Genomic DNA, 55,411 nt, shown 5'->3' on the forward strand with positions numbered 1-55,411 from the left:
GTTCTTTCAACCGTGGAGGCAGCATCCTTGAAGATCGGAATCCTGGGTATCGGCCGCATGGGCGCGGCAATGGCGACACGCCTGCTCGGCCTCGGCCATGAAGTGTTCGTGTGGAACCGCTCGCCGGAGAAGGCGCAGGCCCTGGTAGCCGCGGGCGCGCAGGTGTGCACGAGCCCGCGCGCGCTGGCCGAGGCGAGCGAGGCCATCCTCAGCATCGTGGCCGACGCGAAGGCCGTCGAGGCCACCTACTTCGGCGCGGCGGGCGCGGCCACCGGCAGCCTGGCCGGAAAGCTGGTGATCGAGATGAGTACGCTGCGCCCGGAGACCCAGCGCAGCCTCGCCGAACGACTGAAGGCGACGGGCGCGGCAGTGATCGAATGCCCGGTCGGCGGTACTACCGGACCTGCGCGCGACGGCAAGCTGCTCGGCTTCGCCGGCGGCAGCGCGGAAGATTTCGCGCGTGCGAAGCCGCTGCTCGACCAGCTCTGCCGGCGGGTGGAGCACATCGGCCCGGCCGGCGCCGGGGCGAGCATGAAGCTGGCGATCAACCTGCCGCTGCTGGTCTACTGGCAGGCACTCGGCGAGGCGCTGACGCTGATCAAGCCGCTGGGCCTGGAGCCGGCAAGGATCATGGACATCCTGGCCGATACCTCCGGCGGCCCGAACGTGCTCAAGGTACGCGGTCCCACCGTCGCACGCGCGATGGCCGGCGGCGACACCGGGCCGGTCACCTTCGATGTCGACCTGATCCGCAAGGACCTGCAGACGATGATCGACGAAGCCGCATCGCTCGGGGCGACCCTGCCGGTGACCCAGCGCGCCCTCGACGTGTTCGACGAAGCCTCGAAGGAAGGCATGGGCGGTGCCGATGCGGTAGCCCTGCCGGTGCGCTGGATGAAGCGCACCGGATGACACAGGCGCGGCTGCCGGCCGCGCCGTACACGCCGTACACAACGACAGCCCGGAACGGGCAACGAGGAGAGTGGCGATGCTGATCGTCGATTCGCAGGTACACATCTGGGGCGCCGACACGCCGGACCGCCCCTGGCCGAAGCGCGCCGAGGCGCAGCGGCCGATCCCGCTGGACCACACCGACCTGCTGCGCGAGATGGATGAAGCGGGCGTCGATCGCGTGGTGATCGTCCCCCCCTCCTGGGAGGGCGACCGCAACGACCTGGCGATCGCCGCCCACCTCGCGCACCCCACCCGGTTCGCGACGATGGGCCGCATCGACCCGCAAGACCCGGCCGCGCGCGGCACGCTCGCGGCATGGCGCAGCCAGCCTGGCATGCTCGGCCTGCGTTTCACCTTCCACCTGCCGATGCTCGAGGCCCTGCTCACCGAAGGTCACATGGACTGGGTGTGGGGCGAGGCAGAGAAAGCCGGCGTGCCGATCTACGTGCTGGTACCGCACCGGCTGGTACCGGAGATCGACAAGGTCGCGGCGCGCTATCCGGACCTGCGGCTGGTGATGGACCATTTCGGCCTGAACAGCAAGCAGCGCGACGCCGAGGCTTTCGCCGACTTCGACAAGCTGCTGGCGATCGCGAAGCGCCCGAATGTCGCCGCGAAGGCCAGCGCGCTGCCCTGCTACACGAACGACAGCTACCCCTACCGCTCGCTGCACGGCCACCTGCGCCGCGCCTACGATGCATTCGGGCCGAAGCGGCTGTTCTGGGGCACCGACCTGTCCCGTTCGCCGATCCCCTACCGGCAGCATGTGACGATGTTCATCGACGAGATCCCATGGCTGTCGGCATCGGACAAGGAATGGATCATGGGCCGCGGCGTCTGCGAATGGATCGGCTGGCCAATCCCCTGAAGGCCCGAAGCTCTCAGGGCCTGCTGTCGAGGAACCGGTACCAGTAGAACAGCGCGCGCTGGGGGATCCGCATCAGGCGATGCAGCGGGAAGGGCCGCACCGGATGCCCGGCGGCCTCGATCACCGGCTCGGCCGCATCGCCGGCAATCCGTGCCGCGATCAGCCTGCCTGCATACAGAGACAGCGACACGCCACTGCCCTGGTAGCCGACCGCATAGTGAACGGTCGAGTCGTCTGCCGCGCAGCGGATGCGCGGCAGGAAGTCGCGCGTGAACGCGACCCATCCATGCCAGTCGTGTTCGATGCCGATGCCGTCGAGCGACGGATACTTGGCGATCAGTTCGCGGTACAGGTAATCGCGATGGCTCGCCGTGCGGCCCGGGGTGTCGGCGATCAGCCCGCGGCCACCGAACAGGATGCGCCGGTCGGGCAACCGCCGCCAGTAGAACATCAGCTTGCGTGCGTCGGTCAGCACATGGCCGGTGATGAAGTTGGTACTCGCCACCTCGGCATCGGTCATCGGGCGGGTCACGATGATGTGCGAGAGGATGGGCATCATCGCGGCGTTCAGGTCGCGGTGCAGGCCGGGCGGCGTGTAGCCGTTGGTGCCGATCACGACCTGCGCGGCACGTACCGTTCCCTGGGGCGTCGACAGCACATGGGTCGCGCCGTCCTTGCGCCAGCCGGTGACCGGACTCGAAGCGTGCACCACCGCGCCGGCGGCACGTGCCATGCGCAGCACGCCGGCGGCGAGCTTGAGCGGATGCAGCGCCAGCGCATCCGGTATGCGCAGCGCACCGAACGACTGGGCACCGCCGAGATGGTCGCGCTGCAGGGTCCGGGCATCGATGAACTCGGCCGGGTAGTCGAGTTCGCGCTGCATCAGCCGTGCTTCAGCCGCCAGCGCCGCGGCGCGCCCCGGTTTCGGCGCGACCTTCAGGTAGCCAGCCTCGGACGCATCGCAATCGATGCCACCCTCGCGGATCATCTGGCGGACGTTGTCGAGCGAGGCCTTCGTGTGCCCGAACAGCACCTTTGCCCCGGGCAGGCCGAAGCGCGACACCATGTCGCTGAACGACAGGCGTCCGAACGCCATGCGCGCGAAGCCGCCGTTGCGCCCGCTGCAGCCCCAGCCCGGACGGTTCGCCTCCAGCACGGTGACGCGATGACCGCGCCGCGCGAGGTGCAGTGCGGTCGACAGCCCGGTGTAGCCGCCGCCGATCACCGCGACCTCGGTATCCAGCGCCGCGGGTGCCGGGCCATCGTCGGCCGGCAGTGGACCGGCAGTGTCGAGCCAGTACGAAGCGGGATGCGCCAGGCCAGTGCCAGGGCCGTCGGCGAAGATCGGATCGTACGGGGTCATCGCCGCTGGCCGCGGCGTGGCCTGCAGGCGCGTGTCCTGCGTGCGGCACGCCTCACGGCAGGCGGCCTGCCGCGCGCCGCGCCTGATACGTCATGCAGTGCGTATAGGCGACGGTGTGCAGCGTGTCGTCCAGTCCGAATGCCCGGCAGCGCTCGAGCATGAAGCCGAGGATGTGCTCGGCCTCGATCGGCCCGCCCCGCTCGATGTCGCGCGCCATCGATGCGCTGTAGGCTGCATCGCGGTTGCCGAACAGCGCCCGGAACTCGTCGATGAAGCCCTGCTTCGGCGCGCAGCCGGCCCGCGTCGCGATCTCTATGTTCAGGTCGAAGAACGCATTGAGCAGTCGCGTGCCATCGGGCGTGCGGGCGATCTCGCCGACGCTGCCGCGCATCAGGCAGGTCATGCCGGCCACGGTGGACAGGTGGACCAGCTTGATCCAGAGATCGTGTCGGATGGCCGAAGAGACCGTGGCGATGACCGAGGTGCGGTCGAACAGCGCCTTCAGTTGCGCGACACGTTCGGACGCGTGCCCGTCCAGTTCGCCGAACGTGATGTAGCGCCAGTCGTTCAGGTGCTTCACCACGCCCTCCGGGCTCAGCGTGGCCTGGATCTTCGCCAGCCCGCCGATCACCCGCTGCGCGCCGAACACGGCCACCAGTCGGTCGACATGCGCATAGCCGTTGAGCAGCGGCAGTATCGCGGTGCCCGGCCCGATCGCCGGGCGTACCGCCTCGATGGCCGCATCGAGGTCGTAAGCCTTGCTGGTGAGCAGCACGAGGTCGAAGGCCTTCGTAGGGTCGGCTGCGGTGATCGCATCGACCTTCAGCCGCGCATCGCCGCAGACAGGGCTTTCGATCACCAGGCCGTCGCGCGCGAGTTGCGCCAGCCGGCGGTCTCGAACGAGGAAGGTGACATCTGCGCCGGCCTCGACCAGCCGTCCGCCGTAATAGCCGCCGATCGCACCGGCACCCAACACCAGGATCTTCACGCTTGCTCGCTCCGTCGTCTCGTCCGCGGGGCGTTCGCGGCACGGCCACCGACGGCCACGCGCCCCCACGCTCCGATCTTACGGCGTCCCGCCGCCGAAGTCAGGCATGCGTACGGACGGGTTCACACCAGCTTTCCGGCTCCGGCCTGCCCGGCCTTGCGTGCCGCCCAGTACTCGGGCGAAGCCTTCGATTGCGCGAGGGCATCGGCGGTCTCGAAGCCGGGCGCCATCGAACCGTCGGTGCCGGCGAGATACTGATGGTGCTCGATGTTGAGCAGGCGCAGCCAGCTCTGCTGGCCGTAGGTCAGTCCGATCGCACAGCCGAGTTCGACCAGTTCCGCTTCGTTGAAGCTCGCATGCATGCGCTTCCAGAACGCGTCGTCGGTGTCGAGCCGCCAGACGATCGCCTCGGCATAGGCAAGGGCCGCCTTCTGCCGCTCGTCGTACTTCGTCGACTTCTCGAAGTTGATCAGGTCGTCGTACTTCGCCTCGGTCAGTCCTTCGGATGCACCCTTGATCGAGCGCTGGTTGCCGCAGAATTCGCAGATCACCGAACGCGATACGTACACCCGGCAGAGTTCCTTGATCGCATGCTCGACGACGCCGTTGCGGAAAATCTTCTCCCACGAGTCGGCGAAGAACCAGAAGCATTCCGGCACGTGGGCACGCACCGCGGAGCTCTCGGGACGCGGCGTGCCGTCGCGCGCGCACCGCTCGAGCTCGGCGCGCATGCGCGGGTCGTGGATCTGTTCGAACGGTACATAGCTGATGCGCTGCGTCTTCATCGTAGGGCTTCCCGGGCAGTGTCCGCCGCCGCGTACAATCGCGCGGTCGAAGGCCGGACGCTATTCCCGAGTTATCTCAATGTCAAGACATCAGGCGGATGATGCGGTGGGGCAGTTCGTCGCGCAGTGGCGCGCGAGCCGCCTCGACCTCGACCCGGCACCGACCGAGGTGATCGGGCGCATCACGCGCCTGGCGCGGATCTTCCAGCGGCGCGCCGATGGCTGGCTCGCCGAGTTCGACCTGACCTGGGAGACCTTCGCCGTGCTCGGTGCGCTGCTGCGGCAGGGCCCGCCCTATCGGCTGACGCCGACGGCCCTCTACCGCCAGGCACTGCTCACGTCGGGCGCGATCACCAACCGCATCGCGCGCGCCGAGGCGATGGGCTGGGTGATGCGCGAGCCCGATCCGCTCGATGCGCGGTCGAGCGCGGTGCGACTGACCCCGAGGGGACTGAAGCTGGCCAACCGGGTGATCGAACGCCACTTCGCCGAACAGGCACGGCTGCTCGACGTACTCGGCGAAGCCGACCGCAACACGCTGGCGCGGCTGCTGTCGCTGCTCGCCGCCGAGCATGAGCAGGACCGCGATCCCGGGGCTGCCCCCGCCGGCACCCGGCGCGCTCGCGGCTGAGCCCCGGGTAGCCGCCTGGGCTGGCGCTGCCTGCGCTCAGCCTGCGTCGAGCACGAGCTCGCGGCGCACGCCGCGTACGTCCATCTCGTACTCGAGATCGAGCACCGGCGGACGCACCCAGTGCCAGGTCAGGCCGGCGCGCATCGCACCGCGGCCCGCGAGCTCAGCCGCGAGGAACGGATGCGGATCGTGGATCGTGTAGAGCTGCGCGGCGGTGATGTCGGGCCAGGCGAAGCCGAGCGAAGCCATCCGCCGCTCCATCTCGCCCAGGACCCAGCGCGCCTTCTCGACGATGGCATCGGGCGACGTCTCGCCGCGGCGGACGATATGGCTCTCGTAGTGGCCCTTGCCTTCCGGGGCCTCGGCGCTACCCGCGACGACGAAGGTGGGCGGCGCATCGGCCGACGGCACGGTGTACGAGAACGCGAACAGGCTGGGTACCGGCGGCTTGTCGAGTTCGGGGCAGACATTGCTTCGAGCGACCGGATTCACACCGTCGCGGATCAGCCCCCAGCGTTCGAGGGTGCCGACATACGCGCGGTTGAACGAGACGAAGCCCTCCTCGGTGAACGGGGCGGGAGAGCGCAGCTCGCACTGGCAGAACGCCAGCGGCGTGCGGCCGACCGAGGCGAGGTGGCGCTCGATCGCTGCGAAGCCCTCGACCAGCGCTACCGGGCGCAGGAAACGGGCGCGCACGATCTCGAAGCCGGGCTCGGCGGCGACGCCGGCCGAATACTGGAACGGGCCGGGGACGAATCGATAGCCCCCGGGCGCGAACTGCGGTAGCGACGCTGGCACCGGCACTCTCCTTCACGGACGAAAGCCGGATGGTAGCCGGTGCCGGCATGCCGGCACCATCGTTCACGCCACGCGCGCGGCCGAGCAGACCCCGCCCCGGAAGCAGCGTCGGGCGTCAGCCTTCGCGGCGGCGGATCGTGAACAGCAGGTAGCGCTTCTCGCGCCGGAACACGTCCGGGTCGAGCGTGTCGAGCCGCACGCCGTCGAGCTTCGCCTTCAGCGTGTCGCGAAACAGGTAGCCGAGCAGCCGCTGCTTCAGGAACAGCTTGTCGGCGCCGAAGCGTGCCATCGGCAGCGCGAAGCGGGTGGCCAGCAGCCTGCCGTAGGCGAGGCTCGGCACGCAGTTCTCGGTGACATCCACCCGCTCTGTGATCTCGAGGCCATGGCGCTCGAGCGCGGCTTCGAAGTCGGAAAGCACATGGCCCGAGCGGTTCTTCGTGCCCGGCTGCAGACGGTAGTAGTCGATGATGATCCAGCGCCCGCCGGGTGCCAGCAGCGCCTTCACCTTGGCCAGGCCCTGGTCGAGGTCGATGTACTGGAAAGACTCGGCGTTGATCACCGCGTCGAACTTCGGCCCGATCGCCGCGGCGTCGACCTGCTCGAACGGGCTTTCGATCAGCGGAATGTGCGGCCAGCCGGCCCGGATGTGCTGCGCATGCGCACGGTTCGGCGTGACGCCAGTGGGCTTCGCGCCGGCGCGGTCGAGCCGGTTCAGCAGGCCTCCCATGCCGCAGCCGACATCGAGCACGCGCTCGCCCGGCTCCACCCGGTCGACCAGCAGCGATGCATAGTCGTCCATCGCGCGGCTGACGTCGGCGAGGCTGATCTCGTCGGCCGAGGCCGGGATCTCGCGGAAGTATCCGTAGTGCAGGAAGTTGTTGCCGAAGATCGCGCCGTACAGCTGAAGCTCGAGGTCTTCGGCCGGATCCCAGACCGACCGGTCGGCCCGGTGCTCGCGCATGTAGCGCAGCAGGGCCGGCAGGTTCAGCAGCCGGCCGAGGATGCGCCCGATCATCGCGCGCCCCTGCGCAGGGGCGCGCGCCCGGGCACCGGCAGCCGCGCCGGCATCAGACCAGCGCTTTCGCGATCTGGTCCTTCGTCAGCGGCAGGTCGCGCACGCGCACGCCGATCGCATGCGCCAGCGCATTGGCGATCGCCGCCCCGGTCGGACCCTGCGCCGCCTCGCCGGCGCCGAGCGACTTCTGGTCCGGCCGGTCGATCAGCACCACGTCGACCTCCGGCACCTCGTCGAAACGCAGGATCGGATAGTCGTCCCAGGTCATGCAGCGTACGCCGGACGGGTCGAACGGCACCGCCTCCTTCAACGTCCACGACACCGCCTGGATCACGCCGCCTTCGGTCTGGTTGATGATGCCGTCCGGATTGATCGCAAGCCCCGCCTCGACCGCCGCCACGCAACGGGTGACGCGCAGATCTTCCTCGAGCGACACCTCGGCCACCACCGCGCAGTAGGACTGCTTGTTCTTGTACTGGGCGAACGCGATACCCATGCCGGTCGTGCCATCGGAGGCCTTGCGCGACTTCCAGCCGGCACGGTCGGCCGCCGCCTCGATCACCGCGCGGGCGCGCGGGTCTTTCATGTGGCGCAGCCGGTACTCGACCGGGTCGACGCCGGCCGCCTCGGCCAGTTCGTCCATGAAGGTCTCGATCGCGAACACGTTGGCGAACGCGCCGAGCGAGCGCAGCGCCGACACGCGCACCGGCATCTCGGTGATGAAGTGGTGGATCACCTTCGAGTTCGGCAGGTCGTACAGCGGCACCGCATTGCGGTCGCTGCCGCCACCACCGGCCAGCGGGATCATCCGCGGCGGCGGCTTGGGCAGCGGATCGGCCAGGTGCCAGCCCGCCATCAGCCAGGTGCCCTCGGGCTGGCGGCCCGGCCGCGTGCTCTGCGTGTTGCTCCAGAGTTCATGGGTCCAGTCGACGATGTTGCCGCCGGCGTCGAGCGAGGCCGTGACCTCGACGCTCATCGCCGGGCCGAAGGGCTCCCACTGGAACTCGTCCTCGCGCGACCACTGCAGCTTGACCGGACGCCCCGGTACCGCGCGTGCGACCAGCGCCGCGTCGAGCGCCGCGTCGTCGGCACCGTTGTGGCCGTAGCAGCCCGCGCCTTCGGCATGGTGGACGGTGATGTCCGCCTCGGGCATGCGCAGCGACTTGGAGAGGTCGACGCGCAGCGGAAAGATGCCCTGGCTGTGCGACCAGATCTCCGGCTTGCCGTCGTTCCAGACTGCCACCGCGCAGGACGGGCCGATCGAGGCATGTGCGATGTACGGCTTGGTGAATGCCGCCTTCATCGTCTTCGCCGCCTTTGCCTTCGCAGCATCGTCGGTCTTCTCGTGCACCACGTGCACGGTCTTGGGCAGCGTCTTCAGATGGTCGTACACCGCACCTTGCGCCGGCAGGTTTGTGCGGTCGTCCCACTTCGCGCGGTTGCGCAGGGCGCGCGCGGCGCGGATCGCCTGCTCTTCCTTCGTGCAGATCACCGCCAGGAAACTGCCATCGCGCACCACCTCGACCAACCCGGGCATCGCACGCAGCCCCGCCTCGTCGTCGATCGACAGCAGGCGTGCATCGTAGCTCGGCGGGCGCACGACGCGACCATGCAGCATGCCGGGCAGAACCATGTCGTGCACGTAGCTCGGTTTGCCGGTGACCTTCGCCGGAATGTCCAGCCGCGGCACGTCGGTGCCGATCAGCTTGAAGTCTTCCACGGCCTTGGGCCGGAACTGGGCGGTGGCCTCGCGATGGAACAGCCCGGGTTCGAGCAGGTCCCAGTAGGTGACGCTGCCGCCCCCGGCGGCGGTGATCACCCCGTCGTCGACGGTCAGCCGCTCGGCGCTCACGCCCAGCTGCTGCGCGGCCTTCTGCAGCAGCGTGCCGCGGATCTCGGCGCAGACGAAGCGGATCGCGATGCCGCTGTGCTCGATCGACAGGCTGCTGGAGGTCATCTCCTCGTTCGGCGACGCATCGGTGCCGGCAGGCTTCATGACGATGCGCGACAGCGAGACGTCGAGCTCGTCGGCGGCGATCTGCGCGAGCGCGGTGGAGATGCCCTGGCCGATGTCGACCTTGCCGGGCGACACGGTCACCGCATGCGAGGCCGGGCCGGCGGCACCAGGCACCAGGCGCACCCACTTGTCCAGGATCGGGTTGACGGAGAGGCTGCCGGGCAGCGGGGAGGAATCGTTGGTACGCGACATCGTTCGTGACCTCTCGGGGTGTTCAGGCAGCCATCGCCGCGGCGGCGCGCTCGATCGCGCGGATGATCCGCGCATGGGTACCGCAACGGCACAGGTTGTCGCGCAGCGCGGCGGTGATTTCGGCGCGCGTGGGCTTCGGATTGACGTCGAGCAGCGCCTTGGCACTCATCACGATGCCGGTCACGCAGTAGCCGCACTGTGCCGCCTGCTCGTCGATGAACGCCTGCTGCAGCGGATGCGGCGCCTCGGCGGTGCCCAGGCCCTCGATCGTGGTGATCGACTTGCCGGCGAAGTCGGACACCGGCACGTTGCACGACTGCACGGCCTTGCCGTCGACCAGCACGGTGCAGGCGCCGCACTGGCCCTGACCGCAGCCGTAGCGGGCGCCCTTCAGCGACAGGTCGTTGCGCAGGATGTAGAGCAGTGGCGTTTCGGGGTCGCACTGTACGGCGTGCGCACTTCCGTTGACGACGAGCGTCAGCGTCTGGTCGGTCATGTCGGTTCCATCCGTGTGTTGGGCATCGCCGCGCTCAGGCGCGGCTGGCCAGTTGCTGCAATTGTCGGTAAAGCGTATCCGGGATGTCGACCCCTTCGGCACCTGCCCGGGCGCGCGCAGCGTAGCGGCGGTCGCCCGGCAGACGTACACCGGGGTCGGCCAGCATGGCAGCGATCAGTGCCTCGACGCGCTCGAAATACACCGCGCTGCCGGCCGTGGAGCCGGGATCGATCGCAATCAGCGTATGGCCGATGCGGGGCTTGTTGCCGGGCTCGAAATACGAGTCGTTCTCGAAGGCCAGCGCCGCCCCGGTCAGCCCGCAACACAGGAGCTCGACCATCATCGCGAGCATCGCACCTTTGGCGCCGCCGATCGCGAACAGACTGCCAGTGAGGGCGGCCTTCGCATCGGTGGTCGGGTTGCCGTCCTTGTCGACCGCCCAGCCCTCGGGGATCGGACGCCCTTCCTTCGCGGCGATCATGATCTTGCCGCGGGTCACTTCAGTCAGCGAAAGATCGATCAGCACCGGCGGTTTCGCCGCGCGCGGAAACGCCGCCGCGATCGGATTGGTGCCGAACACCGGCCGGCGCCCGCCCCAGGCGTTGATCGCACCGGGGGAATTGGTCAGCGCCAGGCCGATCATGCCAGCCGCGGCGATCGGTTCGAGATGATAGACAGCGGCCCCGTAGTGGTGGCTGTTGGTCAACGCGACCAGAGAGATGCCGTGGCTGCGCGCGCGGGCGATCGCTTCACCGACGGCCATTTCGCAGGCTTCATAGGCGAGCCCGCCGCACACGTCGATCAGGCAACTGCCGCCGCGCTCATGGACGACCGCCGGTCGGGCGTTGCCGTCAACCCGCGCGGTCGCCAGGTGGTCGACGTACAGCGGGATGCGCGACACGCCATGCGTCGCGAGGTCATCGCGGTCTGCCGCGACCAGCGCGCGCGCGGTGGCTGCCGCCTGTGCCGGTGCCGCACCGGCCTTCACCAGCGTGGCGGCAGCCAGGTCGGTCAGTTGATCGAGGGCAATGCGGGGCATCGACGTTCCATCTCTCTGCGCTCAAACCGCCGAGTGTAATGGCTGGAACAGGGAAATGCAGGGCGCCCGTGCTAGACTTGTCGGCTTTTGTCGGCGCTAAAAGCGCCATCGTCGGCGTCGTGTCGGCACCCCGCCGGCACCCCGCCGCATGACCCATCCGATGCCGCCACGAGCGGTGCGGATTTCCCAGCCACAGAACGGACGCCACCCCCAATGTCCCGCGCGCTCAGAAACATCGCGATCATCGCCCACGTCGACCACGGCAAGACTACGCTGGTCGACAAAATGCTTCGCCAGTCTGGCACGTTTGCCGCCCACGAGAAAGTGACCGAACGGGTCATGGACTCGAACGACCTCGAGAAGGAACGCGGCATCACCATCCTGGCGAAGAACTGCGCGCTCGACTTCGACGGCGTCCACATCAATATCGTCGACACCCCCGGCCACGCCGACTTCGGCGGCGAGGTCGAGCGCGTGCTCGGCATGGTCGATGGCGTGCTCCTGCTGGTCGATGCAGTCGAAGGCCCGATGCCGCAGACCCGCTTCGTGACGAAGAAGGCACTGGCCCTCGGCCTGAAGCCGATCGTCGTGGTGAACAAGGTCGACCGCGACGGTGCCCGTCCCGACTGGGTGGTCGACCATACGTTCGACCTGTTCGACAAGCTCGGCGCGACCGAGGAACAGCTCGACTTCCCGGTGGTGTACGCCTCGGCGTTGCAGGGCTGGGCCACGCTCGACTGGAAGAAACCGGGCAGCGACCTGAGGCCGCTGCTGCAGACAGTCCTCGAGCGCGTCCCCGCACCGCCGATTGAAGACACCGAAGGGCCGCTGCAGCTGCAGATCAGCGCGCTCGACTACTCGAGCTATGTCGGCCGCATCGGCGTCGGCCGCATCAGGCGCGGCAAGCTGCGTCCGGCGATGGATGTCGCGGTGCTGTTCGGCGACACCGCGCAGCGCAAGGCGCGCATCAACCAGGTGCTCGGCTTCCAGGGCCTCGAGCGGGTGCAGATGGCCGAAGCCATGGCCGGCGACATCGTGCTCGTCTCGGGCATCGAAGAACTGTCGATCGGCACCACGCTGACCGACATCGACCATCCCGAGGCGCTCGCCCCGCTGAAGGTAGACGAGCCGACGCTGACCATGAACTTCATGGTCAATACGTCGCCATTGGCCGGCACCGAAGGCAAGTTCGTCACCAGCCGCCAGATCCGCGAGCGGCTGACGAAGGAGCTGCTGACCAACATGGCGCTGCGCGTCGAAGAGACCGGCGACACCGACGTGTTCGCGGTGTCCGGGCGTGGCGAACTGCATCTGACCATCCTGATCGAGAACATGCGCCGCGAAGGCTATGAGCTCGCGGTCGGGCGCCCGCGCGTGATCACCCGTGTCGTCGACGGCGTCACCTGCGAGCCGTACGAATTGCTGACCGTCGACGTGGAAGACGCGCACCAGGGCGGCGTGATGGAGGCCCTCGGCCAGCGCCGTGCAGACCTGCAGGACATGGTGCCGGACGGCCGTGGCCGCGTGCGCCTCGAGTACCGCGTACCGGCCCGTGGCCTGATCGGCTTTCAGGGCGAGTTCATGAACCTGACCCGCGGCACCGGGCTGATGAGCCATGTGTTCGACGACTATGCGCCCACCAAGGGCGAGATGGCCGGCCGGCGCAACGGCGTGCTGATCTCGCAGGACACCGGCGACGCGGTCGCCTTCGCGCTCTGGAACCTGCAGGACCGCGGCCGCATGTTCGTGAGCCCGGGCGAGAAGCTGTACGAAGGCATGGTCATCGGCATCCATTCGCGCGACAACGATCTGGTCGTCAATCCGCTCAAGGGCAAGAAGCTGACCAACGTGCGCGCCTCGGGCACCGACGAGGCGATCGTGCTGGTACCGCCGATCAAGCTCACGCTCGAGTACGCAGTCGAGTTCATCGAGGACGACGAGCTGGTCGAGGTCACGCCGAAGTCGATCCGGGTGCGCAAGCGCCACCTGCTCGAGCACGAGCGCAAGCGCGCGAAGTCGAAGTCAGGGGCGGAAGTCGCCGCCTGATCCCGTACGCCCGCGGGCGTACGGGACGGGGATGCAACCAGGGCACCCTGTCCACGCATCCTGGGCAAGAGTCTGCTGCCAGACGCCTCCAGCGTCCCCTGTCGGACGCTGGGGAACCATCCTGCAGCCGCTCCTGTCTATGCGTGCAGAGGCATTTGCTTCGATACGTGGAGGAGTCACGCGATGAGCCCTGCCGGTACGCCCTTGTCAGTCACGCCGCCGACTTCCGGTGAGCAGGTACCCCTCGATCCTCGACTCTTCGTGGGCACGGTCGCAGTACTCGTCTGGTTCGTCGCGCTGACCATGACCGACTTCGCGCACGACGCACTGGGCATCGCCAGCGCAGATCCTTCCACCCACCCGGCGGCCTACGTCACCTACGAGCTCGCATCGGGGTACGTTCTGGGCGTGGTCGCCGCAGTCGCCCTGGCGCTGCTTGGCGGGCTGCTTCGCACGCCAGACGCCGACAGCCAGGCACCCGTGCATCCGCTCCTGCGCCAACTGGCAGGCGCAGCCCTGTTCGTCGTGGCGCTCGCGTGCATCACCGGTGCGGCCGTGCACAACGCGGATGGCATCACGCTGCTCTACGACATCGCGTTCGCCACCGGATTGATCGCGGTGTTCGTCGGTGTCGTGCCCTTGCACCAGCACCTGCAGGATTCGCGACGCGCCTGAGCATCCCGCGCGTCGTCACCGGGCCTGCGCAATGCGGCCCGGTCAGAAGCGGTAGGTGAACTCGACCATGTGGAAATCCGCTCCGATGGTGTGCGACCCGTATGCGCCTGCGTCGGAGTAGTGCTGGAACCGGTAGCCGATGCCGGTTCGCCGGTAGAGCGGCGCGGAAACCCCGAACGTCAGGGCGCCCTGCAGGGCCCCTCCGAAGTCCTGGTTGGCGAAGCGGTGCTCGCTGATCAAGGCCAGCCCCGCACCCAGGTCGATCGTGAAGCGGCCGTCCTGGCTGCCGAACGCGAGCATGGGTATCGCGGACACGACAAGCGCCGTCCTGCCCGCCCCTTGGATGAGGCCCGCACTTGCGATGACACGGGTGCCGACACCCCAGCCCGAGGCGTGATAACGCTGCCAGGGCAGCCGGACCGTCGCCACCAGGTCATACGCGTTGAACGATTCTGGCGCCACCTGCCCGAGCACCCGCTTCTCGCCCACCCGGGCCCTTACACCGGCATTGAGCAGGTCGAAACCGGCTGCAGCGGTGGGGCACGGAAGCAGCGTGGATGCGACGATGATCGCGATACCGAGTCGATACATGCGGGAGGCAACCCCTGTCGTGCAAGGGAAACATTCGTCGCGTGCACGCAAGCGCGGGCGCTTCGAGGCCGTGCCTCAGGTTGTCCGGATTGCCATGCATCGAATCCGAACAGACAAGCGCTGCCCAGGAAAGTTCCGCGTCGACCGGCCGCCGGACCTGGCGGCCGAGGCGCCCTGCCCGAGCGCAGCGCGCAGCGCACCGACCTGGTCGACGCCGGAGATCGCGGCGAGGGCCTGGGCACGCGCAGGCGCGGGCAGGCAAAGCAGCGCAGCGGAGGCCAGCAGCAGGCCGGACAGGTCCCTTCGCATCGTCGGGCAACCACTTTCGAGTGGTTTCCGGGTGAACCGGTCAGCGTTTTCGATGTCGTGTACGCAGGTTCTGTTCGTGTTGCAGCCGTGTTCAGTGTCAGGCGCTGGCCGGGGCAGCCAAACCGATCTCCGACACGACGACGCCCGCGTCGTGGGCCTGCTGGTCGGCGTGGTAGCTCGAGCGCACCATCGGCCCGCAGGCTGCGTGGGCGAAGCCCATCTTCATCGCCTCGGCCTCGTACATCGCGAAGGTGTCCGGATGCACGAAGCGGGTCACCGGCAGGTGGTGCCCGGACGGCTGCAGGTACTGGCCGACCGTGAGCATGTCGACATCGTGTGCACGCATCTCGCGCATCACGTCGAGGATCTCCTCGTCGGTCTCCCCGAGTCCGACCATCAGGCCCGACTTGGTCGGCACCGTCGGGTGGCGTGCCTTGAATTCCTTCAGCAGCAGCAGCGAGTTGGCAAAGTCCGCGCCTGGCCGTGCAGCCTTGTACAGCCGGGGCACGGTTTCCATGTTGTGGTTCATCACGTCCGGCGGGCCAGCGTCGAGTATGGCCAGTGCACGGTCGCGGCGGCCGCGGAAATCGGGCACCAGCACCTCGATCGTCGTCGCAGGGGACAGCGCGCGCACCGACCGGATGCAATCGACGAAATGCTGTGCGCCACCGTCGCGCAGGTCGTCGCGGTCGACGCTGGTGATCACCACGTAGCGCAGCCGGAGCGCTGCGATGGTCTCGCCGAGGTGGCGCGGTTCGTCAGGATCGGGGGGTTGCGGGCGGCCATGGCCTACGTCGCAGAACGGACAGCGCCTGGTGCACAGGTCGCCCAGGATCATGAACGTGGCGGTGCCCTTGCCGAAGCACTCGCCGATGTTCGGACACGACGCTTCCTCGCACACCGTGTGCAGTTTCTGCTCGCGCAGGATCTTCTTGATCTCGTAGAAGCGCGAATCCGGGTGCGGAGCCTTCACCCGGATCCAGTCGGGCTTCTTGAGCGCGACACCGACCGGCACGATCGGGATCGGATTGCGCGAGGTCTTGGCCTGCGCTTTCTGCTTCTCGCCTGCGGCGGGCGAGGGAACCGGAGCTGTATTCATTCTGGAACGATCGGGAATCGGGCTTGCAGGCTGGCGATGAACAGGGTGGCCAGGCGGTCGGCCATTTCACCGGTGGATGCGTCGATCCCGAGCGCACGAGCCTGCGTGACCGCAAGGCCGGGATAGCCGCACGGGTCTATTGCGTCAAAAGGGGACAGATCCATGTCGACGTTGAATGCAAGCCCGTGATAGCTCGCGCCACGCCGGACCTTCAGACCGAGGGCGGAAATCTTCGCCGCGCCGACATAGACACCGGGTGCGTCCACCCTGCCGTGCGCTTCGATTCCCCACACGCCAAGGCAGTCTATCACGGCCTGTTCCAGCATCCGGACGAGCTGCCGCACGCCGAGCCGCCGGCGCTTCAGGTCGAGCAGCACATACATCACGGCCTGCCCGGGTCCGTGGTATGTGACCTGCCCGCCACGGTCGGCGTGGACGATCTCGATCGCGCCTTCCGCGGCGGCCGGATGCAGGTGCCCGGCCCGCCCGGCGAGGCCCAGCGTATAGACGGGCGGGTGCTCGGTGAGCCACAGCTCGTCGCGGGTCCCCGCGCCACGCTGGTCCGTGAAGGCCTGCATCGCACCCCAGGTCTCGCGGTAGGCGGTCGTTCCCAGGTGGCGCACGATGGGTTCGTCGACGCCCGGAAGGCGGTCGCAGGCGTCGGAATTCGACAGATTCATGGGCCGATTGTAGGCGTGCAGTGCCGGTTCGCTGTGCGGGCGAACCGGCTTGCGTCACAATTGCCCGATGTCATCCACCCACGTCCGTCTCCGCGCGCTGGTCGCCGCCACCCTCGCGGTCGTGCTGTGCACCGGGGCGGCCAGATCGGCGAGCATGCTGCCTTCCTGCCCTGACAGTCCCAACTGCGTATCGTCCCGGGCGGCACGACCGTCGCAACAGATCGCCCCGTTCGCATTCACCGGCCCGGCCGAAGCGGCGCAGGGCAGGCTGCTGCGGATCATCGAACAGGACCGCAACGCAACCGTGGTCGATGCGCGCCAGGGCTGGATCGCCGTCGAGTTCCGCTCGCGCGTGTTCGGCTTCATCGACGACCTGCGGTTCGAACTCGATCCGGCAGCTGGCGTGTTCCAGGTGCAATCCGCCTCGCGTCTGGGTTACTGGGACCTCGGCGTGAACCGGCGCAGGGTCGAGGCACTGCGGGCGAAGTTCAACGCCGGCTGACCGGCCGGCACTGGCCGGTCAGCACAGGTGAGTCGGAACAGGCAAGTCCGCGCAAGTGAGTCAGCGCTTCTTCCCGAGCAGCGTGCCGCGGCAGTTCTTCGATCCGCAGCGGCAGCCCCAGCGGCGCTTCTCGGCCGGGGTATGCGGCGTCTCGAGGGTGATGTTGTAGTCGTAATTCAGCTCTTCGCCGGCCTTGATGTTACGCAGCGACTCGATCCAGATCCGGCCATCGACGATGTCGGATTCGCAGTTCGGGTTGCAGGAGTGGTTGATCCAGCGGGCGCTGTTGGCGTCCTTGTTGCCGTCGAGCACGTACTTGTCGTCGAGCGTGAACAGGAAGGTGTGCGACGGCTTGCTGTCGTCGTCGGCATACCAGCGGTCCGCCTGCGCCCAGGTGATCTTGCGTGCCTTGTACTCGATCACGCGCTCCCCCTTCGGGATGTCCACCGTCGCGAAGACACCGCGGCCATGGATCGGCGATCGGCGGACGACGGTCCTGCGCGGCGGGGTGGCGACCCCGGGGGTCTTCCTGGGGGCGGCCTTCTTGGGAGCGATCTTCTTGGGAGCGACCTTCTTCGGAGCGACCTTCTTCGGAGCGACCTTCTTCGGAGCAGCCTTCTTCGGAGCAGCCTTCTTTGCAGCCGATTTCTTCGCAGGGGTCTGCGTGCGCTTCTTTGCGTTGGCCATGCGGGGTCCTCCAGGGAACGCGGAAAACGGGAATGACGAGCCGGGCAGTGTCGAGCTACAGGACCATCACCACCATCGGGTGATCGCAGAGATCCTTGTACAGCGCGTCGAGCTGCTCGCGCGACGTGGCGGTGACGGTAGCCGTCAGGCTGGTGTATTTCCCCTCGCGGCTGCTGCGCATCTCGACCGTCGCCGGGTCGAAGTCCGGGTCATGCCGCTGCACGACCGCGACCACCGCCGGCGCGAACCCGGGCGCCGCCGGACCCATCACCTTGACCGGGAAAGGTGACGGATAGACGATGAGCGAGTCGGTCGGCGCCCCGGGATGCGGCACGGCGCCCCGCTCGTCACCGGACCTGCCGTTCACCGCCACGGGGCGTGCACCCAGAAACCGGCCTGCCAGGCGCGCGCGGTCAGCAACCTGTCACCTCGCGCTTGAACACCTGGTAGTGCGCGTGCATCTGCTTCCAGACCGGGCCGGGCTTGCCAGTGCCCACGGGCTTGTCATCGAGTGTCGTGATCGCGAGTACTTCCTTCGTGGCCGAGGTGACCCAGATCTCGTCGGCGGCATGCAACTCGGCCTCGGTGATCGGGCGCAGCTGGTGCGGCATGCCATGCTTCTGCGCGAGCTCGATGGTGACGTCGAACGTGGTGCCGGGCAGCAGCAGGTTGCTCTTCGGGGGCGAGAAGATGGTGCCGTCCTTCACGATCAGCACGTTGCTGGACGAAGCCTCGGTAAGCATGCCGTCGCGGATCAGGATGGTCTCGACCGCGCCGACCTCGGCCGATTTCTGCCGGGCCAGGACGTTGCCCAGCAGCGCCGTTGACTTGATGTCGTTGTTGTACCAGCGGTCGTCGCTGGCGGTGATCGCGGCCGCGCCGTCGGTATGCCACTCGACCGGCGGCTTGCGCATCGGGTTGCTCATCATGAAGACAGTCGGCTTCGCATCCTTGGGGAACGCATGGTCGCGCGGCGCGACCCCACGCGTGACCTGGATGTACAGCCCCTGGTCGGGGTGCGGCGAGCGTTCGATCATCTCGTTGCACAACGCTTCCCAGCGCTCGATCGAGTGCGGGTTCTGAAGCCCGATCTTGTCCATGCTCCGCTGCATGCGCTGCAGGTGTTCCATCATCCTGAAGGGCTTCTTCGAATAGACCGGGATCACCTCGTAGACCCCGTCGCCGAAGATGAAGCCGCGGTCGAGCGGCGAGATCTTCGCCTCTTCGATCGGAAGGAACTCGCCATTCAGGTGAACGATCATCGCTTTGCCCTCGATATCGGTACGGTAGTCACCGAAGCAGCCGTCATTGCTTCAGCATGAGCCGCAGGCTGTCCCACGTACGCCGGAAGATGTTCGCCGCCCGTACTTCCTGCAGTGCGACTACTGGATATTCTGCCAGCGGACGGCCATCCAGCGCGAGCTTGAGCGTGCCGACGCGCTGCCCGGCAGCGATCGGCGCAACCAGCGGCTGCACGCTCTCGAGGTCAGCCTTCACGCGCGACCCGCTGCCGGCCGGCAGGGTGGCGACCAGGTCGGCCTCGAAGCCCGCGTCGACGGTGCGCGAGGATCCCTTCCAGACCGCGAGCGACGCGACCGGCTGGCGCGCCGCATACAGGCGGAAGTTGTCGAAGAACTGAAAGCCGTAGTTGATCAGCTTCTGGCTCTCGCTGATGCGCGCGCGCTCGGACGGCGCACCGAGCACCACCGCCACCAGCCGCCGCTCGCCGCGCTTCGCGGAGGTGACCAGGCAGAATCCCGCGGCCTCGGTGAAGCCGGTCTTCATGCCGTCGACGGAGGGATCGAGCCATAGCAGCCGGTTGCGGTTTGCCTGCTTGATCTTGTTGTAGGTGAAGTCGCGCTGCGAATACAGCCCATAGAACTCGGGGAAGTCTCGGATGATCGCCACCGCGAGCCGCGCGAGGTCGGAGGCGCTGCTGTAGTGCTTCGGATCGGGCAGCCCGGTCGAATTGCGCAGCGACGTGTTCTTCATGCCGAGCCGCTGTGCCTCGCGCGTCATCGCATCGGCGAATGCATCCTCGCCGCCAGCGACCGCCTCGGCCAGCGCGATGCTGGCGTCGTTGCCCGACTGGATGATCATGCCGCGCATCAGTTCGTCGACGGTGACCGGGATACGCTGCTCGATGAACATGCGCGAGCCCTCGGCCTTGCGCGCACGGTCGGACACCGGCACCACCAGCGACGGCGTCAGCCGCTTCTGGCGGATCGAGTTGAACGTGAGGTAGGCGGTCATCAGCTTGGTCAGCGACGCCGGCTCGAACCGGTCATCGGCCGCCTGCGAGGCCAGTACCTGCCCGGTCGCGAAGTCGACCAGCACGAAGGCCTTCGCGTTGATCGACGGCGGAACCGGCACCGGGAGCGCACCTGGCTGCGCGGATGCGAGCGACGCCACGGCACTGCAAAGCAGGAACGCAAGCACGCAGAGAACGCGCTCGGCCGGGCGGTTCGGAAACATCTCGATCACCATCTGGGGGCCTTCCGGAAAACGATCAAGTATAGCCGAGCGACCGGTGGCTTCCCTTCGATGCTCAACCGCCGGGACACTTGAAAAAGCAGGGCCTGTGCACATCTACCAGGGGCAGGCGTCGTGCCATCGGAAACCGCAGGCACCGCCCGACCACCGGGAACCGCCCCGGGGGCGACATCCAACCACTGTCTGATGGAGGCTCCACCATGGCCCAGCTGATCCGCAACGAATCGATCGACGATATCTTCAACAACCTGTTCCAGGGCTTCCTGGTGCGCCCGGTCGGCGCGACCGGCACTGCACCCACCGGCGCCGCGCGTCCGTTCAGCGTCGAGGTGACCGAGGACGACAAGGCCTACGCGGTGCACGCCGAGCTGCCTGGCGTCTCGCGCGACGACATCCATGTGACGATCGACGGCAACGATGTCGCGATCAGCGCGGAGGTGCGTAACCAGCGCGAGGCGAACAAGGACGGCCGCGTGCTGCGCAGCGAGCGCTACTACGGCAAGCTGCACCGCGCGTTCCAGCTGGCCGACGCTATCGACGAGGCCGCGGCCGAGGCGAAGTACGCCGACGGCGTGCTCGAGCTGCGCCTGCCGAAGAAGGCCGTCACCTCGGTCCGGCGGCTCGAGATCCGCTGAGCGGCGCATGCACCATGCGCCTGGCCGGGCCATGATGGTCGGCCAGGCGCGTTGCACGGCACGGTTCCGTACCCGATCCGTCCGCCGGCACCACGCAATGCCTGGCGGACCCAGCATGCAGATACCGCCCACCCGCCCTGGCCGCTAGAATCAGTGCTCCGTCCTTCACGCCGCGCAGCCCGCGGCTCGCACCGATGACCGATGCCGCCCCGTTGACTGCCACGCAGAAAGCCCAGGTCCTGTCCGAGGCGCTGCCCTACATCCGCCGCTTCCACGGACGCACCGTGGTCATCAAGTACGGCGGCAACGCGATGACCGACGAGAAGCTGAAGCAGTCGTTCGCGCATGACGTCGTCCTGTTGCGGCTGGTCGGCATCAACCCGGTGGTGGTGCACGGCGGCGGCCCGCAGATCGAGCAGCTGCTCGCGCGCGTCGGCAAGAAGGGCGAGTTCGTCCAGGGGATGCGCGTCACCGATGCCGAGACGATGGACATCGTCGAGATGGTGCTCGCCGGCCAGGTGAACAAGGAGATCGTCGAACTGATCAACAGCGCCGGCGGCAAGGCGGTCGGGCTGACCGGGCAGGACGGCGGACTGATCCGTGCCCGCAAGATGATGGTTGCGCGCCAGGAGAACCCGGACGAGAAGATCGACATCGGCCAGGTCGGCGAGATCGAGTCGGTCGACCCGGGCATCATCCAGACCCTCACCTCGAGCGGCTTCATCCCGGTCATCGCCCCGATCGGTTCCGGGTCCCAGGGCGAGACCTACAACATCAACGCCGACCTGGTGGCCGGCAAGGTCGCCGAGATCCTGAAGGCAGAGAAGCTGATGCTGCTCACCAATACGCCCGGCGTGCTCGACAAGGAAGGCAACCTGCTCACCGGTCTCACCGCGCGGCGCATCGACGAACTGTTCGCCGACGGCACGATCTCGGGCGGCATGCTGCCGAAGATCTCCTCGGCGCTGGATGCCGCGCGTGGCGGCGTGTCTTCGGTGCACATCATCGACGGCCGGGTCGACCACAGCGTGCTGCTCGAGATCATGACCGACCAGGGCGTCGGCACGATGATCCGCAGTCGATGAGGGACCGCCGCTGATGGCCCGGGCCCGCACCTGGGTCTTCGACCTCGACAACACGCTGCACTACTGCACGCCGCACATCTTCCCGCACATGAACCGGTCGATGACCGAGTACGTGATGCGACACCTCGGACTGGCGGAAGCCGAGGCGAGTGCACTGCGGCGCCGCTACTGGCTTCAGTACGGCGCGACGCTGCTCGGGCTGATGAAACACCACGAAACCGACCCGGACCACTTCCTGCACGAGACGCACCAGTTCCCCGAACTCGACCGGATGGTGATCCGCGAGATGGGACTGCGCGCGCTGCTGCACCGGCTGCCCGGACGAAAGGTGGTGTTCTCGAATTCGCCGGAGCGCTACTGCCGCGCGGTGCTCGGCGTGCTGGGCATCACCGATCTGTTCGACGGCGTATTCACGATCGAGCACACCGGGTACCGTCCGAAGCCGGACGTGCGCGGCTTCCGCGAACTGTTCCGGCGCCACCGGATCGACCCCCGGCGCAGCATCATGGTCGAGGATTCTCTCGAAAACCTGTCGACGGCGCGCTCGCTCGGCATGCGTACGGTGTACATCGTGCGCCGCAAACCGGGGCTGCTGCGCGTGCGGCGTCCCGCGCATGTCGACCTGATGGTCACCGACCTGCGGGAGATGCGGCGCTGCCTGCCACAGTTGCGATGAGCGACGGACGCCTCCGGGAATGTGCTGTGCGAGCCTGCATTTTTCCCTGACGCCTGCGGCCCAATCCGCCTAGAATCCGTTTTTGCAACGAAGCGGGTGCTCACAATCGGTGCCGCCGGGGTTCCCCGGCAACCGGGTCGTTGCCAGCGCCGGACGCCAGACCGGACACCATCCTGTGGAGGGTTCATCATGCCGCCCCGTACAGGCGAACGCAGGCTGCAGATCCTGCAGACGCTCGCCGAAATGCTCGAAGTCCCGAGCCCGGAAAAGATAACCACCGCCTCCCTCGCCGCCCGGCTCGACGTGTCGGAGGCGGCGCTCTACCGCCATTTCGCGAGCAAGGCGCAGATGTTCGAAGGACTGATCGAGTTCATCGAGCAGACCGTGTTCAGCCTGGTCAACAAGATCGCCAGCGATGAGCCGATCGGGCTGAAGCAGGTGGACGCCATGGTCGCGGTGCTGCTCGCGTTCTCGAAGAAGAATCCCGGCATGAGCCGGGTACTGATCGGCGAGGCGCTGGTGCACGAGAATACCCGGCTGCAGGCGCGGATCAACCAGATGCACGACCGGATCGAGGCCACGCTGAAGCAGGCACTGCGGCTGTCGCAGACCCAGGGCGAGTTGCCGGGCGATGCCGACGTGGCGGCCCAGGCCAATGCGATCATGGCCTTCGTGGTCGGCCGCTGGCACCAGTTCGCCAAGAGCGGCTTCACCCGCGACCCGTCGCAGTTCTGGGCCGAGCAGCGCAAGATCCTGCTGTCGACCTGAAGCGCGCCCTCAGCCTCGATCGCGCCCCGCGCAGACGGGACAGGCCGGATCACGCTTCACGCGCACTGCCCGCCATTCGGCCTCGCGCGCGCTGAACAGCAGCAACCGTCCCGACAGCGGCCTGCCGACCCCGGCGACGAGCTTGAGCACTTCGCCCGCCTGCATCGCACCGATGACTCCGACCAGCGGCGCGAACACCCCCATCACCGCGCAGCGCTCTTCTTCCTCGCCAGCCGCCGCGTCCTGCGGGAACAGGCAGTGGTAGCACGGGCTGTCGTCACGGCGCAGGTCGAACACCGACACCTGCCCGTCGAAGCGGATCGCAGCCCCTGACACCAGCGGCTTGCGGAAGCGTACGCAGGCCGCGTTCAGGGCGTAGCGGGTCGCGAAGTTGTCGCTGGCGTCGACCACCACGTCGGCCGCGGCGACCCGCTCGAGCAACGCATCCCCTTCCAGCCGCTGCGCCAGCGCGACTACCTGCGTGGCAGGGTTGATCGCCTGCATCGAACGGCCGATGGAATCGACCTTGAGCATGCCGATGCTTTGCGTGGTGTGCGCAACCTGCCGCTGCAGGTTGGTCAGGTCGACCCGGTCCGCATCGCAGACCACCAGCTCGCCGATACCGGCGCTCGCGAGGTAGAGTGCAACCGGGGAACCCAGCCCCCCGGCCCCGACCAGGAGTACCCGGCCATCGAGCAGACGCTGCTGGCCGTCGATCCCGATCTCGTCGAGCAGGATATGGCGGCTGTAACGGGTGAGCTGGTCGTCATCCATCGCAGGGAGCCCGGAAGGCGGCCGGCCCTGCCGGCTGCAGGGTACGGGCCGATGCCCGCGCCTGCAGCGGCCGGATCCTCAGCGGGCGGCGGCGGTCGTGGCGGCCGGCGCAGCGGCTGCCACCGGCAGTTCGCGCTGCACGGGCTGCCCCTTCAGGTGGTTCAGCGCCTGCATCAGCTGGAAATCTTCGCGCGAGAATACCTGGCCAGGCTCCAGCCGTATCGGCTCGACGCGCGGGCGGGCAGGCTCGTCCTTCTTCGCATCCGGGCGCGGACGCGGTGCAGCCTTGGGCTCGCCCCCCTTGCCGTCGGACAAGTGCCGGTTCAGGTCTGCCTCGCGAACGCGCTGGCCGTCGCTCGGGTTGCTGGGGTCTTCGACCACGATGTCGGGCGTGATCCCCTTGGCCTGGATCGAGCGGCCGTTCGGCGTGAAATAGCGCGCGGTAGTGAGCTTGATCGCAGTGTTGTTGGTCAGAGGCAGGATGGTCTGTACCGAACCCTTGCCGAAGCTCTGGGTACCGATGATCGTTGCACGTTTGTGATCCTGCAACGCGCCGGCAACGATCTCGGAAGCCGACGCCGACCCGCCGTTGATCAGCACCACCAGCGGCACCGACTTCACATCCTTCGGCAGCCCGCGCAGGTAGTCGCCCTGCGAGGCCCCGCGCAGGTAGAACTCGGGGCTGGCGTTGAGCTTCATCCTCGAATCGGGTGCGCGACCGTCGGTGTAGGTGACCAGTGCATTGGCCGGCAGGAACGCGGCCGATACCGCGACCGCGCCGTTGAGCAGGCCGCCCGGGTCGTTGCGCAGGTCGAGGATCAGACCGCGCATGTTGCCGTTGTTCTCTTTCCAGACGCGCTGGATCGCCTGCGCGAGGCTCTCTCCGGTGTGCTCCTGGAACTGCGTCAGGCGGATGTAGCCGTAGCCGGGCTCCATGACCGCGGAGCGCACGCTCTGGATCTTGATCACCGCGCGGGTGAGCGTGACGACGATCGGCTTCTCTTCGCCGCGCCGCACGATGGTCAACGTGATGTTGGTGTTCGGCTTGCCCCGCATCCGCCGCACGGCATCGTTCAGCGTCATGCCCTTCACCGGCGTCTCGTCGAGCCGGACGATCAGGTCGCCGGGACGAAGGCCCGCGCGTGAGGCCGGGGTGTCGTCGATCGGGGAGACGACGCGCACCAGCCCGTCTTCCATGCCGACCTCGATGCCGAGGCCGCCGAACTCGCCCTGGGTGCCCACCTGGAGCTCCTTGAAGGCCTCCTGGTCGAGGTATGCGGAGTGCGGATCGAGGCCCGACAGCATGCCGTTGATCGCCTCGGTGAACAGCTTGCGGTCTTCCACCGTCTCGACGTAATCGCTCTTGATGCGGGCGAAGACCTCGGTGAACACGCGCAGGTCTTCGATCGGCAGCGGGCTGGGCGCCTCGCGCTGTGCGACCGCGGAGAAATTCAGGCTGACGAGAACGCCGAGCACGACGCCGACACAGATCAGCCCGATCTGGCTTGCCTTGTTGCGCATGATTGAACCCAACGACCGGGACATGGAGACGCGGTGACCTCTGGAAGGATTGGCGCCGGGCCGGGAAGGTTGCCGACGGAGTGCATTGCAGGAGAAAGCATGGTAGCAGCTTGGCAGGCACCGTCGTGAGACGGAAGTTACGTCAACACTGCGACATGCGTAACTGTCGTGACCACGCGCTGCGATACACGGCGGCCGGATCAGCGCCCGGCCGACCAGCCGAGCGGATCGACCGGCTTTCCCTGGTGGCGCAGCTCGAAATAGAGACCGGCCGGGCCGGAGCCACCGCTGGAGCCGACCGTGGCGACCGGGTCGCCGCCGCGCACGCCGTCGCCGACGCGCCGGAGCAGCGATTCGTTGTTGCCATAGAGCGTCATGTAGCCGTCGCCGTGGTCGACGATCAGCAGATTGCCGAAGCCGCGCAGCCAGTCGGCGAACACCACTCGCCCGGGCGCAACCGAGCGCACCTCCTGCCCGGGCTGCGCAAGGATCGTGATGCCCCGCCATTGCAGGCCGCCGTCGGCGCGAGCCTGGCCGAAACGGTTTCCGATCTCGCCGGCTACCGGCAACGCGAGCCGCCCCTTCAGCGAGGCGAATGCGCCCGCCGGCACGCCGGGATCCGGGATCCGGTCGCTGCGCGTGACGCGGCCGTCGGCAGCGTCGGCGGGCGGACGCTCGCCCGGGGTGCGGGCGGTGCGCTCCACCGCCTTCGCCGGCTCGCGCGCCGCCCGTGCCTTCGCCTGCGCCTCGCGCGCCGCCGCTTCCCGGGCCTGGGCGCGTTCGCGTTCGCGTTCCGCCAGCATCCGGACGATCTGCTCGACCAGGCGGGTCAACCGGTCCTCGTCACGGCGCAGCGTCGCGATCTGCCGCCGGCTGGCGTCGATCTCCTTCGATGCGCGCGCGAGCACGGCCCGGTGCCGCCCCCGCTCGGCTTCCAGTCGCGCCCGCTCCCGGCCGGCCTCGGCCTCCAGCGCAGCAAGTTCGGCGCCCTTGCTCTTGCGCTCCCCCGACAGCCTCGCCAGCCGGGCCAGTTCGGTGCGCAGCCCCTCGATCTGCTCGAGGTAGGCGCGATGCAGGTAACCGTAGTAGTGCAGCATTCGCGTTGCCTCGGCCGGATTCGCGCCCGACAGCGCGAGTTGCAGCGGATCAGGGTCGCCAGCCATGTATCGCCGCTGCAGCAACTGGCCGAGCCGCTCCTGCTGGGCACGCACCCGGCCCTCGACGGTACCGGCCTCGCCCGACAGCCGCGCGATGTCGTCGTTCACCGCCTTCTTCTCGCCGGCGATCTCGAACAACCGGCGACTCGCCTCGCTGATCGCGCGCTCGGATTCGCGCAGCGCATCGGCCGCCTCCGACTTCACCTCCTCGGCACCGGCGACTTTCTTCTGCAGCGCCTCGATGCGCTGCCGCAGTTCCTGCAGTTCACCGCGGGCGGCATCCGCAGCCTTCGGGGACGCCGTGGCCGGGCGCGCATCGGCCGCACGCGCGCCGGCGGCAGCCACGGCCACGACCAGTCCCGCGCCGAGCAGCACCGCCAGCAGCGCCGCGCGGCCGCGGCCGCGGCCGGGCACCCTCGGCGCCGCCGGATGCGCCGAGGGCGCGAGGAACTCCGGCGGGAGGATCAGTCGAAGGCGACCAGCGGGCGGCCGGTCATCTCGGGCGGTTGCGGGACGCCCATCATGCGCAGGAGCGTCGGCGCGATGTCCTGCAGCGCGCCGCCGTCGGCGATCTTCGCCGGTCGCCCGACATGCACCAGCGGCACCACGTTCAGCGTGTGGGCGGTGTGCGCCTGCTTCGATTCAGGGTCGCGCATCATCTCGGCGTTGCCGTGGTCGGCGGTGATCAGCACCTCGCCGCCGGCGGCCTTCATGGCGGCCACCACGCGCCCGACACAGGTGTCGATCGCCTCGACGGCCTGCCGGGCCGCATCGAAGTTGCCGGTATGGCCGACCATGTCGCAGTTCGCGTAGTTGCAGATGATCGCGTCGTAGCGGCCGCTGGCAATGGCCGCCTCGAGTTCGGCGGTGACCTCGAAAGCGCTCATTTCGGGCTTCAGGTCGTACGTGGCGACCTTCGGCGAAGGCACCAGCACCCGCGACTCGCCGGCGTACGCCGCTTCGACGCCGCCGTTGAAGAAATAGGTGACATGGGCGTACTTCTCGGTCTCCGCGATACGCAGCTGGGTGAGGCCACGCGACGCCAGGTATTCGCCGAAGCCGTTGCGGATCGAATCGGGCGGGAAGGCTGCAGGCAGCGCCTCGAATTCGTCGCCGTAGCGGGTCAGGGTCACGAAGGCAGACAGCTTCGGCAGCGCCTCTCGCGCGAAGCCGTCGAAGGCCGGATCGGTGATCGCGCGGGTGATCTCGCGGGCCCGATCGGCGCGGAAGTTCATGAACACCACCGCATCGCCGTCCCGGATCGTTGCCGGTTGCGTGCCGGGCGGCACGATCGTGGTCGCCGTCACGAACTCGTCGGACTCGCCACGGGCATAGGCTGCCGCGAGGCCCTCGAGCGGATCGCCCGCGGTGAACGCGGCCCGGCCGAGCGTCATGAGGTCGTAGGCCACCTGCACCCGTTCCCAGCGCTTGTCGCGATCCATCGCGAAGTAACGGCCGACGATCGAGGCGATACGCGCATCGGCCACCGAGCCGGCCTGCGCGAGCACCTTCTCGAGCATCGTGAGCGTGGGCTCGGCGCTCTTCGGCGGCGTGTCGCGGCCGTCGAGGAAGGCGTGCACGTAGACCCGGTGCAGGCCGTTGTCGAATGCCAGTTGCACGATGGCCGCGAGGTGCGACTCGTGACAGTGCACGCCACCCGGCGACGCAAGGCCCAGCACATGCAGCGCACCGCCGCTCGCCTGCGCGGCGCCGATCGCGCCGAGCAGGGCGGCATTGCCCGCGAACGCGCCGGTCTCGATCGCGTGGTCGATCTTGGTGAGTTCCTGGTAGACGACGCGGCCGGCGCCGATGTTCAGGTGGCCGACCTCCGAATTGCCCATCTGCCCCACCGGCAGGCCGACATGGCGCTCCGAGGCATCGATCGTCGTATGCGCGCACGACTGCCACAGGCTGTCCCACACCGGCTTGCGCGCATGCAGGATCGCATTGTCGTCGCCGCCCTGGCGGTAGCCGAAGCCGTCGAGGATCAGCAGCAGGACCGGGGTGATACCGGCCGGCCGGGCCGGGACCGACGAAGGCGAGACGGAACCGGAAGGCGTCCCGGAGACAGGACCGGCAGGGGAACCGGCAGGCATCTCGGCTGGCGACAGGGCAGTCATGGGTGCATGAGTAAGCATGGGCGACGATCCTACTTCATAATACGCGCCCGTCGATATCGGGCCGGTGGCATTCGTCATTGGCCAACCGCTGGAGTACAGCCGAGTGAGTGTCTGGGATTTCCTGCAACAGAACATCCTGCTGGTGACGGTGGCAGTGGTCAGCGGATCGCTGCTCGTGTGGCCGCTCCTGATGGGCCTCATCAACGGTACGAGCGAGATCGGCGTGACCGATGCCGTCAACCTGATCAACCGCAAGGATGCGCTGCTGATCGATGTGCGCGACCCGGCAGAGTTCGCTGCCGGACACATCCCGCACGCGCGCAATCTGCCTGCAGCCGAGGTTGCCGGTCGCCTGAAGGAATTCGAAAAGTACAAGGCGAAGCCGATCATCGTCCATTGCCGCAACGGCCAGCGGTCCGGCGCCGCGACCAATGCCTTCCGCAAGGCCGGCTTTGCCGAGGCGGTCAAGCTGCGCGACGGCCTGACCGCATGGGAACAGGCCAACCTTCCGATCCAGAAGGGCGCGAAGGGCTGAACGCGCCGCACCGATCCCCAAGCGAACCCGAACAGGAAACGCCGCGATGCCGAAGATCACGATGTACTCGACCGGAGTCTGCCCCTACTGCCAGATGGCCGAGCGCCTGCTGCGCGCGAAGGGCGTCACCGAGATAGAGAAGATCCGCATCGATACCGACCCGGCGATCCGCGATCAGATGATCGAGCGCACCGGCCGGCGCACCGTGCCGCAGATCTACATCGGCGAGCGCCATGTCGGCGGCTTCGACGACCTGTCCGCGCTTGACCGCGCAGGCGGTCTCGACCCGCTGCTGGCCGGCGCCTGAGCGCGGCGGCAGGCCTGTCGACAGGCCGCCCGCGCACGCAGCACATCATTTCCCCTCCGCCGTCCCGGCGGCAATCGAACGGATCGACCATGGCCGAAACCAATCCCGCAGCAGGCGCGACACAACCGCAGTTCGCGATCGAGAAGCTCTACATCAAGGATCTCTCGCTCGAAGTCCCGAACGCCCCGAACATCTTCATGGAGCAGGGCCAGCCGGCGGTGGACCTCAACCTGCACACCGACGGCAAACACATACGCGACGACGCCTACCACGTCACGCTGACCGTCACCGTGACGGCGAAGATGGGCGACAAGACCCTGTTCCTGATCGAGGTCGTGCAGGGCGGCATCTTCCGTATTTCTGGCGTACTGCCGGACATGCTGCCCCAGGTACTTGGCATCACCTGCCCGAACCTGCTGTATCCGTACGCGCGCGAAGTGGTGTCGGACGTGTCGGTCCGCGCGGGTTTCATGCCGATCGTCCTGCAGCCGATCAACTTCGAGATGCTGTACCAGCAGCAGGCGCAGGCTGCCGAGGCCACGGCCGGCGACGGCCAGACGCACTGATCCGGATCCCGGCGGTCATGGCAGGCATGCGTCCGGGACGGCTGGCCCGGCCCGGACACCGGTCAGGCCCGGTGGCCTGCACGATACTGGCCCTGGCGGCCCTGCTGGCCGCGCCGGCCGTATCGGCGCAGGCGTTCCGGTCGATCGGAGAGCCGGCAGCCATCCTTTATGACGGGCCTTCCGCGAAGGCGAAGCGACTGTGGGTTCTGGGGCGCGGCTATCCCGTACAGGTCGTCGTGGCAACCGAAGGCTGGACCAAGGTGCGCGACGCCACCGGCGCACTGGCCTGGGTCGAGAACCGTGCGCTGTCCTCGGCACGCACGGTGCTGGTGCGCGCGGCCACCGGGACGATGCGCGACGCTCCCTCCGAAGCCGGCGCCGTCGTGCTTCGCGTCGGGCGGGATGTAGTGCTCGACATGGTAGAGCCGCCGACCGGTGAATGGGTCCGCGTCCGCCACCGCGACGGTGCGATCGGCTTCATCCACGTGAACCAGGTCTTCGGCTCGTGAAGATCGCGGTACTCGGTGCCGGCGCATGGGGCACGGCGCTGGCCTCCGCGTTCGCCGACCGGCATGCGGTCTCGCTATGGACGCGCGACCCGGCGCATGCGGCGGAGCTGGCAGGCAGCCGTGAAAACCTGCGCTACCTGCCGGGGCACCGCCTGCCCGCATCGATCGTCGTCGATGCAGACCTCGGCCGCTGCCTCGACGATGCCACGCTGATGCTCGCCGCCGTACCGACCGGAGCACTCGCCTCGACGCTGCAGCGGCTCGAAGCGATCGCCGGCGCGAGCGAACGTCCGCTGCTCTGGGCCTGCAAGGGGTTCGACGCATCCACCGGCGAGCTGCCGCACCGGATCATCGCCCGCTTGCGTACCGGCGGCGCCGCGAGCGGCGTGCTGTCGGGCCCGAGTTTCGCCGCCGAGATCGCGCGCGGCCTGCCTGCGGCGCTGACCCTGGCCTCGGCCGATGCTGCGTTCGCCCGGTCGACCGCGCATGCCCTGCACAGCAGCCGGCTGCGCATCTACTCGTCGCCGGACGTGATCGGCGTCGAGGTCGGCGGCGCGGCGAAGAACGTGATGGCCATCGCCGCCGGCATCTGCGACGGGCTGGCGCTGGGGCTCAATGCACGCGCGGCGCTGATCACCCGCGGCCTTGCCGAGCTGACCCGGCTGGGGCTGCGCCTGGGCGGACGTCCCGACACGCTGATGGGCCTGAGCGGCGCCGGCGACCTGATCCTCACCTGCACCGGAGATCTGTCCCGCAACCGGCAGGTCGGGCTGCGGCTCGCGCAGGACGTACCGCTCGCGGAGATACTCGCCACGCTCGGCCATGTGGCCGAAGGCGTGTCCAGTGCGCATGCACTGGCCGCACTCGCGCGTGCGAATGCGGTCGAGATGCCGATCACCGAGGCAGTGTGCGCGGTGCTCGACGGCAACCTGGACGCGCGCGCGGCGGTCGAGGAACTGATGCGGCGGGATCCGCGGTCGGAAGCCGACTGACCAGCGGACGATTCTCAGGCGCCGCCGGCAAAGCCATGCTGGCGCCAGGCCTCGAACACGACGGCGGACACCGAATTGCCGAGGTTGAGACTGCGCGAGGCCGGCTGCATCGGCAAGCGCAGACGGCATGCCATTTCGAAGGTCTCCAGCACGGCAGCCGGCAGTCCGCTGCTTTCGGCGCCGAACACGAAGGCATCCCCGGGCCGGAACGCGACCTCGCTGTAGCGCATGCTGCCGCGCGTGGTGATCGCGAAGCGGCGCGCACCGCCCAGCGCGGCCACACAGGCGGCCCAGTCGACGTGGCGCCGGACCGTTGCGTGTTCATGGTAGTCGAGGCCGGCACGCTTGAGGCCCTTGTCGGTCATCACGAAACCCAGAGGCTCCACCAGGTGCAAGCGGCAGCCGGTGTTGGCCGCGAGCCGGATCACGTTGCCGGTATTCGGGGCGATCTCGGGGTTTACCAGCACGATCTCGAACATGCCGCGATGTTAACGGCAGGCGCGTCCGAATCGATGCGCGCAACGCAAAACGCTGGCTGTTCACCAGGCGGCGTCGAGCACCTCGCCCAGCAGGCCGACCTCGCACCTGAACTCGCGCTTCGGGTCCGCGTTGAAGTTCTTCAGCGAGTCCTGCACGATCAGCGGCAGGCTCGCGCGCGGCACCTGTACCGGCAACTGCGACAGCCGCACCGGCAGGCCGAGCGCACGCGCGCGCGCGTCGAACGCGTCGGCGGCAAGGTGGTGCGCCTGTGCAAGCTCGTCCGCCCCGGCGTGAGGGTCCAGCGCGCCCAGGGCCACGGCCATGTTGCGGGTGGCCCGCGCATCGCGCGGGCCGAGCGCACGCATCACGGTCGAGGTGACGGCGGCATTGGCCTGCCCCTGCGACACCTCCGGGAAGCGGATGAACAGCGCGGTGGCAAACGCATAGGCCACGCGCTGCACCCAGTGCTTGTCGAACATCGTGCCGCCATCGTCGGCGTCACGATTCTGCAGCCAGGCCGCCGCGCACAGCTCCAGCCGGGGCACCGGGTCATCGGGCGCCGCGAGCAGGCGCGGCAGTGCGCGATCGGCGAGCGCGAAGGCCTGCCGGCGATTGCCCTCGACCAGCGGGTTCTGGCGCTCGGTTCCCAGGTTGACCAGCGCCCGGCAGAACACCGAGAAGCCGCTCTCCAGCGCCAGCGACACCGGCGCGGTCTGCAGCGCGCGATGGTCCCAGAACACCGCCTGCGGCCGGGTCTTCGGATCGAAGAACTCCATCCGGTGGTCGAGGTCCTCGTTGCGGATGGCCGAACCGCCGCGGTGCGTCGCCGAGGTGCCGACGGTGCAGATGGCGATGATCGGCAGCTTGGGAGCCATCAGCTTCGGGCTGATGGCGGCCCCCTGCTCGGGATACTGGGTGATCATCTTCATCACGTCACCCGCTTCGGCAAGCAGGATCGCGACCACGCGCGTCGCCTGCATCACGCTGCCGCCGCCGATCGCGAGCAGCACGTCGGCCCCGGCCGCGCGCGCGGCATCGCGCGCCTCGACGACGTCGGGATAGGGCGAATCCTTGCGCATGCGGTCGAACTGGCCGGCATAGGCGGGCCCGAGCCGGTCACGCACCAGCGCGACGAGGCCGGTACGGGTGGCAACCGAGCGCCCGCAGACGATGAAGGCCCGCTTCGCCTTCAACCGCGCGACTTCGGTGGCGAGCGAATCGAGCGCAAGCTCTCCACTGTAAAGGCGTACCGCCGGCGTCACCGATCGGAAGTCGGTGACGATTGCTGAACCGCGATCCATGCTTCCACCTCCCCCGAGGGGGTCAGGTCTTGACTTTTGCATCGCAGATGCAAAAGTCAAGACCTGACCCCGGTGTGGGTACCAGTATAGGTAAACTCCCGCCTTTACGTCTTCCGCCCTCCGGAGCCGCCCATGGCCAGCACGCTCGCCGAACAGCCCGCCGTCACCGATTGCACGCTCGCGATCGATGGCCGGGTCGCCACCCTCACCTTCAACCGCGATGACATCCGCAACGCCCTGTCCGGTTCGCTGATCGGCACCGAACTGGTCAGCGTGGTGAACTGGGCCAGCGCCTGCCCGGACATCTCGGTGCTGGTACTCACCGGCGCAGGCTCGGCGTTCTCCGCCGGCGGCAACGTGAAGAACATGAAGCAGCGCACCGACGTGCCGGTGCACGAGGTGCAGCAGAACTACAAGTCGGGCATCCAGCGCATCCCGATGGCGCTGCACGAGTGCGAACTGCCGGTGATCGCTGCGGTGAACGGCCCGGCGGTCGGCGCCGGTTTCGACCTCACCCAGATGTGCGACATCCGTATCGCATCGACCGAAGCCCAGTTCGGCGAGACCTTCGTCAACCTCGGCATCATCCCGGGCGATGGCGGCTCCTGGTTCCTGACCCGCGCGGTCGGCTACCAGCGGGCGGCGGAGCTCACCTTCTCCGGCCGACTGATCAAGGCCGACGAGGCGCTCGCCCTCGGGCTGGTGCTCGAGGTCGTGAAGCCGGAAGAACTGCTGGCGCGCGCCCAGGACATGGCCCGCCGGATGTCGTACAAGCCGCCGCAGGCCCTGCGCTACGCAAAGCGGCTGCTCAAGCTGTCGCAGCGGATGCCGCTGCCCGAGTACCTCGATATCTGCTCGAGCTACCAGGCGCTGTGCCACAAGACCGAAGACCACGCCGAGGCGCTGCAGGCGTTCTTCGAGAAGCGCCGCGGCGAGTTCAAGGGACGCTGACCGATGCGTGCATTCGCGACGCTGTGCATGGCGGCAGGCCTGACGCTGGCACTGCAGGCAGCGCCGGCGTCAGCCCAGGAAGCCCCGTTGCCGCCGGTCGACGCCGGCGCGCAGGATCCGTCCTGGCTGCAGTTCCAGAAGCGGCTGGCTACCGCCGTCGAGCAGCGCGACGTGAAGTTCCTGCTGTCGATCCTCGACCCGAAGGTTCGCAACAGCTTCGAGAAGCCCGATGGCGTGAAAGCCTTCGTCGAGCAGTGGGACCTCGACACCGCCGCGAAGGCAAAGGAGTCACCGCTGTGGACCGAGCTGCGTTCGATGCTGCGCTTCGGTGCCGCACCGGTCGAAGCGGCCACTGGCGAGCGGCTGCTGTGCCTGCCCTATGTGGCCGTGACCTTTCCACCGACGATCGACCCGTACCTCTTCGCCGCGGTGGTCATCGCCGATGCGCCGGTGTTCGGCAAGCCGTCGACCCAGGCACCGATCATCGCCACGCTGTCGCACCAGATCGTCGGCGTGGAAGACTGGGACCTCGAAGACGACTCGAGGACGTCGCAGCGCTGGGTGAAGGTGGTGCTGAAGAACGGCGGCGGTTACATGGCCTCCGAGCACATCCGCAGTGCGATCGAGGCACGGGCCTGCTTCACCCGCAGCCGGGGCAAGACTCCGAATGCCGGTCCGTGGCGCATGATCTCGCTCACCGTGGGCGGGGGCTGAGCATGGCCAACCGGTCGGCAGGCTTCGTCGTCAACCGCGCCGGGCCCGAGGACGCTCCGGCGATCGCAGACCTCTGGTTCCGGCACCTGGCCGAGACCAGCGGCGGCGTCGACCCGACGTTCACGCCGGCGCTCACAGTGCAGAAGACGACCGCGCGCCTGAAGCGGGCATTGGCCGCCGGTACGCTGCTCGGCTGGATCGCCCGCGCCGAAGACCAGTCGCGGCTGCAGCTCGCCGGTTACCTCACCGCCCGCGTGCAGGTCGAGGATCCGCTGTTCGGCGACACCTTCGAATACGAGCCGGTGCTGTACATCGTCGATGTCGATGTCGAGGAGGCGTACCGCAGGCGCGGCCTGAGCAGCCTGCTCATGCAGCATGCCTCCGAACATGCGCGGCGGCAGCGCATCTCCACGCTGGAGCTGGCGGTGGTGGTGCGCGACGACCGGGCGGTGGCCGCGTGGAAGAAGCAGGGCTTCGAGCCACGGGTGTCGGTGATGCGCAGGACGGTGGCGAAGCGCTGATCGGCGGGGTCGGGTCGGCATGCGCCGTGTGCATGTCCACGCTCGCAAGGGAACGGATCGTGCCGCGAGGGCGCATGCTTGTACCCGTACGCGACCCCGAGGAGACTCACGATGCCCCGCACGAAATGGTATTCCCGCTTCGCCAAGTCGGCCTCGCACTTCTGCGGCCGCCCGAGGGTATTCGCACTCGCCGTCGGCATCATCCTCGCCTGGATGGTCACCGGCCCCCTGTTCGACTACAGCGACACCTGGCAGCTGGTGATCAACACCAGCACGACGATCATCACCTTCCTGATGGTGTTCCTGATCCAGAACACGCAGAACCGCGACACCGAGGCGATCCAGGTGAAGCTCGACGAGCTGATCCGCGCCACCCGGGGCGCGCACAATGCGCTGCTCGACCTGGAGGAACTGGAAGAGGAAGCACTGGATGCGTTCCGCCGGCGCTACCAGGCCCTGGCGAGCGCCGCGCGTGTCGAACTGGCCAGCGGCGCGGACGATACCGGCACGCCGGAAGCCTGATCAATAGGTCATGCAGGCCGCGTTCAACAGCCCCGCCGCGAGCGACATCGCGCCAAGGAACAGCCCGTGTGCGACCTTGCCCTCGGGGATGCCGGTGACGATGCCCGGCATCGCCATGCGTACGCCGAGGTAGACCAGCAGCTGGACCAGGAACGCGACAGCACCCCAGGACAGCATGTCGACCAGGTTCACGCTCTGGGCGACCGAGCGTGCGAGCGGCACCACGAAGCCGAACAGCGCACCGGACAGGCTCCATGCGGCGGCCACGTTGCCCTCTCGGATCAGCGACAGTTCCGGGTAAGGCGTGATCCGGATGTAGATCGCGATGAACAGCACGACCATCGCGAGCGTCGCGGCGAAGTAGGTCAGGAAGGCTGGCACGCCCAGCATCGATTCGAACAGCACGCCCATCGGATTTCCTCGTTGACGGATTGATTCGGCCGCCGGCCGGTTCACTCGAACCAGTGCGGGATGAAGCGGCTGCTGTTGCGGGTGATCGGTGAGCTGTCCTCGCGGATGCCCATGCCGGCCGCCCGGTCACCGACGATCCACGAGCCGATCACCGGATAGCGGCCATCGAAGCGCGGCAGTGGTGCATAGGCCTGGTAGATGCAACCCTCGGCGCCATACGGCCCCCCCTCGTGATGCTCGCCCTGCGCCGACCGGATGCTGATGTTCGCGCCCTCGCGCGAATACAGCGGCTTCTTCACATGGCTCGACGCCCAGCCATCGCCGCCCAGGCCGCGCACATCGAAACTCGCGGCCAGCAGGTTCGGGTGGTCGGGGAACAGTTCCCACAGCACCGGCAGGATCGCCTTGTTCGACAGCAGCATCTTCCACGGCGGCTCGACGAATCGGGTGGCGCAGCCCGTGATGCAGGGGCCGAACGCCTCGCGCAGCATCCACTCCCAGGGATAGAGCTTGAACAGCGCCTCGATCGGACGTCCATCGAGGTCGACGAAGCTGCCTCCAGCGCCGGACGCGTCCTGCCGCCAGCCGATCGCCTCGACGTCGATCGTGCGCGGCTCGAGCCCGGCCTGCATCGCCGTATCGAGCAGGTACTGCAGCGTGTCGGCATCCTCGTCGTTCTGCATCATGCAGGCGAGCGTCGGCGCGGTGGGCAGCGCGAGCGCACGCCAGCGCTCGACCAGTTGCTCATGCAGGGAGTTGAACTGGTCGCTGCCGGGGCGCGTGTCCTGCAGCCAGTACCACTGCACGACCGCCGCCTCGAGCAGCGAGGTCGGCGTGTCGGCGTTGTATTCCAGCATCTTCGGCTCGCCGTGCCCGTCCCACGAGAAGTCGAACCGGCCGAACAGGCTGGGCTCGGCACGCTTCCAGGAAGAGACCACCATCGAACGGGCGAAGTCGGGGATACGGAAGCGTTCGAAGTCCTGCGTGGACACCACCCGGTCGACGGCTTCCAGGCAGAGCCGGTGCACCGCCTCGGTGGCCGCCTCGAGCACGTCGATCTCTTCGGCGGTGAACGCGTAGCACACCGACTCGTCCCAGTAGCCGCCGTCGGCACTGTGGAAGGTGAAGCCGACCGCCTCGCACTTCGCCTGCCAGCCCGGGCGCGGCGTGCAGCGTTCGCGGCGCATGTTCAGCCGCCGCTGCTCGAGCGCGCGCTGGTACCGAACCCACCGCGCGTCGTGCTGCCGTCGCCTGCCACCTGGCTGCTGCGGCTCGCGGCCGCAGCGCGGGCATTCCAGTTCTGGAGCAGCGCGCTGCCCCGACCGTACTCGACGTTGCCGTTGCGGGTGTCGATGACGCCGAAGCGGTTGTCGCGGCCACCGGTGTCGCGTCTGCCATGGTTGTACACGGGGCCGTACCAGCCATGCCCGCCACCGGTCGTCGATGCCTCTTCGCAGCGGCCGTTGTCGCCCCAGTCGAGCTTGCAGTCGCTGTCGCGCGCATAGATATCGCGCAGCGGCACTGGCGCCTGCTCGCAGCCGGCCAGCAGCGTGCCGGCAAGCAGCAGGGGAACGCCAGTGGATCGGCGGAAGACACGACTCATTCGACGGCTGCTCATTCGACGGCCTGCGGCGGACGGCCTGCGGTGGCTCAATCTTCGATTGTACGAGACCCGCGGTACGCGTTTCAATGTCTCGCCCCTCACGTCACCGCTCGACTGCGGCTGGCGCCGCGGTCCGCAGCCGCTTCCTGGCGGGCGACGTTCGCGGACGCGGCATCCCGCGCGGAGGCCTCACGATCGGCTCCCTGACCGGACCGGGCAGACCCGCGTCCATTGCCGTTGGTGTCCCCGTTGCCACGACTGTCGCGCCGCAACGACCCGATGGACGCCGCTTCGATCACACCCCTCGGGCTGAGACGAGTACCGATCGATCCGCTGACCAGCGCGTTCGCGATCGATGGCACCTGCAGCATCAGCATCGCCGATACGCCCGACAGCAGGAAGGCCGCGGCAAAGTAGTAGAAATTGAACGTACCGGAGGCCGTGTCGATCGCACCACCCATGCCTTCCATCATCGGTTCGTGCATGCGCGATACGAGCGTCACCACCAGGATGCCGACCACCTGGTAGAGCGCAGCAACGAGCGTGAAGCGCAGCCAGCCATCGAACAGGAAGCTGGCCGGCCGCACCAGCAGCCATGGCAGGAACACCGGGCCGAGGGCGAAGGCGATCGACAGCAGGGTCATCGACATCAGGTAGATGCCGAGGTAGATGCATCCGCACAGCAACAGCAGCAATGCCACCGCGAGCTTGAACAGCAGCGTGCAGAGAACGGTGATCGGCTCGAGCATCGAACCGATGCCGATCTCGGAATGCTCCCACAGCATGAAGGCCGCATCGAGGATGCGCTGCACGCCCTGTATCGCCGCCGGCCCTTCGTGGACGTTGCCGGACACCGCGCGCGACACCACCGCCGCCCCGCCGACGATCGCGTCGGTGACTGTGCCCCAGTGGTCGAGAAGCGCGAACAGAATACCGACCGTGAACGAAAGCGTCAGCAGGTCTCCGGCCAGCATGCCGAGCGGCGGGCGCTCGAGCGCCGCCCTCAGGCCCATCCACACCAGCGACAAGCCGGCGAGCAGCGCCAGCAGGTCGAGACCCCATGGCAGCAGGCGGCGATGGATCGTCGCCGCCGCCTCGACCATGCCTTCGACCGGTGCGCGAAGGGCACGATCGAAATCATCGCGGTTTCCCGCGACCACGGGTCCTTCGTGCCGGCGGTCGGCCGGATCTTCCAGAGACGGGCCAGGCACGGCAACGGCATGCGCGGGCGGTGCGGCTGCCAGCAGCGATGCCGACAGGATCATGCATGCCCAGGCCATCAGCAGCCGTCGTGCGATCATGCCTGGCTACCGCGGCAGGCGGCGCGATTCGATGGCCGCTGCAGCCTGCGCGCGCATGCGCGCCGCGACCACGTGCGACTCGGCAGCACGCCGGTCTGCAGCCTCACGCTCGAGTTCACGGATCCGCCTGACGCGCGCCGCGATGGATTCATCTCGTGCCGCGTCATACGCACGGCGCGCATCGGACTCGACCAGCCGGGCCTGGGCCGCGGCATTCTGCGCGACCAGCAGGCTCATCTGCTGGTTCAGCATCTGCATCGACTGGTGAGCGCCCTCGGTTTCGACGATGCGCGCCTGCAGCGCGCGTACTTCGGCGAAATCGGCTTCGACCCTTGCCATGGACCGGCGCGCATCGGCGAACGCTTCGCGTTGTCGGTCGATACGGTCGCGGGCAAGAGCCTGCTCGCGTTCGACGTACTCCGGCCAGGTCAGCCGCGACAAGGCATGGGCCTGCCGCGTGACGACCGCCTCCGCCCGCAACGCATCGAGTGACCCACCGAGGCGATCGAGCCGGCCCAGGTACTCGGTGATGCGCTGCCACTGCTCGCCGGACATCGTGCGCGTCGACTGCAGGTCCTGCGGTCGAAGGCGCGCCAGCTGTCGCAGCGCCGTGTCGTGCTGGCGTTCCTGCAGCAGCAGCGACTCCCATTGCTGCTGGATCTGCCGGGCGCGCTGGGCCTCGGCAACCAGCGCGGCCTGGACGCTTCGCACATGCTGCACGTAGGACACCGGGTCATGCACGATCGTGCCCGCCCCTGGCATGCCGCCGCTGGCGCCGGCGGCACGGACGCCCGCCACCAGGAGGCAGGCGGCGAGACTAACCACGCCGGCCCTTGCTGCACCGTGGATCACTGCAGCCTCTCCGTATCCGCCGTGCCGTCATGTCCGGCGAGTTCGTCGAGGTAATCCTGCTGCCAGCCCGGCGCCGCTCCGGCGCGGTGACGTTCGAACGCGGCCTGCGCGCGGGGATCGGAGCGCAGGGCCGCGAGCAGCCGCGGCGGAAACACGATGCTCGCGAGGCGTGAACGGCCTGGCTGCGTGAGGTAGTAGTCGCGCTTCGGGCAGGCCTGCCGGATGCGCTCGAGCTGCGCCGCGTTGAGTCCGAAACGCTCGAGGTAGAGCCGGGCATGGGCAGCCGCGTTCGGATTGGCGAGGTAGATACGGGTAGGGATGTTGTCGACCACGCTGGCGAAGATCGGACTCGCATCGATCTCCTCCAGCGACTGCGTCGCCAGAACGACCGCCGCGTTGCGCTTGCGCATCGTGCGCAGCCAGTCGTTGAGCCGCTGGCAGAACAGCGGCTCGGACAACATGAACCAGGCCTCCTCGACATAGATCAGCGTCGGGCTGCCGTCGAGCGATCGCTCGACCCTGCGGAACGCATAGTCGAGGAAGGCCCCTGCCACCCGCGGCGTCGCGAACAGCCTGCCGATCTCGATGCAGGTGAACTCCGATGACGCCCTTTCGGAGGCGCAGCCATCCCGCACGGTCTCGCCGCAGCTGCCCGGCGCCGGCCAGCCGTCGCCGGCATGGTCGAAGTAGCGCGCCAGCAGCCCGTTGCCGACCCAGGCCTCGAGTTCGCCAGCCAGCCGGCCGGGCAGCAGCGGGACCAGCGATCGCAGCCGCCACGCGCAGGGCGGCTGCGCCGAGAGCAGTTCGAGCGCTTCGCGCAGCGCGCGGTCGTCGTCCGCTCGCATAGCGTGCCCGCGCGCGCTCAGCAGCAGTTCCAGCCAGCGGGCGAGCCATTCGCGCTCTGCCGGATCGGACAGTCGTTCGAGCGGATTGATGCGCAGGGATTCATGCCCGCTGCCGGCGTCCACGTGCAGACCTCCCTGCAGCAGGGTCGGGATCCGGCAGGAGTGGTCCTTGTCGAAGATGAACACCTTCGAGCCCGGGTACTTGCGGCCCTGCGCGACCAGGAAGTTCATCAATACCGACTTGCCCGAGCCGCTCGGCCCCAGGACCAGCGCATGGCCGACGTCGCCGACATGCAGGTCGAAGTGGAAGGGCGTGCGGGCATCGGTCGGAAGCAGCGTGAGTGACGGCTGCAGGCGCCCGGACTGCTCGCTCAGGTGGGCATTGGACGGACTACCGGCGGGGCAGGAACGGATCGGCGCGAGGTCCGCGAGGTTCGCCTCGGACACGAAGAACCAGCGCGGTGACATCGCCCACTGGCCGGGAATGGACACGCTGAATGCCGCCAGCAGGTTGAGTCGCTCGCGGATCACCGGATAACCGAGACGGCGCAGGCGCCCGGCGGCGTCGCGCAGTGTCTCGTCGAGGTCGGCTGCATCGTCCCCGCGCGCGAGCACGACGATGGAACAGTGGCCGAACACTCCGCCGCCTGCAGTGAGGTGCGCAAGCGCATCGGACGCGTCCTGTGCGAGTTGCAGCCGCCCTTCATCGACCAGGGCGGTGGGTTCACGGGTGATCGCCTCCTTCAGGTAACCGGCGAACGTCTTCTGAAGATTGCGCTGGTGGCGCTGGATGTCGCGGATCCGCCGTGCGGCCCGGGCCGGATGCTCGAAGCGGAATGCCAGCACGAGCGACAGTTCACCAGGAACGCTCAGCAGGCTGTCGAGCGAACCGGGCCAGGTGCTCGCGGGCCATGCCTTCACGGAGAGCGCAGCGACCTCGACCGTACCGACATGATCGAACACCAGGCGGTCGGCCTGCACCGACAACTCGTTGTCCGGAAGCCAGGCATCGAGCAGCGCGCACTCGCTGCCCTCGATGATCGGCTGTCCTTCGGAGGCCGGGCAGGCCCGATCGTGCAGCGCGGCGAGCAGACGCGGCCCGCGAAGGCGGTCGAGCCCGAGGTCGGCGCCGGTTTCGACGAACCCGCGCAGCACTTCTTCGAAGCGCTCGCAGTCACGTTGCTGGCTCGCTGCGTGGCTGGCGAAAGCCTGGCGGCGCGACAGCGTCCAGCTGCCCGGCAGCGGGTGGTCCGGCGTCCAGGTCAGCGCCAGCGTGTGCCGGTTGACGTACTGCGGATCGCGGCTGAACGTCTCGCGCCACAGTCGGTCGAGGTAAGCGGAGAACGGATGCCCGAAGCTGGCCGCCGGCGGTTGCGGCGCGCGCCGGCGATCGACGATCCACCAGAGCGACAGGCGCTCGTCGAAGTCGCGCATCGCGCGCTCGAGCAGCCGCGCCTGGCGGTCGACCGATTCCGGCAGGCTCCCTTCGACGTCGATGCCGCCGACCTCGTACAGGGCGAGCAGCGAACCGTCCTTGTTGAGCACCAGCCCGGGGGTGAGCAGGATCATCCAGGGCAGGAGCTCGGCAAAGCCGCGCGATTCGCTGCGGTGGCGGCGCAGGGTGCGGCGCAGGTTCAGCACAGCAGGTCGCATCCGAAGCCTGCCGGGCGCTGCCCCTGGCGCAGGCCTGCGCGCGGCCAGGGGTCGTAGCGGTCGGCCTGGCGCGCGTAGCCGATATACACCTGCCGCAGCCAGGGGTCGTGGCGGGTCATGCGCGCGATCGCGATGTGGAAGGCGGCCGCTGCGAGCAACCAGTACCAGAGCCCGCTACCCATCACCACGGCCAGTGCAAGCGTGGCATTGAAGATCGCCATACGGTCCTCGACGCCGGCGATGGTCTTCCTCTCGAGCAGCGAGCGGTAGACCGGCGTGCTGCGCAGGACCGGCGGCGATTGGGCGGGCGCCATCGAGCGGCCCCTCAGGCGCCGAAGCAGGCGGTCGATGCCCCTGCCCGGATGAGGCCGAGCCACTGGTCGGCGAGCAGTGCGAACGACACACCGAACACCAGCCCGAGCAGGCTCTTGAATACGCCGCCGAGTTCGCCGAACGCGATCATCAGCCCGGTGATCACGATCGCGATCACCGCAACCGCCTTGGCCACCGGCCCCGACAGGCTTCGGGCCACAACGCAGATCGGTCCTTCCCAGGGCGCGGCGACACCTTGCGCGAATGCCGGCAGCGCGACCAGCGCCAGCCCGGCGAGCGCGCAGAAGCCCGCGCACGCGAGTACCCGCGTGCGGTTACGCGGCCGGCGCATGTCCGGGCAGCTCATCACCATCCTCCTTCCTGAACAGAACCGTAGTGAGGTAGCGTCCCTGCGCGCTTTCGAAGCCGTCGATGCGCAGGATTTCGGTCACGCAGCGTGTTCCGCGACTGCGCGCCAGGAACACGACCAGATCGAAGGCCTCGGCGATCTGGCGCTGCACGGCCTGGAACGGCCAACGCACGCCGGAGGTCAGCACCAGCGTCTCTAGACGGCTCAGAACTCCGAGCGCGTCGTTCGCATGCAGCGTGGCCATGGCACCGCGATGCCCGGTGTTCGCCACCTGCATCAGGTCGAACGCCTCGGCGCCGCGCACCTCCCCGACCAGAATGCGGTCCGGCCGCATGCGCAAGGCAAGCCTGACCAGTTCACGCGCACCGATGCCGTCTGCCTCGGATGTCTCGAATGCGACCCAGTTCGGTGCGGCGACATCCAGCTCGGGGGTGTCCTCGATGGTCACCAGTCGCTCGTGCGGCGGGATCTCGGCGAGCAGCGCGTTCATGAACGTGGTCTTGCCCGAGTCGGTTGCACCGCCGATGATCAGGTTGCAGCGTCCGAGCACCGCACCGCGCAGCAGGGTTGCCGCCTCGGCGGTCAGGCAACCGTTGCGCGCCATTTCGCCGAGGCGCAGCCGCCGTGGCAGGTGCTTTCGGATGCACAGCGCATGTCCGCGCAGCGCGGTCGGGGCGAGGCAGGCGGCCACGCGCATACCGTCGAAGCGGGCATCGATCATGCCGTCGCGGGTACCCGCGATCGCGTCGCGGCGGGCCAGCCTCGCGAGGACCTTCACGACGGCCTGCACCTGCGCGTCGGTCACCGGGCAGGGGGCGCGCTCGATCCGACCTTCGCGCTGGACCCAGAGTTCACCCGGCGCATTGAGCATGATCTCGGTGACTGCGGGATCGTCGAACAGCGGCGACAGCGGCGCGAGCGTGCCGCGCAGCAGTGCGACCGCATTGGATATGGTTGGCGTGTCCATCAGGACCCGGCTCCTCGGGCATGTCTAGATCGACGGGATGGACAGTGTCCGCGTGCGGCTGCACGCCTGCGCGCGCCGGAACAACGCCTTTCGGGGACAAACCGGCGGCCTCAGCCCCGCCATGCGGGCCGGTGCGCGAAGCGGATGGCCAGTGGCAACGAAAGCAGCGCGCCCGCGCCCGGCACGGACGCGACCGGTACCGATAGCGGCAGCGCCAGCGCGAGCAGCAGCGCGCCGGCGATCGAAATCGCTGCATGCAACGAAAGGACATGCACGACCGGATTCGCGGCAGCGAAGGATGTCCGTCGAAGATCGCCGATCAGCCAACCCTGCAGCGCGGCGGCAAGCCACAGCGGCACCAGAAGCCACAGGCAGGCGACGAGCGTGGCCGCGCGCAGTGCGAGCAGTTCGGGCAGGTGTCCTGCCGGCACGACCGAAGCGATCCGGAGGGCTTGGTCAGGCCCGACCCATCCGGCCAGTTGAGATTCCCAGGCAGCGCACAGGGGCTGCAGAGCCGCCGATGGCCAGAAGGCGGCCGTGGCGAAAGCCGCGCCACCGATCAGCGCGAGCCAGCCCGCGGAATGGCGCAGCGGGTTCATCGCGCGGATCCGCGCGGTCCACCGCCTGCCGCGCGCGCCGGGCGGCCCACGGCAACGGGTTCGGTCAGCCTCGGCAGTTCGCCTTTGACCGTGCGGCCACCCGCGATGCGGGCGACGAAATGCAGGTCAGGCAGCAGCCCGAGCCACTCGGGCGCGAACAACGGGACTTCCCGGAAGTCGCGGCGAACGCCGATCGACGACGCGGCACCATTCTCGTCAAAGAGGGAGCGGATTCCGATCGAACGGCTCTGCGCCACCGATTCGACCGACACCGGGGCGAGGCTGCCCGCGCAGAATCGCTGCGTATCGAGGTCGACCGTGCGCAGGGCGATCACGTTGCCGGGATTGCCCAGCAGCATGCGGGCGGCCGCCGCGTTGCCCAGACGGGCCTCATAATCGTGCACGGTCTGCGCGGCGAGGCAGATCGAGAAGCCGGCAGCGCGCGACTTGTTCAGCAACTGCACGAGCGGTGCATTGACCACCTCTGCAGCCTCGTCCACGAACACCATTACCGGAACTCGGGGGGCGCCGGAGCGGTCGTTGAACAACTCACCGGCGACCTGTGCGAGATCGGCCAGCACGATCGCGCCGATCGCGCCTGCGACCACCGGATCGACCAGCGCGTCGAGCCCGAGGTAAAGACAGCGCCGCTGGTCGATCACCTTGCGCGCATCGAACACCGGACGACGGTCCGTCCCGTCGGACGCATCGGGCGACAGCAGGGGCCCGAGCACGCCTGAGGTGAGGGCAGTCATCAAGGGCAGCACGTTCTGGATCATCTTCGACAGATGAACGGGATCGTGCATCACGAGCGACAACAGGCCGTCCACCACCGCTTCGCGCTCGCCTGGAAAGCTGCCGACGCGCTCTCGGTAACGCGCCACGGCCGCGGCCAGCCGCGGTTCCAGCACCACGGCCGGGCGTCCGCGGGCCGTACGAGTGCCGCCGCTGCCCGCCCTCGCGCCGGCGACTTCGACCGCGGCGGCACCTGCCGGCCGGTTACGGTTGCGTGCCTCCCAGGCGCCGAGTACCTGAGCAAGCAGGGGCCGTGCATCGTCCTCCAGGCAGCGACGAAGGGACACCAGGGTCGGACGCACGCCCGCGTAGACCATCGCTTCCACCAGCCGGTTGACTGCACGCCAGGCGAACTGGACGAATGCATCGCCCTGTCCGTCGGAGGGCAGTAGCGACGTGATGCGCGTTGCGATCGAACTGGCGCGAGCGAAGTTGCGCAGCGGATCGAAGCGCACCGACTGTTCCGGGAACGCCGGGTGCAGCGTGACCAGTGCGTCCGTACGACCGGTGGCGGCACACGCCCTCGCCAGCACCGACTGCAGGCCCTGGTCTCCCTTCGGGTCGATGATCAGTACGACCGCGTCGCGGTGGCGCGCGAGGAAGCTGGTCACCAGCAGTTCGGCCAGGCGCGTCTTGCCGGCGCCGGTCTGGCCGAAAACGAGGGTGTGCGAGGACAGTGCAGCCGCCGGAACGAACAACGCGCCGGGCCGTGGCTCCACCGAATCGACCAGCCGTGCGGGCGGCGCGCCGCGCCCGGCGTGCAGCGCGCGCTGCATGCGCTGCGCGTGCAGCGGCGTCCAGTCGAAACCGCGGCCGAGCCATTGCGTCCCGGGCGCGCGGCGCGCCCTCGCGATCGCGGTGTCGACGGAAACGCTCCAGGGGTGCCCGGTCCGTGCCGTGCCGTACGTCCAGCCCCGCCAGGCGATCGAGAGCGCATTGAGCGCAGCCATGCCGAGTGCAAGAACCGTGAACGGGACGTGCGGCATGGCGACAGCCTGCGCGAGCGCGGGCAGCGCACACATGGCGAACGCAGCACACAGCCAGCCGGCGATACCGATCACTTCGGCTGCCCGCAGCACGCCCGCCCGCATCATGTGCGATGCCGCGCCACCGCGATTTCCTCGGGCGCTGGCACCGACGCGCAGGACACGCCCGGGGCGGTTGCCACTACCCGCAGCCACGCATCGGCATCGGCCAGTTCGACGACCGGCAGTGACTCAGTGTAGGGCGTACGGATGGCGCGCAGCACACCAGCCGGGTTGGCAAAGGCCTCGTCCGAGCACCCCGGCAGCACGATGCCGCAGGCGACCAGCGCGGCCAGCACATCGGCCGGATCGTGCGACAGACGCCCGGCCAGCTCCGTCGCTGCCGTCTTCCAGGCGAGATAGAGCCGGCCATCGAGACTCCACAGCCGCGCGCGTCGCACATTGGCCTGCCATCGACCTTCGGCGATCAGTGCCTGCATCACGTTACGCAGGCGCTCCGGCGACAGGGGCACCGGCAGGCCAGACGCCAGGACTTGCATGCCCTGAGTAAGCGGTAACGGACTCGGCGGCAACTGCCCCAGCGCATGCTCGATCAGCGACACGATCAGCAACGGCGAGGGTACGCACGCTGTCGCCAGCGCCGCGGACGACACCGCGCGCAGCAGCAGCACCATGCCGAACGCGCACCCTGCAGCGCCTGCTGCGTCGATCGGTTTACCAGCGCCGGACGTGCAGTCAGCGCCAGCCACCGCTTCGATCAGGTAATCGGGCACGGTGGCGAACCGTCGAGCGCCTGGCACCGGATCGTGCAGCTGGTCTGCGAGCGGGCGTGCGGCCAGCACGATCGGTCGACCTTGCATGGTAGAAACGCGCCATTGCCTGACGGCTGCAACCGTCCAGTGCGACAGCACCCGCAGCACGACCGCCTCCTGGCGCTCGATGCGCAAGGCGCGCGGATCGCATGCGCCTTCAGCAAGCACCGCCTGCGCACATGCATCGAGGCCGGCATCGAGCAACGATCCCGATGCCTCGCCGTGAGAGGACGGCAACAGGTGCGCATGCCGCGCAAAGGCCAGCAGCACCGGGCCGGCGAACTGCCGGAAGCGCCGTTCGCTCCAGTCGCCGCATGCACGGACCCGCTCGAAGCCGCCCGCGTGCCGCTGCACCACGGCGGCAATGTCCAGCGCCGGCACCCGCTGCGGGCCGGCGTGTTCCGCGGGCGGGTTCATGTCGATGCAGTGGCCGCCTGCGCATGCCCGAGTTGCCGGCACACCGGACAGCAGGACCCCGGAATATCGAGCCTGAGTTCGAGGTACGTACAGCCACACCCGTGGCAGTCGAGCAGCGTGAAGTCGGGGTGTTGCCGTGCACGCAGGACGAGTGCGACCGCGTTTATGTCGAAGTGGGCCGACGCTCCGAACAGCGAGCGGTAGGTGTTCCATGTGGCGAGCAGGGTCGGCGCCGGAGCGCAGCCAGCCCGAACGAGACGGTCGGCGGTGACCGCCACCACGCTCGCCTGAAGCTTGCGGGCGTAGGTGCCGATGACGTGCTCGCCGAGCTGGGGCAGCGCACCCTGGCGCGGACTGTATCCGACCACTTCGATGAACAGCTGCCGCAGCGTCCCGGTCATCGCGAGCCCGGTGACATGGGTCACGATCGGCGGCCGCGCACCCTCGCGGAACAGCGCTTCCGCCCAGGCATAGCGCTGCGCCAGATCGACGAGCGGGTGCACGCCGGCCGGACGCGACGCAGACACCGGTGCGCGTGCCCGGCCCCGCTGCGCCGGTGCGGCCCGGCCGGCAGGGCGCGCCGATGCGCCCCGCGCGGCCGGGCTGGCACGGCGCCCGGCGACGCGCTGCATCGCGCAATGCGGGCAACGCAGGTGGGCCGACTGCAGGACCGCAGCCGGAGCGAGCGTGGCGGCCGGCTTCCCGGGACGGCAGGGACGGAGATGCACGTCGAAGTAGGCGCTTGCGCAGTGTTCGCAGTACACGCGCCGCAATGCGTCCTGCTCGAGCGACCTGGCGAGGACCCAGCACTGATCGATGCCGAGCACGCGTCCGGGCCCCGCGCCGGGCGGACGGACAGCGTGCAGGCATTCCCACGCACCAGCCAGGGCTGCGCCTCTCTGCGAGCCTGCGTCCCGCAACCGCTGCCACGCATCGAGGAACACGGATGCGTCCATCCGTGCGGCCACGGTCCCGAGCAGTTCGACATGGTCGAACGGCAACGGACCACGCGGACGACCCGGCCCTCGGATGCCGACGTACATCCTCCGGATCAGCGCGCGGGCCGTTCCGCTCACCTCGAGCGCATCGGCCACGACGGTCGCACGCGCACCCAGGCGGATCAGGCGTTCCGCTGCCTGGAGCCGTGCGCCGAAACCGACCACCGGCGCTTCGCCACAACGCAGGCGAAGGTTCATCCGCGGTTCTCCGAGAGCAGGACCCGTGCTTCGGAAGCAGCCCGGTTCGTACGCGCGAGTCGCGCCTGCAACGAAAGATCGGCCGGATCCACCCGCATGCCGAAGATCAGCGAGTGGGAGTGTGCGAGCGCCTGCAGGTCGGCGACCGACAGCTGGCAAAGTGCCGCACAGGCGGCGGCGTCCAGGCCGAGCCGGGTGATCGCGATTTCGCGCGCGGAGCGTGCAAGTTCGCGCGCGACATGGAGGAACGAGAGATTCAGCTGGGCCAGGTCGGTCTCGATGGGAGACGTGCCAGCCGCATCGAAGATAGCGCCGGACGGCGCCTCTTCGACGCGCAGGGGGGCCGGCAGTTCGCCAGCGACGGGGCGACGGGTAACCGCCCGTCGCTGCCGGGCACGGTCAGGCGCCCGGGGAGACGACAGAGGGGACGAAAACGACGACGGGGCAGAAGACTGAACTGGCATGGGATTCCTCGGTTCGGTTTTGTAGAAAGGCGGAACCACGCGACCGGCATGCGCGGACAAGGAGTCAATGACGACCGCAGATTTAATTTATCGACGCCCTCGAGGCTTGTCAATACTTTTAGTATCTTACTATAACTTACAGTTCTACAGACGATCAGATACCGGACAATCCCGGAGTCGGATCGTTTACAACATTGATTTATTGACGTTATTTATCCCAACAACAGGCGGGCCAGCGATCTGATCAGCGCTCTGCAGACAGCCTGAAACCCGAGATTCCCATGCCTTCCGTTACTTTCGGTATCATCGCCCCATGGTTCCTCGACGTTCTGCCGATCAGTCAGACACGGCCGCATCCACCGCCGCCGGCGCCGTGCCGGATGCAGTACGGCGCGTCGGCAGGCCCAGCAACGAGCGCTTCCGGCAACGGTTCACCAGCAACCTCAACCAGTTGCTCGACCAGCGGCCCGACATGCCGCCGGAGCCCGCCGCGCGTGCCGCCGAACTCGCCCGGGTGTGTGCAGTGACGCCCGCCGCGGCGCGCAAATGGCTGACCGGCGCTGGCTGGCCAACGCTCGAAAAACTGCTCGACCTGGCCCAGCGCTACGGCTTCGCGCCGGACGACCTGCTGGCGGACGGCCCGCGGCAGGTGGTCGACCTGTCGCGCCTGGTCGATGCTCAGGCGCTGCGCCGTGCGGAACTGGGCGAACTCACGCCGGTGCCGGCGTTCAGCGGCACCAGAGGGTTGCAGCTCGCGGTCGATCCCCGCGCGTTCGGCGATACCGGCGGTCGAGCGGAAACCTCGCCCCTCGCGCTCGTCAGCGTCACCGACGATGCGCTGCTGCCCGACTTCGCTTCAGGCGACGAGGTCGTGGTCCGACTCGATCCGCAGTGGCGAGGCGATGGAATCTACCTGCTGCAGTCGACCCCGACCTCGCCCGCGCGGCTGCACCGGGTGCGCCAGGCCGATGGCGCCTTCTGCATCGATGCCGCGCAAGCGACCATCGGGGAAGCGGGCGGACGGTTCGCGGCGTTTGCAACCGACGAAGCCGGATCGCTCGACGGCACACCGATCCTGTGCGGGACTCCGCTCTGCCTGGTCCGGGCCTTGCACGCCACCCGCGGGTAAAGGCCTCCAACGGCATCTTTCGCCGCGCGCCGTTCGGCCGGAAGCTCCTACCATTGCCCATGCGCCGGCGTGCAGCGGCACGGCAGGCCTTCCCGACAGCCCCTCATCGATCCGATCGTGCAGACCGCCCAAGCAGTCCACGTCCCGACCCGCCGCAGCGAAGGCCGCCGGCTACGCAGGGCCCTGGCCGCACCGATCGCTGCGCTGACGCTGGGCTGGCTGCTCGCGCTGTGCGCCGGACTGGCGCCCGCCCAGACCCCGCGCTCGGCGCAGCGCATGCTGGTTGTCAGCCAGGTCGTCGGGCCGGACGGCGCGTCGATCGTCGCGCGCATCGGTTCGCTGACATTCGGCACGACCGGACTGGCGACCGATCGCGTCTTCGAAGCGGTACCGAATGCCTCCGCGATCGCCCAGGTCGCGCTGCGCGACTTCGGCAGCACCCTCACGCAGTCGCAGTTGATCACGCAGGCGACCGCACACCTTGCACAGCAGGCCCCCGCCCTGGCCGCCTCGCTGAGCGCCACGCTGCAGGCGCGCAGCCTGGGGCAGGCCACCTTCATGCTCGACCAGCAGGTGTCGGTGGCAGGCTCGCCGGCGCCGCGCCGGCTGGCATGGACACTGTCGGTCGACAGGGCGGGACGCGCCAGTTTCGCCGAGCCCAGGCTGTTCGACGCGCAGCCGCACATCCTGCATGTGCACTATGTGCCGCTGCGGGTGGCTGCGGGGCTTCCGGGCGGCTGGGCCTATCCCGATGCCGGCCGCCTGCGCTGGCAGCGCCTGAACCTGCAGATGCAGCCGATCGGGCCGGTCGGTTCGCTCGACACCGGGGGCGCGTTCGATGCGCCCGACGTCCTCGATGGCCTGCCGGTGGATCCGGAAGCCGGTCTTCGATGCCTCGTCGATCGGCGCAGCCGGAACGACTGCCCGCAGGGCCTAACCGACATCGTGACGCTGATCGACGAGCAGGGCTCGGCCAGCGCGTTGCTCGACTACGGCTTGCGACTGACCCCGGTCTACGACGCCGTGCCGGCAGGTAACGGCGCATTCGAGCAGGTCGCGCGCATTTCGCTGCAGGTCGACCGGCGCGAGGTGTCCTACGCCGGGTGTTCCTCGGAGATGCCGTTCCGGAACACGGGACGCTACGGCTACACGCTCCTTGCATCGAACGACCGCTATGCAGTGGCGCGCGACGGTCGGTTCGCGCGAATCGACCGCACACAGACGGCCGCACTGTCGCCCACCATCGGCTATGACTGGACCCGCCCGCTGCGTCCGGTCGCACTGTCGGCACTGACGCCGCTCATCATCGATCCGCAGGACCCGGCCCGGCCACTGCTCGCGGCAGCCAGCGTGGACAACCTGATCTACCTGGCACCGATCACGGCCTCGGGACAGCCCGAGCAGGTCGTGCTGTCATTCACGTCACCGCCATACCAGTACGGCCGGGTGCAGGTGGAGATCCGCTGTTCGGTCGAAGGCAACTGGACGCTGCGGTCGGTAATCGCACCGTGGGCGCAATGCATGGCCGGCGGGTGCAATTCCACCTACCTGGCCTACGAGGCCACGTTCATCGCAGGCCAGCCGGCACTGGCGCCCCTGCGCTTCACCGCACAGACCTACCGCGGCCATTGGTGGGAGGCGCAGCAGGCGGAGTACGACGGCGGCACCACGATCACGCTCTGGCACAGCGACTACTACTGCGGCGACCGTATCGGCGCGCGCTTCTCGTTCGGCGGCCAGTACCTCGGCCTCACCGGAACGCCCGCCTGCGATTAGCCGCCCGCCGCGCGGGCTGCGGTATGCTCCGTCCGGCAGCAAGACCGCCTGCGGCCCGGCACGGCCCCACCGAACGAGGAGCGAGCGCAGCATGAGCGTCACCCCCGGCAACCCGAAGAACGCCCCCGGCGTCCCCGACGTGCTCACCGAAGCACTCGAACTCGGCCCCGACACCCTGTCCCCGCGCGACTTCTACCTGCTGCTGACCGCCCTCGTGGTACCGCGTCCGATCGGCTGGATCTCGACGATCTCGGCTGCCGGCGTGCGCAACGTCGCGCCGTACTCGTACTTCAACCTGATGGGTTCCGAGCCGTTCTACTGCGCGTTCGGCTCCACCGGCGAGAAGGACAGCGTGAAGAACATCCGCGAGGTGCCGCAGTTCGTCGCCAACATCGTGACGATGGACCTGCTCGAGAAGATGAGCTTCACCTCGGGCGACTGGCCGCGCGACCAGGACGAGTTCGAGTGGGCGGGGCTGACCGCGGTGCCGTCGAAGACGGTCAAGCCGTACCGCGTCGGCGAGGCCAAGGCGCACCTGGAGTGCGAGGTGAAGCACATCTTCCAGGACGGGCGCACCCACATCGTGATCGCGAAGATCGAGCATGTGCATGTGTCGCCGTCGGTCTGGAAGAACGGCCGCGTCGACCCGAAGCTGCTCGACCCGGTCGGGCGCCTGTCCGGCTCGCTCTATGCACCGCTCGGCGACATCTTCAGCGTCGCCCGGCCGGACATGTCGAAGGTCGGAGACACCCCGTCGATCGCCGGGATGCCGAAGGCCAACCGAAGGTAACCAGACGGCAGACACACGGCTGGCCGCTGCACGCCCCGGCACAGGGGCGGCAACCGGCACGAACCGGCCGCAACAGGGAGGAGAACCGATGAACGCACCCTTGCGCCTGCAGGCGCCTGCTGCTCTTGCCTCGCTCGCCACCGTCGCCATGCTGTCGGCGGCCACCGGTGCCATTGCGCAGTCCTGGCCGGCGAAGCCGATCCGCCTGATCGTGCCGTTCCCTCCGGGCGGCGGCAACGACATCGTCGCACGCACGATGAACATCCGGCTGCCCGCACTGCTCGGCCAGCCGGTGGTGATCGAAAACCGCCCGGGCGCCGGCGGCAACCTGGGCGCCGAGATCGCCGCGCGCGCCACGCCCGACGGCTACACCCTGCTGATCGCGAACAACTCGCTGACCGCCAACCTCAGCCTCTACCGCAAGCTGCCCTACGATCCGTTCCGCGACTTCGCGCCGATCTCGATGGGTGCCACCTCGCCGAACATGATCCTGACCCACCCGGCGCTGCCGGCGAAGACAGTGAAGGACCTGATCGCGCTTGCCCGGGCAAGACCGGGCGCGATCACCTTCGGATCGCCCGGTGCCGGCACGCCGTCCCATCTGGCTGGCGAACTTTTCATGTCGCGCGCCAAGGTCAAGCTGATCCACGTGCCGTACAAAGGCGCCGGGCCGCTGGTGGTCGACCAGATGGCCGGCCACGTGACGATCTCGTTCACCGCGCCGATCGTCTCCAAGCCCTTCATCGATGCCGGCAAGATGCGCCCGATCGCGGTCACCAGCGAGAAGCGCTGGGCGGGCGGCCCGGACATCCCCACGGTGGCCGAGAGCGGCTTCCCCGGCTTCGACGTGATTGCCTGGTTCGCCTATTTCGCGCCGGCGGCGACGCCGCGCGAGATCATCGATCGGGTCGCGGCCGACATCGGCCGCGCTGCAAACAGCCCGGAGGTCAAGGAACGCTTCACCCTGCAGGGCATCGAGGTATCGCCGGGCACGCCGGAGGAACTGGCCGCCTTCATCAAGCGCGACTTCCAGGCGATGGATGCGCTGATCAAGGAACTGAAGATCGTGCTCGACTGAGGATCGGCGATGGACGCTCCGCGCAGGACCCGTGAACAGTTGCGCAGCTGGCGCTGGTTCGGCACCGGCGACACGCGCGGCTTCTCGCACCGCAGCCGCATGCAGCAGGTGGGCGTCCGGCGCGAAGAGGTGATGGGGCGGCCGATCATCGGCATCATCAACACCTGGAGCGAGATCTCCACCTGCCACCTGCACCTGCGCGAGCGCGCCGACAACGTGAAGCGGGGCATCCTCGCCGCCGGCGGCTTCCCGATCGAGATGCCGGCGCTGTCGCTGGGCGAGGTGATGGTCAAACCGACCACCATGCTCTACCGCAACCTGCTGGCGATGGAATGCGAGGAGCTTCTGCGCTCGCATCCGGTCGACGGCGCGGTGCTGATGGGCGGCTGCGACAAGACCACGCCCGGGCTGCTGCTGGGCGCGATCAGCATGGACATCCCGGCGATCTACCTGCCGGCCGGCCCGCAGCTGAACGGCCATTTCAAGGGCGTGAAGGTCGGCGTCGGCACCCATACCCGCACCTACTACGACGAACTGCGCGCCGGGAAGATCAGCGCGCAGGACTGGGTCGACCTCGAGGCGGCAATGTGCCGCAGCCATGGCACCTGCAACACGATGGGTACCGCCTCGACAATGACCTCGATCGCCGAGGTGCTCGGCTTCTGCCTGCCGGGCGCCACCAGCATCCCGGCC

The 55,411-nt window shown here is 68.4% G+C and carries 59 protein-coding genes (1 of these 59 cut by a window edge); 24 read left to right on the forward strand and 35 right to left on the reverse strand.

The window, feature by feature from the left end:
* The first annotated feature begins 27 nt into the window (after positions 1-27).
* Complete coding sequence (locus ING98_19565; GenBank protein MCA3104073.1) at positions 28-912, forward strand: NAD(P)-dependent oxidoreductase; 885 nt, start codon at positions 28-30, stop codon at positions 910-912.
* A gap of 76 nt (positions 913-988) precedes the next feature.
* Positions 989-1,822, forward strand: a complete 834-nt coding sequence (locus tag ING98_19570) for an amidohydrolase (GenBank protein MCA3104074.1) — start codon at positions 989-991, stop codon at positions 1,820-1,822.
* Between the two features lie 13 nt (positions 1,823-1,835).
* Here the strand turns inward: ING98_19570 and ING98_19575 are convergent, their stop codons facing one another.
* The 3 genes from ING98_19575 to ING98_19585 all read right to left on the reverse strand — a co-directional run bounded on the left by ING98_19575 (position 1,836) and on the right by ING98_19585 (position 4,958).
* Positions 1,836-3,185 (reverse strand): FAD-dependent oxidoreductase, encoded by a 1,350-nt coding sequence (locus tag ING98_19575; protein ID MCA3104075.1) that lies wholly within the window; start codon positions 3,183-3,185, stop codon positions 1,836-1,838.
* 52 nt (positions 3,186-3,237) lie between these two features.
* On the reverse strand, positions 3,238-4,173 hold the full coding sequence (locus tag ING98_19580; protein MCA3104076.1) for a ketopantoate reductase family protein: 936 nt from the start codon (positions 4,171-4,173) through the stop codon (positions 3,238-3,240).
* Positions 4,174-4,295: 122 nt separating this feature from the next.
* A complete protein-coding gene (locus ING98_19585; protein MCA3104077.1) occupies positions 4,296-4,958 on the reverse strand; it encodes a carboxymuconolactone decarboxylase family protein in 663 nt (220 codons plus the stop codon).
* A gap of 79 nt (positions 4,959-5,037) precedes the next feature.
* Between ING98_19585 and ING98_19590 the strand changes: the two genes are divergently transcribed.
* Positions 5,038-5,589 (forward strand): MarR family transcriptional regulator, encoded by a 552-nt coding sequence (locus ING98_19590; protein MCA3104078.1) that lies wholly within the window; start codon positions 5,038-5,040, stop codon positions 5,587-5,589.
* Between the two features lie 36 nt (positions 5,590-5,625).
* On the opposite strand, the gene ING98_19595 is transcribed toward ING98_19590, so the two are convergent.
* The 5 genes from ING98_19595 to ING98_19615 all read right to left on the reverse strand — a co-directional run bounded on the left by ING98_19595 (position 5,626) and on the right by ING98_19615 (position 11,146).
* Positions 5,626-6,387: a hypothetical protein gene (locus ING98_19595; protein ID MCA3104079.1), complete on the reverse strand. Its 762-nt coding sequence runs from the start codon at positions 6,385-6,387 to the stop codon at positions 5,626-5,628.
* A gap of 115 nt (positions 6,388-6,502) precedes the next feature.
* Positions 6,503-7,402 (reverse strand): methyltransferase domain-containing protein, encoded by a 900-nt coding sequence (locus ING98_19600; GenBank protein MCA3104080.1) that lies wholly within the window; start codon positions 7,400-7,402, stop codon positions 6,503-6,505.
* A 52-nt stretch (positions 7,403-7,454) separates the two neighbouring features.
* Positions 7,455-9,611: a xanthine dehydrogenase family protein molybdopterin-binding subunit gene (locus tag ING98_19605; GenBank protein MCA3104081.1), complete on the reverse strand. Its 2,157-nt coding sequence runs from the start codon at positions 9,609-9,611 to the stop codon at positions 7,455-7,457.
* Between the two features lie 22 nt (positions 9,612-9,633).
* A complete protein-coding gene (locus tag ING98_19610; protein ID MCA3104082.1) occupies positions 9,634-10,107 on the reverse strand; it encodes a (2Fe-2S)-binding protein in 474 nt (157 codons plus the stop codon).
* 34 nt (positions 10,108-10,141) lie between these two features.
* Positions 10,142-11,146 carry an Ldh family oxidoreductase gene (locus tag ING98_19615; GenBank protein ID MCA3104083.1) on the reverse strand — a complete coding sequence of 335 codons (1,005 nt, stop codon included), beginning with the start codon at positions 11,144-11,146 and terminating at the stop codon, positions 10,142-10,144.
* 213 nt (positions 11,147-11,359) lie between these two features.
* On the opposite strand from ING98_19615, the gene typA reads away from it, so the two are divergent.
* Positions 11,360-13,192, forward strand: coding sequence for a translational GTPase TypA (gene typA / locus ING98_19620; GenBank protein MCA3104084.1), 1,833 nt, complete (start codon positions 11,360-11,362; stop codon positions 13,190-13,192).
* Between the two features lie 183 nt (positions 13,193-13,375).
* Positions 13,376-13,867, forward strand: a complete 492-nt coding sequence (locus tag ING98_19625) for a hypothetical protein (protein MCA3104085.1) — start codon at positions 13,376-13,378, stop codon at positions 13,865-13,867.
* 42 nt (positions 13,868-13,909) lie between these two features.
* Here ING98_19625 and ING98_19630 read toward each other — a convergent pair whose 3' ends face one another.
* The 3 genes from ING98_19630 to lipB form a co-directional block, all read right to left on the reverse strand.
* The gene (locus tag ING98_19630; GenBank protein MCA3104086.1) at positions 13,910-14,458 is read right to left on the reverse strand and encodes an acyloxyacyl hydrolase; all 549 of its coding nucleotides are present in this window, start codon (positions 14,456-14,458) and stop codon (positions 13,910-13,912) included.
* 406 nt (positions 14,459-14,864) lie between these two features.
* Positions 14,865-15,866, reverse strand: coding sequence for a lipoyl synthase (gene lipA / locus ING98_19635; protein ID MCA3104087.1), 1,002 nt, complete (start codon positions 15,864-15,866; stop codon positions 14,865-14,867).
* Positions 15,863-16,546, reverse strand: coding sequence for a lipoyl(octanoyl) transferase LipB (gene lipB / locus ING98_19640; GenBank protein ID MCA3104088.1), 684 nt, complete (start codon positions 16,544-16,546; stop codon positions 15,863-15,865). The genes lipA and lipB overlap by 4 nt, the downstream gene beginning before the upstream one ends.
* Before the next feature lie 154 nt (positions 16,547-16,700).
* Here lipB and ING98_19645 point away from each other — a divergent pair, with 154 nt between their 5' ends.
* Positions 16,701-17,048, forward strand: coding sequence for a DUF1499 domain-containing protein (locus tag ING98_19645; GenBank protein ID MCA3104089.1), 348 nt, complete (start codon positions 16,701-16,703; stop codon positions 17,046-17,048).
* A gap of 60 nt (positions 17,049-17,108) precedes the next feature.
* Here ING98_19645 and ING98_19650 read toward each other — a convergent pair whose 3' ends face one another.
* The 4 genes from ING98_19650 to ING98_19665 all read right to left on the reverse strand — a co-directional run bounded on the left by ING98_19650 (position 17,109) and on the right by ING98_19665 (position 20,210).
* Positions 17,109-17,735, reverse strand: a complete 627-nt coding sequence (locus ING98_19650) for an SET domain-containing protein-lysine N-methyltransferase (GenBank protein MCA3104090.1) — start codon at positions 17,733-17,735, stop codon at positions 17,109-17,111.
* Positions 17,736-17,790: 55 nt separating this feature from the next.
* Complete coding sequence (locus tag ING98_19655) at positions 17,791-18,003, reverse strand: DUF493 domain-containing protein (GenBank protein ID MCA3104091.1); 213 nt, start codon at positions 18,001-18,003, stop codon at positions 17,791-17,793.
* Positions 18,004-18,148: 145 nt separating this feature from the next.
* Entirely contained in the window at positions 18,149-18,994 is an 846-nt protein-coding gene (locus ING98_19660; protein ID MCA3104092.1) for a D-amino acid aminotransferase, read from the reverse strand.
* 46 nt (positions 18,995-19,040) lie between these two features.
* Complete coding sequence (locus ING98_19665; protein MCA3104093.1) at positions 19,041-20,210, reverse strand: D-alanyl-D-alanine carboxypeptidase; 1,170 nt, start codon at positions 20,208-20,210, stop codon at positions 19,041-19,043.
* A 218-nt stretch (positions 20,211-20,428) separates the two neighbouring features.
* Here ING98_19665 and ING98_19670 point away from each other — a divergent pair, with 218 nt between their 5' ends.
* The 4 genes from ING98_19670 to slmA all read left to right on the forward strand — a co-directional run bounded on the left by ING98_19670 (position 20,429) and on the right by slmA (position 23,392).
* Complete coding sequence (locus ING98_19670) at positions 20,429-20,863, forward strand: Hsp20/alpha crystallin family protein (GenBank protein MCA3104094.1); 435 nt, start codon at positions 20,429-20,431, stop codon at positions 20,861-20,863.
* Positions 20,864-21,057: 194 nt separating this feature from the next.
* A complete protein-coding gene (argB, locus tag ING98_19675; GenBank protein MCA3104095.1) occupies positions 21,058-21,948 on the forward strand; it encodes an acetylglutamate kinase in 891 nt (296 codons plus the stop codon).
* A gap of 13 nt (positions 21,949-21,961) precedes the next feature.
* Positions 21,962-22,624, forward strand: coding sequence for a pyrimidine 5'-nucleotidase (locus ING98_19680; GenBank protein ID MCA3104096.1), 663 nt, complete (start codon positions 21,962-21,964; stop codon positions 22,622-22,624).
* A 189-nt stretch (positions 22,625-22,813) separates the two neighbouring features.
* On the forward strand, positions 22,814-23,392 hold the full coding sequence (gene slmA / locus ING98_19685) for a nucleoid occlusion factor SlmA (protein MCA3104097.1): 579 nt from the start codon (positions 22,814-22,816) through the stop codon (positions 23,390-23,392).
* A 9-nt stretch (positions 23,393-23,401) separates the two neighbouring features.
* Here slmA and moeB read toward each other — a convergent pair whose 3' ends face one another.
* The 4 genes from moeB to ING98_19705 form a co-directional block, all read right to left on the reverse strand.
* Positions 23,402-24,166 (reverse strand): molybdopterin-synthase adenylyltransferase MoeB, encoded by a 765-nt coding sequence (gene moeB / locus ING98_19690; GenBank protein MCA3104098.1) that lies wholly within the window; start codon positions 24,164-24,166, stop codon positions 23,402-23,404.
* 78 nt (positions 24,167-24,244) lie between these two features.
* Positions 24,245-25,687: a S41 family peptidase gene (locus tag ING98_19695; GenBank protein ID MCA3104099.1), complete on the reverse strand. Its 1,443-nt coding sequence runs from the start codon at positions 25,685-25,687 to the stop codon at positions 24,245-24,247.
* Positions 25,688-25,887: 200 nt separating this feature from the next.
* Positions 25,888-27,258 carry a peptidoglycan DD-metalloendopeptidase family protein gene (locus tag ING98_19700; protein MCA3104100.1) on the reverse strand — a complete coding sequence of 457 codons (1,371 nt, stop codon included), beginning with the start codon at positions 27,256-27,258 and terminating at the stop codon, positions 25,888-25,890.
* A 50-nt stretch (positions 27,259-27,308) separates the two neighbouring features.
* Positions 27,309-28,940, reverse strand: a complete 1,632-nt coding sequence (locus ING98_19705) for a 2,3-bisphosphoglycerate-independent phosphoglycerate mutase (GenBank protein MCA3104101.1) — start codon at positions 28,938-28,940, stop codon at positions 27,309-27,311.
* Between the two features lie 214 nt (positions 28,941-29,154).
* Here ING98_19705 and ING98_19710 point away from each other — a divergent pair, with 214 nt between their 5' ends.
* The 5 genes from ING98_19710 to ING98_19730 all read left to right on the forward strand — a co-directional run bounded on the left by ING98_19710 (position 29,155) and on the right by ING98_19730 (position 31,873).
* Positions 29,155-29,499 (forward strand): rhodanese-like domain-containing protein, encoded by a 345-nt coding sequence (locus ING98_19710; protein MCA3104102.1) that lies wholly within the window; start codon positions 29,155-29,157, stop codon positions 29,497-29,499.
* Positions 29,500-29,545: 46 nt separating this feature from the next.
* Positions 29,546-29,806, forward strand: coding sequence for a glutaredoxin 3 (gene grxC / locus ING98_19715; protein ID MCA3104103.1), 261 nt, complete (start codon positions 29,546-29,548; stop codon positions 29,804-29,806).
* A gap of 89 nt (positions 29,807-29,895) precedes the next feature.
* Positions 29,896-30,372, forward strand: a complete 477-nt coding sequence (gene secB, locus ING98_19720; GenBank protein MCA3104104.1) for a protein-export chaperone SecB — start codon at positions 29,896-29,898, stop codon at positions 30,370-30,372.
* 26 nt (positions 30,373-30,398) lie between these two features.
* A complete protein-coding gene (locus ING98_19725) occupies positions 30,399-30,881 on the forward strand; it encodes a hypothetical protein (protein MCA3104105.1) in 483 nt (160 codons plus the stop codon).
* Positions 30,812-31,873 (forward strand): NAD(P)-dependent glycerol-3-phosphate dehydrogenase, encoded by a 1,062-nt coding sequence (locus ING98_19730; protein MCA3104106.1) that lies wholly within the window; start codon positions 30,812-30,814, stop codon positions 31,871-31,873. Before ING98_19725 ends, ING98_19730 begins: the two co-directional genes overlap by 70 nt.
* 14 nt (positions 31,874-31,887) lie before the next feature.
* Here the strand turns inward: ING98_19730 and ING98_19735 are convergent, their stop codons facing one another.
* Positions 31,888-32,352, reverse strand: a complete 465-nt coding sequence (locus ING98_19735) for a tRNA (cytidine(34)-2'-O)-methyltransferase (protein ID MCA3104107.1) — start codon at positions 32,350-32,352, stop codon at positions 31,888-31,890.
* A gap of 60 nt (positions 32,353-32,412) precedes the next feature.
* Positions 32,413-33,654 (reverse strand): iron-containing alcohol dehydrogenase, encoded by a 1,242-nt coding sequence (locus tag ING98_19740; protein ID MCA3104108.1) that lies wholly within the window; start codon positions 33,652-33,654, stop codon positions 32,413-32,415.
* A 132-nt stretch (positions 33,655-33,786) separates the two neighbouring features.
* Between ING98_19740 and ING98_19745 the strand changes: the two genes are divergently transcribed.
* The 4 genes from ING98_19745 (at position 33,787) to ING98_19760 (ending at position 36,362) form a co-directional block, all read left to right on the forward strand.
* On the forward strand, positions 33,787-34,605 hold the full coding sequence (locus tag ING98_19745) for an enoyl-CoA hydratase/isomerase family protein (protein ID MCA3104109.1): 819 nt from the start codon (positions 33,787-33,789) through the stop codon (positions 34,603-34,605).
* 3 nt (positions 34,606-34,608) lie between these two features.
* Positions 34,609-35,319, forward strand: a complete 711-nt coding sequence (locus tag ING98_19750; protein MCA3104110.1) for a hypothetical protein — start codon at positions 34,609-34,611, stop codon at positions 35,317-35,319.
* Positions 35,320-35,321: 2 nt separating this feature from the next.
* The gene (locus ING98_19755; protein ID MCA3104111.1) at positions 35,322-35,840 is read left to right on the forward strand and encodes a GNAT family N-acetyltransferase; all 519 of its coding nucleotides are present in this window, start codon (positions 35,322-35,324) and stop codon (positions 35,838-35,840) included.
* Positions 35,841-35,951: 111 nt separating this feature from the next.
* A complete protein-coding gene (locus tag ING98_19760; GenBank protein ID MCA3104112.1) occupies positions 35,952-36,362 on the forward strand; it encodes a low affinity iron permease family protein in 411 nt (136 codons plus the stop codon).
* On the opposite strand, the gene ING98_19765 is transcribed toward ING98_19760, so the two are convergent.
* The 14 genes from ING98_19765 to ING98_19830 all read right to left on the reverse strand — a co-directional run bounded on the left by ING98_19765 (position 36,363) and on the right by ING98_19830 (position 49,945).
* Entirely contained in the window at positions 36,363-36,773 is a 411-nt protein-coding gene (locus tag ING98_19765; GenBank protein ID MCA3104113.1) for a DUF350 domain-containing protein, read from the reverse strand.
* A gap of 41 nt (positions 36,774-36,814) precedes the next feature.
* Positions 36,815-37,960, reverse strand: coding sequence for a glutathionylspermidine synthase family protein (locus ING98_19770; GenBank protein MCA3104114.1), 1,146 nt, complete (start codon positions 37,958-37,960; stop codon positions 36,815-36,817).
* Between the two features lie 2 nt (positions 37,961-37,962).
* Entirely contained in the window at positions 37,963-38,376 is a 414-nt protein-coding gene (locus ING98_19775; protein MCA3104115.1) for a hypothetical protein, read from the reverse strand.
* Positions 38,377-38,474: 98 nt separating this feature from the next.
* Complete coding sequence (locus ING98_19780) at positions 38,475-39,677, reverse strand: type IV secretion system protein (protein ID MCA3104116.1); 1,203 nt, start codon at positions 39,675-39,677, stop codon at positions 38,475-38,477.
* Positions 39,678-39,683: 6 nt separating this feature from the next.
* Positions 39,684-40,529 (reverse strand): hypothetical protein, encoded by an 846-nt coding sequence (locus tag ING98_19785; protein MCA3104117.1) that lies wholly within the window; start codon positions 40,527-40,529, stop codon positions 39,684-39,686.
* Complete coding sequence (locus ING98_19790) at positions 40,526-43,027, reverse strand: hypothetical protein (protein ID MCA3104118.1); 2,502 nt, start codon at positions 43,025-43,027, stop codon at positions 40,526-40,528. Before ING98_19790 ends, ING98_19785 begins: the two co-directional genes overlap by 4 nt.
* On the reverse strand, positions 43,009-43,341 hold the full coding sequence (locus ING98_19795; GenBank protein MCA3104119.1) for a VirB3 family type IV secretion system protein: 333 nt from the start codon (positions 43,339-43,341) through the stop codon (positions 43,009-43,011). Before ING98_19795 ends, ING98_19790 begins: the two co-directional genes overlap by 19 nt.
* 11 nt (positions 43,342-43,352) lie before the next feature.
* A complete protein-coding gene (locus ING98_19800; GenBank protein ID MCA3104120.1) occupies positions 43,353-43,691 on the reverse strand; it encodes a TrbC/VirB2 family protein in 339 nt (112 codons plus the stop codon).
* Positions 43,675-44,676, reverse strand: coding sequence for a CpaF family protein (locus ING98_19805; protein ID MCA3104121.1), 1,002 nt, complete (start codon positions 44,674-44,676; stop codon positions 43,675-43,677). The genes ING98_19800 and ING98_19805 overlap by 17 nt, the downstream gene beginning before the upstream one ends.
* A gap of 110 nt (positions 44,677-44,786) precedes the next feature.
* Positions 44,787-45,275 carry a hypothetical protein gene (locus ING98_19810; protein MCA3104122.1) on the reverse strand — a complete coding sequence of 163 codons (489 nt, stop codon included), beginning with the start codon at positions 45,273-45,275 and terminating at the stop codon, positions 44,787-44,789.
* Positions 45,272-47,164 (reverse strand): conjugative transfer system coupling protein TraD, encoded by a 1,893-nt coding sequence (traD, locus tag ING98_19815; GenBank protein ID MCA3104123.1) that lies wholly within the window; start codon positions 47,162-47,164, stop codon positions 45,272-45,274. The genes ING98_19810 and traD overlap by 4 nt, the downstream gene beginning before the upstream one ends.
* On the reverse strand, positions 47,161-48,285 hold the full coding sequence (locus tag ING98_19820) for a TraI domain-containing protein (GenBank protein MCA3104124.1): 1,125 nt from the start codon (positions 48,283-48,285) through the stop codon (positions 47,161-47,163). Before ING98_19820 ends, traD begins: the two co-directional genes overlap by 4 nt.
* Positions 48,282-49,481, reverse strand: coding sequence for a hypothetical protein (locus ING98_19825; protein MCA3104125.1), 1,200 nt, complete (start codon positions 49,479-49,481; stop codon positions 48,282-48,284). The genes ING98_19820 and ING98_19825 overlap by 4 nt, the downstream gene beginning before the upstream one ends.
* The gene (locus ING98_19830; GenBank protein ID MCA3104126.1) at positions 49,478-49,945 is read right to left on the reverse strand and encodes a flagellar transcriptional regulator FlhD; all 468 of its coding nucleotides are present in this window, start codon (positions 49,943-49,945) and stop codon (positions 49,478-49,480) included. The genes ING98_19825 and ING98_19830 overlap by 4 nt, the downstream gene beginning before the upstream one ends.
* Before the next feature lie 373 nt (positions 49,946-50,318).
* On the opposite strand from ING98_19830, the gene ING98_19835 reads away from it, so the two are divergent.
* From ING98_19835 to ING98_19855, 5 genes are all read left to right on the forward strand, one after another.
* The gene (locus ING98_19835) at positions 50,319-51,074 is read left to right on the forward strand and encodes a helix-turn-helix transcriptional regulator (protein MCA3104127.1); all 756 of its coding nucleotides are present in this window, start codon (positions 50,319-50,321) and stop codon (positions 51,072-51,074) included.
* A 117-nt stretch (positions 51,075-51,191) separates the two neighbouring features.
* On the forward strand, positions 51,192-52,850 hold the full coding sequence (locus ING98_19840; protein ID MCA3104128.1) for a hypothetical protein: 1,659 nt from the start codon (positions 51,192-51,194) through the stop codon (positions 52,848-52,850).
* Between the two features lie 91 nt (positions 52,851-52,941).
* The gene (locus tag ING98_19845) at positions 52,942-53,640 is read left to right on the forward strand and encodes a flavin reductase family protein (GenBank protein ID MCA3104129.1); all 699 of its coding nucleotides are present in this window, start codon (positions 52,942-52,944) and stop codon (positions 53,638-53,640) included.
* Between the two features lie 88 nt (positions 53,641-53,728).
* Positions 53,729-54,718 (forward strand): tripartite tricarboxylate transporter substrate binding protein, encoded by a 990-nt coding sequence (locus ING98_19850; GenBank protein MCA3104130.1) that lies wholly within the window; start codon positions 53,729-53,731, stop codon positions 54,716-54,718.
* Between the two features lie 9 nt (positions 54,719-54,727).
* On the forward strand, positions 54,728-55,411 hold the 5' end (the start) of the coding sequence (locus ING98_19855; GenBank protein ID MCA3104131.1) for a dihydroxy-acid dehydratase. Its footprint extends 1,053 nt past the window's final position; 684 of the gene's 1,737 nt are visible here — the first part of the coding sequence; the start codon lies at positions 54,728-54,730; the stop codon falls past the right edge of the window.

This window comes from Rhodocyclaceae bacterium (genome assembly GCA_020248265.1).
In the GTDB taxonomy this organism is placed as follows: domain Bacteria; phylum Pseudomonadota; class Gammaproteobacteria; order Burkholderiales; family CAIKXV01; genus CAIKXV01.

Excerpts from the sequence above, each read along its gene's own strand:
- ING98_19570 (MCA3104074.1), top strand. The coding sequence starts at position 989 with ATGCTGATCGTCGATTCGCAGGTACACATCTGGGGCGCCGACACGCCG.
- ING98_19575 (MCA3104075.1), bottom strand. The coding sequence starts at position 3,185 with ATGACCCCGTACGATCCGATCTTCGCCGACGGCCCTGGCACTGGCCTG.
- ING98_19585 (MCA3104077.1), bottom strand. The coding sequence starts at position 4,958 with ATGAAGACGCAGCGCATCAGCTATGTACCGTTCGAACAGATCCACGAC.
- ING98_19590 (MCA3104078.1), top strand. The coding sequence starts at position 5,038 with ATGTCAAGACATCAGGCGGATGATGCGGTGGGGCAGTTCGTCGCGCAG.
- ING98_19600 (MCA3104080.1), bottom strand. The coding sequence starts at position 7,402 with ATGATCGGGCGCATCCTCGGCCGGCTGCTGAACCTGCCGGCCCTGCTG.
- ING98_19605 (MCA3104081.1), bottom strand. The coding sequence starts at position 9,611 with ATGTCGCGTACCAACGATTCCTCCCCGCTGCCCGGCAGCCTCTCCGTC.
- ING98_19610 (MCA3104082.1), bottom strand. The coding sequence starts at position 10,107 with ATGACCGACCAGACGCTGACGCTCGTCGTCAACGGAAGTGCGCACGCC.
- ING98_19615 (MCA3104083.1), bottom strand. The coding sequence starts at position 11,146 with ATGCCCCGCATTGCCCTCGATCAACTGACCGACCTGGCTGCCGCCACG.
- typA (MCA3104084.1), top strand. The coding sequence starts at position 11,360 with ATGTCCCGCGCGCTCAGAAACATCGCGATCATCGCCCACGTCGACCAC.
- ING98_19625 (MCA3104085.1), top strand. The coding sequence starts at position 13,376 with ATGAGCCCTGCCGGTACGCCCTTGTCAGTCACGCCGCCGACTTCCGGT.
- ING98_19630 (MCA3104086.1), bottom strand. The coding sequence starts at position 14,458 with ATGTATCGACTCGGTATCGCGATCATCGTCGCATCCACGCTGCTTCCG.
- lipA (MCA3104087.1), bottom strand. The coding sequence starts at position 15,866 with ATGAATACAGCTCCGGTTCCCTCGCCCGCCGCAGGCGAGAAGCAGAAA.
- lipB (MCA3104088.1), bottom strand. The coding sequence starts at position 16,546 with ATGAATCTGTCGAATTCCGACGCCTGCGACCGCCTTCCGGGCGTCGAC.
- ING98_19645 (MCA3104089.1), top strand. The coding sequence starts at position 16,701 with ATGCTGCCTTCCTGCCCTGACAGTCCCAACTGCGTATCGTCCCGGGCG.
- ING98_19650 (MCA3104090.1), bottom strand. The coding sequence starts at position 17,735 with ATGGCCAACGCAAAGAAGCGCACGCAGACCCCTGCGAAGAAATCGGCT.
- ING98_19655 (MCA3104091.1), bottom strand. The coding sequence starts at position 18,003 with ATGGGTCCGGCGGCGCCCGGGTTCGCGCCGGCGGTGGTCGCGGTCGTG.
- ING98_19665 (MCA3104093.1), bottom strand. The coding sequence starts at position 20,210 with ATGTTTCCGAACCGCCCGGCCGAGCGCGTTCTCTGCGTGCTTGCGTTC.
- ING98_19670 (MCA3104094.1), top strand. The coding sequence starts at position 20,429 with ATGGCCCAGCTGATCCGCAACGAATCGATCGACGATATCTTCAACAAC.
- argB (MCA3104095.1), top strand. The coding sequence starts at position 21,058 with ATGACCGATGCCGCCCCGTTGACTGCCACGCAGAAAGCCCAGGTCCTG.
- ING98_19680 (MCA3104096.1), top strand. The coding sequence starts at position 21,962 with ATGGCCCGGGCCCGCACCTGGGTCTTCGACCTCGACAACACGCTGCAC.
- slmA (MCA3104097.1), top strand. The coding sequence starts at position 22,814 with ATGCCGCCCCGTACAGGCGAACGCAGGCTGCAGATCCTGCAGACGCTC.
- moeB (MCA3104098.1), bottom strand. The coding sequence starts at position 24,166 with ATGGATGACGACCAGCTCACCCGTTACAGCCGCCATATCCTGCTCGAC.
- ING98_19695 (MCA3104099.1), bottom strand. The coding sequence starts at position 25,687 with ATGCGCAACAAGGCAAGCCAGATCGGGCTGATCTGTGTCGGCGTCGTG.
- ING98_19705 (MCA3104101.1), bottom strand. The coding sequence starts at position 28,940 with ATGCCTGCCGGTTCCCCTGCCGGTCCTGTCTCCGGGACGCCTTCCGGT.
- ING98_19710 (MCA3104102.1), top strand. The coding sequence starts at position 29,155 with ATGGGCCTCATCAACGGTACGAGCGAGATCGGCGTGACCGATGCCGTC.
- grxC (MCA3104103.1), top strand. The coding sequence starts at position 29,546 with ATGCCGAAGATCACGATGTACTCGACCGGAGTCTGCCCCTACTGCCAG.
- secB (MCA3104104.1), top strand. The coding sequence starts at position 29,896 with ATGGCCGAAACCAATCCCGCAGCAGGCGCGACACAACCGCAGTTCGCG.
- ING98_19725 (MCA3104105.1), top strand. The coding sequence starts at position 30,399 with ATGCGTCCGGGACGGCTGGCCCGGCCCGGACACCGGTCAGGCCCGGTG.
- ING98_19730 (MCA3104106.1), top strand. The coding sequence starts at position 30,812 with ATGGGTCCGCGTCCGCCACCGCGACGGTGCGATCGGCTTCATCCACGT.
- ING98_19735 (MCA3104107.1), bottom strand. The coding sequence starts at position 32,352 with ATGTTCGAGATCGTGCTGGTAAACCCCGAGATCGCCCCGAATACCGGC.
- ING98_19740 (MCA3104108.1), bottom strand. The coding sequence starts at position 33,654 with ATGGATCGCGGTTCAGCAATCGTCACCGACTTCCGATCGGTGACGCCG.
- ING98_19745 (MCA3104109.1), top strand. The coding sequence starts at position 33,787 with ATGGCCAGCACGCTCGCCGAACAGCCCGCCGTCACCGATTGCACGCTC.
- ING98_19750 (MCA3104110.1), top strand. The coding sequence starts at position 34,609 with ATGCGTGCATTCGCGACGCTGTGCATGGCGGCAGGCCTGACGCTGGCA.
- ING98_19755 (MCA3104111.1), top strand. The coding sequence starts at position 35,322 with ATGGCCAACCGGTCGGCAGGCTTCGTCGTCAACCGCGCCGGGCCCGAG.
- ING98_19760 (MCA3104112.1), top strand. The coding sequence starts at position 35,952 with ATGCCCCGCACGAAATGGTATTCCCGCTTCGCCAAGTCGGCCTCGCAC.
- ING98_19765 (MCA3104113.1), bottom strand. The coding sequence starts at position 36,773 with ATGGGCGTGCTGTTCGAATCGATGCTGGGCGTGCCAGCCTTCCTGACC.
- ING98_19770 (MCA3104114.1), bottom strand. The coding sequence starts at position 37,960 with ATGCGCCGCGAACGCTGCACGCCGCGCCCGGGCTGGCAGGCGAAGTGC.
- ING98_19775 (MCA3104115.1), bottom strand. The coding sequence starts at position 38,376 with ATGAGTCGTGTCTTCCGCCGATCCACTGGCGTTCCCCTGCTGCTTGCC.
- ING98_19780 (MCA3104116.1), bottom strand. The coding sequence starts at position 39,677 with ATGATCGCACGACGGCTGCTGATGGCCTGGGCATGCATGATCCTGTCG.
- ING98_19790 (MCA3104118.1), bottom strand. The coding sequence starts at position 43,027 with ATGCGACCTGCTGTGCTGAACCTGCGCCGCACCCTGCGCCGCCACCGC.
- ING98_19795 (MCA3104119.1), bottom strand. The coding sequence starts at position 43,341 with ATGGCGCCCGCCCAATCGCCGCCGGTCCTGCGCAGCACGCCGGTCTAC.
- ING98_19800 (MCA3104120.1), bottom strand. The coding sequence starts at position 43,691 with ATGCGCCGGCCGCGTAACCGCACGCGGGTACTCGCGTGCGCGGGCTTC.
- ING98_19805 (MCA3104121.1), bottom strand. The coding sequence starts at position 44,676 with ATGGACACGCCAACCATATCCAATGCGGTCGCACTGCTGCGCGGCACG.
- ING98_19810 (MCA3104122.1), bottom strand. The coding sequence starts at position 45,275 with ATGAACCCGCTGCGCCATTCCGCGGGCTGGCTCGCGCTGATCGGTGGC.
- traD (MCA3104123.1), bottom strand. The coding sequence starts at position 47,164 with ATGATGCGGGCGGGCGTGCTGCGGGCAGCCGAAGTGATCGGTATCGCC.
- ING98_19820 (MCA3104124.1), bottom strand. The coding sequence starts at position 48,285 with ATGAACCCGCCCGCGGAACACGCCGGCCCGCAGCGGGTGCCGGCGCTG.
- ING98_19825 (MCA3104125.1), bottom strand. The coding sequence starts at position 49,481 with ATGAACCTTCGCCTGCGTTGTGGCGAAGCGCCGGTGGTCGGTTTCGGC.
- ING98_19830 (MCA3104126.1), bottom strand. The coding sequence starts at position 49,945 with ATGCCAGTTCAGTCTTCTGCCCCGTCGTCGTTTTCGTCCCCTCTGTCG.
- ING98_19845 (MCA3104129.1), top strand. The coding sequence starts at position 52,942 with ATGAGCGTCACCCCCGGCAACCCGAAGAACGCCCCCGGCGTCCCCGAC.
- ING98_19850 (MCA3104130.1), top strand. The coding sequence starts at position 53,729 with ATGAACGCACCCTTGCGCCTGCAGGCGCCTGCTGCTCTTGCCTCGCTC.